General features: G+C 70.6%; 55 protein-coding genes and 2 pseudogenes (1 of these 57 cut by a window edge). 41 read left to right on the top strand and 16 right to left on the bottom strand.

The features are described 5' to 3' along the window. A protein-coding gene (locus tag AWC19_RS28340; protein WP_085081400.1) for a DUF3558 domain-containing protein crosses the window boundary here: on the bottom strand, nt 1–500 show its 5' portion. 76 nt of this gene lie to the left of the window's left edge; only the first 500 of its 576 coding nucleotides appear in the window; it begins with the start codon at nt 498–500; the stop codon falls past the left edge of the window. Nucleotides 501–634: 134 nt separating this feature from the next. Here AWC19_RS28340 and AWC19_RS28335 point away from each other — a divergent pair, with 134 nt between their 5' ends. From AWC19_RS28335 to AWC19_RS28315, 5 genes are read left to right on the top strand one after another with little or no spacing between them, the layout of a single operon-like run. After that, entirely contained in the window at nt 635–1,624 is a 990-nt protein-coding gene (locus AWC19_RS28335; protein WP_085081376.1) for a metallophosphoesterase family protein, read from the top strand. After that, nucleotides 1,621–2,307, top strand: coding sequence for a 4'-phosphopantetheinyl transferase PptT (gene pptT / locus AWC19_RS28330; protein WP_085081375.1), 687 nt, complete (start codon nt 1,621–1,623; stop codon nt 2,305–2,307). Before AWC19_RS28335 ends, pptT begins: the two co-directional genes overlap by 4 nt. Continuing rightward, nucleotides 2,304–3,185 (top strand): tRNA pseudouridine(55) synthase TruB, encoded by an 882-nt coding sequence (truB, locus tag AWC19_RS28325; protein WP_085081374.1) that lies wholly within the window; start codon nt 2,304–2,306, stop codon nt 3,183–3,185. The genes pptT and truB overlap by 4 nt, the downstream gene beginning before the upstream one ends. A 48-nt stretch (nt 3,186–3,233) precedes the next feature. Then, entirely contained in the window at nt 3,234–4,424 is a 1,191-nt protein-coding gene (locus tag AWC19_RS28320; protein ID WP_085081373.1) for a lipid-transfer protein, read from the top strand. Between the two features lie 7 nt (nt 4,425–4,431). Then, nucleotides 4,432–5,673, top strand: a complete 1,242-nt coding sequence (locus tag AWC19_RS28315; protein WP_085081372.1) for an acyl-CoA dehydrogenase family protein — start codon at nt 4,432–4,434, stop codon at nt 5,671–5,673. Between the two features lie 84 nt (nt 5,674–5,757). Here the strand turns inward: AWC19_RS28315 and mntR are convergent, their stop codons facing one another. Continuing rightward, complete coding sequence (gene mntR, locus AWC19_RS28310; protein ID WP_085081371.1) at nt 5,758–6,462, bottom strand: manganese-binding transcriptional regulator MntR; 705 nt, start codon at nt 6,460–6,462, stop codon at nt 5,758–5,760. Between the two features lie 58 nt (nt 6,463–6,520). Between mntR and AWC19_RS28305 the strand changes: the two genes are divergently transcribed. From AWC19_RS28305 to AWC19_RS28285, 5 genes are all read left to right on the top strand, one after another. Further along, nucleotides 6,521–7,492 (top strand): bifunctional riboflavin kinase/FAD synthetase, encoded by a 972-nt coding sequence (locus AWC19_RS28305; RefSeq protein ID WP_085081370.1) that lies wholly within the window; start codon nt 6,521–6,523, stop codon nt 7,490–7,492. A 112-nt stretch (nt 7,493–7,604) separates the two neighbouring features. Then, a complete protein-coding gene (gene rpsO / locus AWC19_RS28300; protein ID WP_085081369.1) occupies nt 7,605–7,874 on the top strand; it encodes a 30S ribosomal protein S15 in 270 nt (89 codons plus the stop codon). A 318-nt stretch (nt 7,875–8,192) separates the two neighbouring features. Beyond that, nucleotides 8,193–10,481, top strand: coding sequence for a polyribonucleotide nucleotidyltransferase (locus tag AWC19_RS28295; RefSeq protein ID WP_085081368.1), 2,289 nt, complete (start codon nt 8,193–8,195; stop codon nt 10,479–10,481). Next, on the top strand, nt 10,459–11,814 hold the full coding sequence (locus AWC19_RS28290; protein ID WP_085081367.1) for a M16 family metallopeptidase: 1,356 nt from the start codon (nt 10,459–10,461) through the stop codon (nt 11,812–11,814). The genes AWC19_RS28295 and AWC19_RS28290 overlap by 23 nt, the downstream gene beginning before the upstream one ends. Before the next feature lie 60 nt (nt 11,815–11,874). After that, nucleotides 11,875–12,897: a nitronate monooxygenase gene (locus tag AWC19_RS28285; RefSeq protein WP_085081366.1), complete on the top strand. Its 1,023-nt coding sequence runs from the start codon at nt 11,875–11,877 to the stop codon at nt 12,895–12,897. Here the strand turns inward: AWC19_RS28285 and ald are convergent. Next, nucleotides 12,894–14,012, bottom strand: coding sequence for an alanine dehydrogenase (ald, locus tag AWC19_RS28280; protein ID WP_085081365.1), 1,119 nt, complete (start codon nt 14,010–14,012; stop codon nt 12,894–12,896). The two genes, AWC19_RS28285 and ald, sit on opposite strands and share 4 nt — an antisense overlap. Before the next feature lie 67 nt (nt 14,013–14,079). Between ald and aldR the strand changes: the two genes are divergently transcribed. From aldR to AWC19_RS28255, 5 genes are all read left to right on the top strand, one after another. Further along, nucleotides 14,080–14,595: an HTH-type transcriptional regulator AldR gene (gene aldR, locus AWC19_RS28275; RefSeq protein ID WP_085081364.1), complete on the top strand. Its 516-nt coding sequence runs from the start codon at nt 14,080–14,082 to the stop codon at nt 14,593–14,595. Between the two features lie 28 nt (nt 14,596–14,623). Next, the gene (locus AWC19_RS28270) at nt 14,624–16,087 is read left to right on the top strand and encodes a flavin-containing monooxygenase (protein WP_085081363.1); all 1,464 of its coding nucleotides are present in this window, start codon (nt 14,624–14,626) and stop codon (nt 16,085–16,087) included. 77 nt (nt 16,088–16,164) lie between these two features. Next, a complete protein-coding gene (locus AWC19_RS28265; RefSeq protein WP_085081362.1) occupies nt 16,165–17,085 on the top strand; it encodes a metal-dependent hydrolase in 921 nt (306 codons plus the stop codon). Nucleotides 17,086–17,088: 3 nt separating this feature from the next. After that, nucleotides 17,089–18,855 (top strand): SDR family oxidoreductase, encoded by a 1,767-nt coding sequence (locus AWC19_RS28260; RefSeq protein ID WP_085081361.1) that lies wholly within the window; start codon nt 17,089–17,091, stop codon nt 18,853–18,855. A gap of 10 nt (nt 18,856–18,865) precedes the next feature. Next, a complete protein-coding gene (locus AWC19_RS28255) occupies nt 18,866–19,942 on the top strand; it encodes a PDR/VanB family oxidoreductase (protein ID WP_085081360.1) in 1,077 nt (358 codons plus the stop codon). Here the strand turns inward: AWC19_RS28255 and AWC19_RS28250 are convergent. Together AWC19_RS28250 and AWC19_RS28245 are read right to left on the bottom strand one after the other, a co-directional pair. After that, on the bottom strand, nt 19,929–20,441 hold the full coding sequence (locus AWC19_RS28250; RefSeq protein WP_245849394.1) for a GNAT family N-acetyltransferase: 513 nt from the start codon (nt 20,439–20,441) through the stop codon (nt 19,929–19,931). The genes AWC19_RS28255 and AWC19_RS28250 overlap by 14 nt on opposite strands. 9 nt (nt 20,442–20,450) lie before the next feature. Next, nucleotides 20,451–21,035 (bottom strand): TetR/AcrR family transcriptional regulator, encoded by a 585-nt coding sequence (locus tag AWC19_RS28245; RefSeq protein ID WP_085081398.1) that lies wholly within the window; start codon nt 21,033–21,035, stop codon nt 20,451–20,453. Nucleotides 21,036–21,170: 135 nt separating this feature from the next. Between AWC19_RS28245 and AWC19_RS28240 the strand changes: the two genes are divergently transcribed. Genes AWC19_RS28240 through AWC19_RS28215 form a run of 6 tightly spaced genes read left to right on the top strand, consistent with a single transcriptional unit; the run spans nt 21,171 to nt 25,530 of the window. Continuing rightward, complete coding sequence (locus tag AWC19_RS28240) at nt 21,171–22,178, top strand: aromatic ring-hydroxylating dioxygenase subunit alpha (protein ID WP_085081359.1); 1,008 nt, start codon at nt 21,171–21,173, stop codon at nt 22,176–22,178. Continuing rightward, nucleotides 22,175–23,269, top strand: coding sequence for an NAD(P)H-dependent amine dehydrogenase family protein (locus AWC19_RS28235; RefSeq protein WP_085081358.1), 1,095 nt, complete (start codon nt 22,175–22,177; stop codon nt 23,267–23,269). The genes AWC19_RS28240 and AWC19_RS28235 overlap by 4 nt, the downstream gene beginning before the upstream one ends. A gap of 30 nt (nt 23,270–23,299) precedes the next feature. Then, on the top strand, nt 23,300–23,848 hold the full coding sequence (locus AWC19_RS30190) for a hypothetical protein (protein WP_245849392.1): 549 nt from the start codon (nt 23,300–23,302) through the stop codon (nt 23,846–23,848). 43 nt (nt 23,849–23,891) lie between these two features. Further along, nucleotides 23,892–24,626 (top strand): 4-hydroxy-tetrahydrodipicolinate reductase, encoded by a 735-nt coding sequence (dapB, locus tag AWC19_RS28225; RefSeq protein ID WP_085081396.1) that lies wholly within the window; start codon nt 23,892–23,894, stop codon nt 24,624–24,626. Continuing rightward, on the top strand, nt 24,623–25,078 hold the full coding sequence (locus tag AWC19_RS28220; RefSeq protein ID WP_085081357.1) for a hypothetical protein: 456 nt from the start codon (nt 24,623–24,625) through the stop codon (nt 25,076–25,078). The genes dapB and AWC19_RS28220 overlap by 4 nt, the downstream gene beginning before the upstream one ends. Further along, nucleotides 25,075–25,530, top strand: coding sequence for a flavodoxin family protein (locus AWC19_RS28215; RefSeq protein WP_085081356.1), 456 nt, complete (start codon nt 25,075–25,077; stop codon nt 25,528–25,530). The genes AWC19_RS28220 and AWC19_RS28215 overlap by 4 nt, the downstream gene beginning before the upstream one ends. On the opposite strand, the gene AWC19_RS31040 is transcribed toward AWC19_RS28215, so the two are convergent. The 3 genes from AWC19_RS31040 to AWC19_RS28205 all read right to left on the bottom strand — a co-directional run bounded on the left by AWC19_RS31040 (nt 25,488) and on the right by AWC19_RS28205 (nt 27,040). Next, nucleotides 25,488–25,787: an alpha/beta fold hydrolase family protein gene (locus AWC19_RS31040; RefSeq protein ID WP_245849388.1), complete on the bottom strand. Its 300-nt coding sequence runs from the start codon at nt 25,785–25,787 to the stop codon at nt 25,488–25,490. The two genes, AWC19_RS28215 and AWC19_RS31040, sit on opposite strands and share 43 nt — an antisense overlap. Nucleotides 25,788–26,006: 219 nt before the next feature. Further along, on the bottom strand, nt 26,007–26,186 hold the full coding sequence (locus AWC19_RS31035; protein ID WP_245849385.1) for a hypothetical protein: 180 nt from the start codon (nt 26,184–26,186) through the stop codon (nt 26,007–26,009). Nucleotides 26,187–26,206: 20 nt separating this feature from the next. Continuing rightward, nucleotides 26,207–27,040: a thioesterase family protein gene (locus AWC19_RS28205; protein WP_211285018.1), complete on the bottom strand. Its 834-nt coding sequence runs from the start codon at nt 27,038–27,040 to the stop codon at nt 26,207–26,209. A gap of 37 nt (nt 27,041–27,077) precedes the next feature. On the opposite strand from AWC19_RS28205, the gene AWC19_RS28200 reads away from it, so the two are divergent. Both AWC19_RS28200 and AWC19_RS28195 read left to right on the top strand, forming a co-directional pair. Then, nucleotides 27,078–28,619 carry a class I adenylate-forming enzyme family protein gene (locus AWC19_RS28200; protein ID WP_085081354.1) on the top strand — a complete coding sequence of 514 codons (1,542 nt, stop codon included), beginning with the start codon at nt 27,078–27,080 and terminating at the stop codon, nt 28,617–28,619. Further along, nucleotides 28,616–31,822, top strand: a complete 3,207-nt coding sequence (locus tag AWC19_RS28195; RefSeq protein WP_085081353.1) for a carboxyl transferase domain-containing protein — start codon at nt 28,616–28,618, stop codon at nt 31,820–31,822. The genes AWC19_RS28200 and AWC19_RS28195 overlap by 4 nt, the downstream gene beginning before the upstream one ends. Before the next feature lie 11 nt (nt 31,823–31,833). Here AWC19_RS28195 and AWC19_RS31030 read toward each other — a convergent pair. Continuing rightward, a pseudogene (locus AWC19_RS31030) lies at nt 31,834–32,138 on the bottom strand (PE-PGRS family protein). A gap of 99 nt (nt 32,139–32,237) precedes the next feature. Here AWC19_RS31030 and AWC19_RS28185 point away from each other — a divergent pair. Genes AWC19_RS28185 through AWC19_RS28175 form a run of 3 tightly spaced genes read left to right on the top strand, consistent with a single transcriptional unit; the run spans nt 32,238 to nt 35,316 of the window. Next, complete coding sequence (locus AWC19_RS28185; RefSeq protein WP_085081352.1) at nt 32,238–33,017, top strand: SDR family oxidoreductase; 780 nt, start codon at nt 32,238–32,240, stop codon at nt 33,015–33,017. Continuing rightward, a complete protein-coding gene (locus tag AWC19_RS28180; protein WP_085081351.1) occupies nt 33,017–34,231 on the top strand; it encodes an acyl-CoA dehydrogenase family protein in 1,215 nt (404 codons plus the stop codon). Before AWC19_RS28185 ends, AWC19_RS28180 begins: the two co-directional genes overlap by 1 nt. Continuing rightward, complete coding sequence (locus AWC19_RS28175) at nt 34,228–35,316, top strand: acyl-CoA dehydrogenase family protein (protein ID WP_085081350.1); 1,089 nt, start codon at nt 34,228–34,230, stop codon at nt 35,314–35,316. Before AWC19_RS28180 ends, AWC19_RS28175 begins: the two co-directional genes overlap by 4 nt. Here AWC19_RS28175 and AWC19_RS28170 read toward each other — a convergent pair. Then, nucleotides 35,265–35,666, bottom strand: coding sequence for a PAS domain S-box protein (locus AWC19_RS28170; RefSeq protein ID WP_245849383.1), 402 nt, complete (start codon nt 35,664–35,666; stop codon nt 35,265–35,267). The genes AWC19_RS28175 and AWC19_RS28170 overlap by 52 nt on opposite strands. 602 nt (nt 35,667–36,268) lie before the next feature. On the opposite strand from AWC19_RS28170, the gene AWC19_RS28165 reads away from it, so the two are divergent. Beyond that, nucleotides 36,269–37,495: a glycosyltransferase gene (locus tag AWC19_RS28165; protein ID WP_085081394.1), complete on the top strand. Its 1,227-nt coding sequence runs from the start codon at nt 36,269–36,271 to the stop codon at nt 37,493–37,495. On the opposite strand, the gene AWC19_RS28160 is transcribed toward AWC19_RS28165, so the two are convergent. Then, entirely contained in the window at nt 37,484–38,224 is a 741-nt protein-coding gene (locus AWC19_RS28160) for a dienelactone hydrolase family protein (RefSeq protein WP_085081393.1), read from the bottom strand. The genes AWC19_RS28165 and AWC19_RS28160 overlap by 12 nt on opposite strands. A 106-nt stretch (nt 38,225–38,330) precedes the next feature. Here AWC19_RS28160 and AWC19_RS28155 point away from each other — a divergent pair, with 106 nt between their 5' ends. From AWC19_RS28155 to AWC19_RS28115, 9 genes are all read left to right on the top strand, one after another. Then, a complete protein-coding gene (locus AWC19_RS28155; protein ID WP_211285023.1) occupies nt 38,331–39,137 on the top strand; it encodes a thymidylate synthase in 807 nt (268 codons plus the stop codon). Next, on the top strand, nt 39,134–39,628 hold the full coding sequence (locus AWC19_RS28150; protein WP_085081348.1) for a dihydrofolate reductase: 495 nt from the start codon (nt 39,134–39,136) through the stop codon (nt 39,626–39,628). The genes AWC19_RS28155 and AWC19_RS28150 overlap by 4 nt, the downstream gene beginning before the upstream one ends. 83 nt (nt 39,629–39,711) lie before the next feature. Next, nucleotides 39,712–40,413, top strand: coding sequence for a DivIVA domain-containing protein (locus AWC19_RS28145; protein ID WP_085081347.1), 702 nt, complete (start codon nt 39,712–39,714; stop codon nt 40,411–40,413). After that, nucleotides 40,410–41,654: a winged helix-turn-helix domain-containing protein gene (locus tag AWC19_RS28140; RefSeq protein ID WP_085081392.1), complete on the top strand. Its 1,245-nt coding sequence runs from the start codon at nt 40,410–40,412 to the stop codon at nt 41,652–41,654. The genes AWC19_RS28145 and AWC19_RS28140 overlap by 4 nt, the downstream gene beginning before the upstream one ends. After that, nucleotides 41,654–43,033, top strand: a complete 1,380-nt coding sequence (locus AWC19_RS28135) for a type I restriction-modification system subunit M (RefSeq protein WP_085081346.1) — start codon at nt 41,654–41,656, stop codon at nt 43,031–43,033. The genes AWC19_RS28140 and AWC19_RS28135 overlap by 1 nt, the downstream gene beginning before the upstream one ends. Beyond that, a complete protein-coding gene (locus AWC19_RS28130) occupies nt 43,030–44,091 on the top strand; it encodes a restriction endonuclease subunit S (RefSeq protein ID WP_085081345.1) in 1,062 nt (353 codons plus the stop codon). Before AWC19_RS28135 ends, AWC19_RS28130 begins: the two co-directional genes overlap by 4 nt. A 100-nt stretch (nt 44,092–44,191) precedes the next feature. Beyond that, nucleotides 44,192–44,944 (top strand): FAD-dependent thymidylate synthase, encoded by a 753-nt coding sequence (thyX, locus tag AWC19_RS28125; RefSeq protein WP_085081391.1) that lies wholly within the window; start codon nt 44,192–44,194, stop codon nt 44,942–44,944. 116 nt (nt 44,945–45,060) lie between these two features. After that, complete coding sequence (gene dapA, locus AWC19_RS28120; protein WP_085081344.1) at nt 45,061–45,963, top strand: 4-hydroxy-tetrahydrodipicolinate synthase; 903 nt, start codon at nt 45,061–45,063, stop codon at nt 45,961–45,963. A 19-nt stretch (nt 45,964–45,982) separates the two neighbouring features. Beyond that, nucleotides 45,983–47,659, top strand: a complete 1,677-nt coding sequence (locus AWC19_RS28115; RefSeq protein WP_085081343.1) for a ribonuclease J — start codon at nt 45,983–45,985, stop codon at nt 47,657–47,659. A gap of 51 nt (nt 47,660–47,710) precedes the next feature. Here AWC19_RS28115 and AWC19_RS28110 read toward each other — a convergent pair whose 3' ends face one another. The 3 genes from AWC19_RS28110 to AWC19_RS28100 are packed head-to-tail and all read right to left on the bottom strand — an operon-like array spanning nt 47,711 to nt 49,722. Further along, complete coding sequence (locus AWC19_RS28110; RefSeq protein WP_085081342.1) at nt 47,711–48,583, bottom strand: SAM-dependent methyltransferase; 873 nt, start codon at nt 48,581–48,583, stop codon at nt 47,711–47,713. Between the two features lie 3 nt (nt 48,584–48,586). After that, nucleotides 48,587–49,411 carry a mycofactocin-coupled SDR family oxidoreductase gene (locus AWC19_RS28105; RefSeq protein ID WP_142281461.1) on the bottom strand — a complete coding sequence of 275 codons (825 nt, stop codon included), beginning with the start codon at nt 49,409–49,411 and terminating at the stop codon, nt 48,587–48,589. Beyond that, nucleotides 49,408–49,722, bottom strand: a complete 315-nt coding sequence (locus tag AWC19_RS28100) for a putative quinol monooxygenase (protein ID WP_085081340.1) — start codon at nt 49,720–49,722, stop codon at nt 49,408–49,410. Before AWC19_RS28100 ends, AWC19_RS28105 begins: the two co-directional genes overlap by 4 nt. Nucleotides 49,723–49,760: 38 nt before the next feature. Here AWC19_RS28100 and AWC19_RS28095 point away from each other — a divergent pair, with 38 nt between their 5' ends. Next, nucleotides 49,761–52,382 (top strand): FtsK/SpoIIIE family DNA translocase, encoded by a 2,622-nt coding sequence (locus AWC19_RS28095; protein WP_245849382.1) that lies wholly within the window; start codon nt 49,761–49,763, stop codon nt 52,380–52,382. A gap of 74 nt (nt 52,383–52,456) precedes the next feature. On the opposite strand, the gene AWC19_RS28090 is transcribed toward AWC19_RS28095, so the two are convergent. Next, nucleotides 52,457–52,972, bottom strand: a complete 516-nt coding sequence (locus AWC19_RS28090) for an amino-acid N-acetyltransferase (RefSeq protein ID WP_142281457.1) — start codon at nt 52,970–52,972, stop codon at nt 52,457–52,459. A 56-nt stretch (nt 52,973–53,028) separates the two neighbouring features. On the opposite strand from AWC19_RS28090, the gene pgsA reads away from it, so the two are divergent. The 4 genes from pgsA to pspM all read left to right on the top strand — a co-directional run bounded on the left by pgsA (nt 53,029) and on the right by pspM (nt 55,830). Beyond that, nucleotides 53,029–53,619 carry a CDP-diacylglycerol--glycerol-3-phosphate 3-phosphatidyltransferase gene (gene pgsA / locus AWC19_RS28085; RefSeq protein WP_245849381.1) on the top strand — a complete coding sequence of 197 codons (591 nt, stop codon included), beginning with the start codon at nt 53,029–53,031 and terminating at the stop codon, nt 53,617–53,619. Between the two features lie 103 nt (nt 53,620–53,722). Next, on the top strand, nt 53,723–54,061 hold the full coding sequence (clgR, locus tag AWC19_RS28080; protein ID WP_085081337.1) for a transcriptional regulator ClgR: 339 nt from the start codon (nt 53,723–53,725) through the stop codon (nt 54,059–54,061). 104 nt (nt 54,062–54,165) lie between these two features. Beyond that, the gene (gene pspA, locus AWC19_RS28075; RefSeq protein ID WP_085081336.1) at nt 54,166–54,990 is read left to right on the top strand and encodes a phage shock protein PspA; all 825 of its coding nucleotides are present in this window, start codon (nt 54,166–54,168) and stop codon (nt 54,988–54,990) included. A gap of 18 nt (nt 54,991–55,008) precedes the next feature. Continuing rightward, nucleotides 55,009–55,830, top strand: coding sequence for a phage shock envelope stress response protein PspM (gene pspM, locus AWC19_RS28070; RefSeq protein WP_085081335.1), 822 nt, complete (start codon nt 55,009–55,011; stop codon nt 55,828–55,830). A 19-nt stretch (nt 55,831–55,849) separates the two neighbouring features. Here pspM and AWC19_RS29780 read toward each other — a convergent pair. Beyond that, nucleotides 55,850–56,425, bottom strand: a pseudogene (locus AWC19_RS29780) (PE family protein); the annotation flags it as partial.

The raw sequence follows: 56,425 nt of genomic DNA, 5'->3' as shown, positions 1-56,425 counted from the left end.
TAGACCGTCGAGAAATACAGCGCCTGCTGCAGCACGCCGTAGCTGGTCTTGAACGCGACCATGCAGGAGTAGAACCAGTAACTGTTGTGGTAGGTCGGCTTCATCACCCAGTACTGCGCGGCGCGGTGCCCCTGGATCGTGGTCTCGATGGCGTCGGCGGGCAGGGTCTGCTCGTAGGTGCGCCAGATGATCGGCTCGACGGCCAGCTGGTAGTTGCCGGCGTCGAAGTGGCAGCGCAGGCCGTCCTCGTGTTCGGGCGGCGTGAACGCCAGGCCCAGGCCCTGGATCGTGTCGAACGGGATGTCCTCGCACGCGTCGAAGGGGCGCGGGTCGGTCGTCGCCACGATGGGGCTTTTCATGGTGGTTTCCATCGGCTGGGCGGTCGACCGCAGCTCGACGGGCCCGCCGCGGCCCGGCCCCGCCGGGGCGCTGTGCCAACCCACGATCAGCGACGAGGCCAGCGCGCCCAGCGCCCCGATCAGTCGCAGCTTGGCGATCACCACACCCCCTGATCCCGCGGCGGTCCTGCGCCGGGAGTTACAAGCCGACAGGGAAATGGGAACACGTTCTAATCCGGCCGGGCAAGGGGCTGGGCGCAACCGGCTGGTCCGACGGGTCGTTAGGCTGGTTCCTCGTGGTTTCCCATCAGGCGGGGCGGCAATCGGCGAACGGCGCGCCGCCGGCCGGCCAACCCACGCTGTGGGCGGTGTCCGACCTGCACACCGGCCACCTGGGCAACAGGCCGGTCACCGAATCGCTGTACCCGTCCTCGCCCGACGACTGGCTGATCGTCGCCGGCGACGTCGCCGAGCGCACCGACGAGATCCGCTGGGCGCTCGACCTGCTGCGGAAGCGGTTCGCGAAGGTGATCTGGGTGCCGGGCAACCACGAGCTGTGGACCACCAGCCGCGACCCCGTGCAAGTCTTCGGCCGGGCCCGCTACGACTACCTGGTCAACCTGTGCGACGAGCTGGGCATCGTGACGCCCGAGCACCCGTTCCCGGTGTGGACCGAGCGCGGCGGCCCGGCCACGATCGTGCCGATGTTCGTGCTGTACGACTACACCTTCTTGCCCGAGGGGGCGCAGAGCAAAGCCGAGGGCCTGGCCATCGCCCGGGAACGCAACGTGGTGGCCACCGACGAGTTTTTGCTCTCACCCGAGCCGTATCCCACCCGGGAGGCGTGGTGCCGCGAGCGGCTGTCGGTCACCCGCGCCCGCCTCGAGGAGCTCGACTGGATGACCCCGACGGTGTTGGTCAACCACTTCCCGCTGGTCCGAGAGCCCTGCGACGCGCTGTTCTGCCCGGAGTTCTCGCTGTGGTGCGGCACCACCAAGACCGCCGACTGGCACACCCGCTACAACGCCGTCTGCTCCGTCTACGGGCACCTGCACATCCCGCGCACCACCTGGTATGACGACGTGCGCTTCGAGGAGGTGTCGGTCGGCTACCCGCGGGAGTGGCGGCGCCGCAAGCCCTACAGCTGGCTGCGGCAGGTGCTGCCCGACCCCCAGTACGCGCCGGGCTACCTCAACGACTTCGGCGGTCACTTCGTCATCACGCCCGAGATGCGCCGCCAGGCCGAACAGTTCCGGGAACGGTTGCGGCAGCGGCAGTCCCGATGACGGGCCGCATGCTGGTGTCGGCGGTGCTGCCCGACACGGTGTCGCAGGACCTGGCCTACGCCGAGGTGTATTCCGACCCCCCGGGGCTGGCGCCGCTGCCCGAGGAGGAGCCGCTGATCGCCAAGTCGGTCGTCAAGCGGCGCAACGAGTTCATCACCGTCCGCCATTGCGCGCGCATCGCGCTGGGCAACCTGGGCGTGCCGCCGGTGCCGATCCTCAAGGGCGAGAAGGGGGAACCGTGCTGGCCCGACGGCGTGGTGGGCAGCCTCACGCACTGCGCGGGCTACCGCGGCGCGGTGGTGGGACGCAGCCCCGCCGTGCGCTCGGTGGGCATCGACGCCGAACCGCACGACGTGTTGCCCGACGGCGTGCTGGGCGCGATCGCGCTCGAGGAGGAACGGCACGAGATCGCCGCGCTGCCAAACGGCCTGCACTGGGACCGGATCCTGTTCTGCGCCAAGGAGGCGACGTACAAGGCCTGGTTTCCGCTGACCAAGCGCTGGCTGGGTTTCGAGGACGCGCACATCGCGTTCGACGTCGATGCGTCCGGCGGGGGAACCACCGGGGTGTTCGTCTCCAAGATCCTGATCGATCCGCAGGCGCTGTCCGGGCCGCCGCTCGCGGCGCTGCGGGGCCGCTGGTCGGTCGAGCGTGGGCTGGTGCTGACCGCGATCGTGCTATGACCGGCCCCGGCATCGTCGTGGTGGACAAGCCGGCGGGGATGACCAGTCACGACGTGGTGGGCCGGTGCCGGCGGATCTTCGGGACCCGCCGGGTGGGGCACGCGGGAACGCTGGATCCGATGGCCACCGGCGTCCTGGTGATCGGCGTAAACCGCGCCACCAAGATTCTCGGCCTGCTGACGGCCGCGTCGAAGTCCTATGCCGCCACCGTCCGGCTGGGCCAGGCCACGTCCACCGAAGACTCCGAAGGCCAACTGCTGCACCATGTTTCGACCAGGCACGTGACCGACTCGGCGATCGCGGACGCGATGGCCGGGCTGCGTGGCGACATCTTGCAGGTGCCGTCGGCGGTGAGCGCGATCAAGGTGGGCGGGCGCCGCGCGTATCGGCTGGTGCGGGAGGGCCAGTCGGTCGAGCTCGAGGCGCGGCCGGTGCGCGTCGACCGGTTCGAGGCGCTGGCCGTGCGCCGCGAAGGCGACCTGATCGACGTCGACGTCGAGGTCGACTGCTCCTCGGGCACCTACGTCCGCGCGCTGGCCCGCGATTTGGGCGCCGCGCTGGGCGTCGGCGGGCACCTGACGTCGTTGCGGCGCACCCGCGTCGGCCGCCTCGCCCTGGACCAGGCCGTGTCCCTGGATGAGCTGGCCGAGCGGCCCCGGCTGAGCCTGACGCTCGACGAGGCGTGCCTGCTGATGTTCGCCCGCCGCGACCTCACGTCGGAGGAGGCCGCGGCCGCCGGCCACGGACGGGCCCTGAGGCCGGCCGGGATCGAGGGCATCTACGCCGCGACCGCGCCCGACGGCCGGGTGATCGCGCTGCTGCGCGACGAGGGGGACAGGACCAGGTCGGTGGTGGTGATCCGCCCGGCGACGCTGTAGGCATAGGCTGGGCGCGGATCGTCTCGAGCCCGTGCGGAGGTGCGTGGTATGTCCAACAAGGTTTACGTCATCGGCGTCGGTATGACGAAGTTCGAGAAGCCGGGCCGCCGCGAGGGCTGGGACTACCCGGACATGGCGCGCGAGTCGGGGACCAACGCGCTGGCCGACGCGGGCATCGACTACCGCGACGTCGAGCAGGGCTACGTGGGCTACGTCGCCGGCGATTCCACGTCCGGGCAGCGGGCGCTCTACGAGCTCGGCATGACCGGCATCCCGATCGTCAACGTCAACAACAACTGCTCCACGGGCTCGACCGCGCTGTTCCTGGCGGCGCAGGCCATCCGCGGCGGCATCGTCGACTGCGCGATCGCGCTCGGCTTCGAGAAGATGCAACCGGGCGCGCTGAGCGGCGGCGCCTCCGACCGCGAATCGCCGATGGGCCGCCACATCAAGGCGATGGCCGAGATCGACGAGTTCGCGATGCCCGTCGCGCCGTGGATGTTCGGCGCCGCCGGCCGCGAGCACATGCGCCAGTACGGCACCACCGCCGAGCACTTCGCCAAGATCGGCTACAAGAACCACAAGCACTCGGTGAACAACCCCTACGCCCAGTTCCAGGAGTCCTACACGCTTGACGACATCCTGGCGGCGCGGATGATCTCCGACCCGCTCACCAAGCTGCAGTGCTCGCCCACCTCGGACGGATCGGGTGCGGCGATCCTGGCCTCGGAGGCCTACGTCGACCGCCACGGCCTGGCGGGCCAGGCGGTGGAAATCGTCGGGCAGGCCATGACCACCGATTTCTCCTCGACGTTCGACGGCAGCGCCAAGAACCTCATCGGCTACGACATGAACGTGCAAGCGGCGCAACGCGTTTACGACCAGTGCGGGCTGGGCCCCGAGGACTTTCAGGTGATCGAGCTGCACGACTGCTTCTCGGCCAACGAGCTGCTGCTCTACGAGGCACTGGGCCTTTGCGGCCCCGGCGAGGCGCCCAAGCTGATCGACAACGGCGACACCACCTACGGCGGGCGCTGGGTGGTCAACCCGTCGGGCGGGCTGATCTCCAAGGGACACCCGTTGGGCGCCACCGGTTTGGCGCAGTGCGCCGAACTGACCTGGCAGCTGCGGGGCACCGCCGAGGCGCGCCAGGTCGACAACGTGACCGCGGCGCTGCAGCACAACATCGGCCTCGGCGGCGCCGCGGTGGTGACCGCCTACCAGCGCGCCGAACGCTAAGGGCGCCATGTTCGAATGGTCCGACACGGACCTGATGGTCCGGGACGCCGTCCGCCAGTTCGTCGACAAGGAGATCCGCCCGCACCTCGACGAGCTGGAAAGCGGTGAGCTGTCGCCCTACCCGATCGCCCGCAAGCTGTTCAGCCAGTTCGGTCTCGATGCGATGGCGGCCGAATCGGTCAAGTCGATGCTGGAGCGCGAGCGCTCGGGGGAGACCGAAAAGCGGTCGGACACAGGCGGTTTCGGCGGCGGCGCGCAGGCGTCGATGATCGCGGTGCTGGTGTCCGAGCTGGCCCGGGTGAGCATCGGGTTGCTGAGCACCGCGTCGGTCAGCCTCGGACTCGGCGCGGCGACCATCATGAGCCGGGGCACGCTGGCCCAGAAGGAGCGCTGGCTGCCCGACCTGGTGACGTTGAAAAAGATCGCGGCGTGGGCCATCACCGAGCCGGACTCGGGCTCGGATGCGTTCGGCGGCATGAAGACCACCGTCCGTCGCTCCGGCGACGCAGACGGGGCCTACATCCTCAACGGGCAGAAGACCTTCATCACCAACGGGCCCTACGCCGACGTGCTGGTCGTCTACGCCAAGCTCGACGACGGGGACGCCTCGGCGGACACGCGGAACCGCCCGGTGCTCGTCTTCGTGCTCGACGCGGGCATGCCCGGCCTGACGCAGGGCAAGCCGTTCAAGAAGATGGGCATGATGTCCTCGCCGACGGGCGAGCTGTTCTTCGACAACGTGCGCCTGACCCCCGACCGCCTGCTCGGGGAGAGCGAGCAGCACGCGGCGGGGGACGGCCGCGAGAGCGCGCGCGACAACTTCGCCGCCGAGCGGATCGGGATCGCGATGATGGCGCTGGGCATCATCGACGAATGCCACCGGTTGTGCGTCGATTACGCCAAGACGCGGACCCTGTGGGGCAAGAACATCGGGCAATTCCAGCTGATCCAGCTCAAGCTGGCCAAGATGGAGATCGCCCGAATGAACGTGCAGAACATGGTGTTTCACACCATCGAGCGGCAGCGGGCGGGCAAGCCCCTGACGCTGGCCGAGGCGTCGGCGATCAAGCTGTACTCCTCGGAGGCGGCCACCGACGTCGCGATGGAGGCCGTCCAGCTCTTCGGCGGCAACGGCTACATGGCCGAGTACCGGGTCGAGCAGCTGGCCCGCGACGCCAAGTCGCTGATGATCTACGCCGGCAGCAACGAGGTACAGGTCACCCACATCGCCAAGGGGCTGCTGAGCTAGACGGCATGCGTGCGCCGAACGTGCTCTGAGGGTGGCAAATCGGCGAAAATCCCGCCCTGAGAGCACGTTCGGCGAGCAAAGAAGCTAGGCGACCACCCAGATCGCGCGGGCCGCCGGGCTGCCCAGGTCGACCGTGCTCTCGGCGCCGTCGGCGGCCTGGATCGCCACCGAGATCATGCCGGCGAATTCGCGGCGGGTCAGCACCCGCAGCCGGGAGTCGAGGCTGATCCCGACGTCGGTGAAGTACCGCAGCATCTGCGGGTCGGCGTCGGAGATGCGGGCCACCGTCCCGGTGTCCCCGTCTCCGCACGCCCACAACTGACGGGCCGGGGGCGTGGGCACCTGCCCGTCGGACGCCGGGATCGGGTCGCCGTGCGGATCCCGCTGCGGAAACCCCAGCTTGGCGTCGATGCGGGCGACCAGCCGATCCGACACCGCGTGCTCGAGCACCTCGGCCTCGTCGTGCACCTCGTCCCAGCCGTAGCCCAGCTCGTTGACCAAAAACGTCTCCAGCAGCCGGTGCCGGCGCACCACTTCGAGCGCCGCGCGGCGCCCGGCCTCGGTCAGCGTCACCGCGCCGTACTTCTCGTGATCGACCAGGCCCTGCTCGGCGAGCTTGCGGATCGACTCCGACGCCGTGCTGGCCGACACCCCGATCTTCTCGGCCAGCATCTTGGTGCTGACCTTTTCGGGGCGGCCGTCGGTGGACCACTCCTGGGCATTCCAGATGACCTTCAGATAGTCCTGGCCGACCGCGGTGATGCCGCCAGGCTCGTCATCAGCCCTCACAAGCAAAAAGTCTAGGCAACCCAGGCCTGATCCGGCGCGGCGCCGTAGGCTTGCGGTCGTGCAGCGGTGGCGCGGCCAAGACGAGATTCCCACGGACTGGGGCAGATGCGTGCTCACCATCGGGGTGTTCGACGGCGTGCACAGGGGCCACGCCGAGCTGATCGCGCACGCGGTCAAGGCCGGCCGCGCCCGCAACGTGCCGACCGTGCTGATGACCTTCGACCCGCACCCGATGGAAGTGGTCTATCCCGGCAGCCACCCCGCGCAGCTGACGACGCTGACTCGCCGGGCCGAGCTGGTCGAGGAACTGGGCATCGACGTCTTCCTGGTGATGCCTTTCACCAGCGACTTCATGAAGCTCACCCCGGAGCGCTACGTCCACGAGCTGCTCGTGGAAAACCTGCACGTGGTGGAGGTCGTGGTGGGGGAGAACTTCACGTTCGGCAAGAAGGCGGCCGGCGACGTTGAGACCCTGCGCCGCGCGGGCGAGCGGTTCGGCTTCGCGGTGGAAGCGATGTCGCTGCTCTCCGAGCACCACAGCAACGAGACCGTGACGTTCTCGTCCACCTACATCCGCTCGTGCGTGGACGCCGGCGACGTGGTGGCCGCGGCCGAGGCGCTGGGCCGCCCGCACCGCGTCGAGGGCGTCGTCGTCCGGGGCGAGGGGCGCGGCACGGAGCTGGGCTTTCCCACCGCCAACGTGGCCCCGCCGATGTACTCGGCGATCCCCGCCGACGGCGTGTACGCCGCCTGGTTCACCGTGCTGGGGCACGGCCCGGTGACCGGCACCGTCATCCCCGGGGAGCGTTACCAGGCCGCCGTGTCGGTCGGCACCAACCCCACCTTCTCCGGGCGCACCCGCACCGTCGAGGCCTTCGTGCTGGACACCACCGCCGACCTGTACGGGCAGCACGTGGCGCTGGACTTCGTGGCGCGCATCCGCGGGCAGCGCAGGTTCGATTCGGTGAAGGACCTGATCGCCGCGATGGGCGACGACACCGAACGGGCCCGCACCCTGCTCACGGATTGAGGGTCGGCGGCGCGCGGCTGATAAACTGCCCGTTGACATCGGCGCGCGCTGCGGTTCGCGGTGGCCGCGCCGTGAAATCTTAGATCGCGGACCAATCGATGGAGATGTATTCGTGGCGCTGACTGCCGAGCAGAAGAAAGAAATCCTGGCCACCTACGGCCTGCACGAGACCGACACCGGGTCGCCGGAGGCGCAGGTTGCCCTGCTGACCAAGCGGATCGCGGACCTCACCGAGCACCTCAAGGTGCACAAGCATGACCACCACTCGCGGCGCGGACTGCTGCTGCTGGTGGGCCGCCGGCGCCGGCTGCTCAAGTACGTGTCGCAGATCGACGTGGAGCGCTACCGCTCGCTGGTCGAGCGGCTGGGCCTGCGTCGCTGACGCCCGGCAAATCCGCCGGTCCCTCTGGCGGGCCACGTTCGCCCGTGTAGAGTGGGAGTGTTCTGGGCCGGTTCGCCCCGAGCAAACGGTGCGGTTCGCGCAGATCCGCGCGTGCCGTTCCAGCGTGCCGCTATGCACGTCCCCAAGCAGCCCCGTCTGCGTCGGGCGGTCTTCGGTAGTGGCTGCCGGGCTCTCCGGATCTGGGGCAGGTCGGCCGCTTCGATCGATGGCCGTAGCCGCATTCAGACTCGTGCTCTTCCGGGTTTTGCGTGGGCGCGCGAAAAAGCCGATAACTTGAGAGAGGCCATACGGACACCCATGTCTGTAGCTGAAATTGAAGAGGGCGTCTTCGAGGCGACCGCCATCATCGACAACGGGAGCTTCGGCACCCGCACCGTCCGTTTCGAGACCGGCAGGCTGGCCCAGCAGGCCGCCGGCGCCGTGGTCGCCTACCTGGACGACGAGAACATGCTGTTGTCGGCGACCACCGCCAGCAAGACCCCCAAGGAGCACTTCGACTTCTTCCCGCTGACCGTCGACGTCGAGGAGCGGATGTACGCCGCCGGCCGCATCCCCGGCTCGTTCTTCCGCCGCGAGGGCCGTCCCTCCACCGACGCGATCCTGACCTGCCGGCTGATCGACCGCCCGCTGCGCCCGTCGTTCGTTTCCGGGCTGCGCAACGAGATCCAGGTGGTCGTGACGATCCTGAGCCTGGACCCCAACGACCTGTACGACGTGCTGGCGATCAACGCCGCGTCGGCGTCCACCCAGCTGGGCGGCCTGCCGTTCTCCGGCCCCATCGGGGGAGTTCGAGTGGCGCTGATCGACGGCACCTGGGTGGCGTTCCCCACCGTCGAGCAGCTGGAGCGGGCCGTGTTCGACATGGTGGTGGCCGGTCGCATCGTCGGCGAGCAGCCCGGTGATCAGGGCAAGCCGGACGTGGCGATCATGATGGTCGAGGCTGAGGCCACCGAGAACGTCATCGCCCTCGTCGAGGGCGGCGCCCAGGCGCCGACGGAAAGCGTTGTGGCCGAAGGCCTCGAGGCCGCCAAGCCGTTCATCGCCGCGCTGTGCGCCGCGCAGCAGGAGCTGGCCGACGCCGCGGCCAAGCCCACCGGCGAGTACCCGGTGTTCCCCGACTACGGCGACGACGTCTACTACTCGGTGGCCTCGGTGGCCACCGACGAGCTGGCCAAGGCGCTGACCATCGGCGGCAAGGCCGAGCGTGACGCGCGCACCGACGAGCTCAAGGCCGAGGTGGTCGCGCGCCTCGCCGAGACCTACGAGGGCCGCGAAAAGGAGGTCAGCGCCGCGTTCCGCTCGCTGACCAAAAAGCTGGTGCGCCAGCGCATCCTGACCGACCACTTCCGCATCGACGGCCGCGGCATCACGGACATCCGCGCGTTGAGCGCCGAGGTCGCCGTCGTGCCGCGGGCGCATGGCAGCGCGCTGTTCGAGCGCGGCGAGACCCAGATCCTGGGCATCACAACGCTGGACATGATGAAGATGGCCCAGCAGATCGACTCGCTGGGGCCCGAAACCACCAAGCGCTACATGCACCACTACAACTTCCCGCCGTATTCGACCGGCGAGACCGGGCGGGTGGGCTCGCCCAAGCGGCGCGAGATCGGGCACGGCGCGCTGGCCGAGCGGGCCCTGATCCCGGTGCTGCCCAGCGTCGAGGAGTTCCCGTACGCGATCCGGCAGGTGTCCGAGGCGCTGGGCTCCAACGGCTCGACGTCGATGGGGTCGGTGTGCGCGTCCACGCTGGCGCTGCTCAACGCCGGCGTGCCGCTCAAGGCGCCGGTGGCCGGCATCGCCATGGGCCTGGTCTCCGACGACGTCGACGTCGACGGCCGCACCGAGCGCCGCTTCGTCACCCTGACCGACATCCTGGGCGCCGAGGACGCGTTCGGCGACATGGACTTCAAGTGCGCCGGCACCAAGGACTTCGTCACCGCGCTGCAGCTCGACACCAAGCTCGACGGCATCCCGTCGCAGGTCCTCGCGGGTGCGCTGGCGCAGGCCAAGGACGCCCGGCTGACCATCCTCGAGGTGATGGCCGAGGCCATCGACGCCCCCGACGAAATGAGCCCGTACGCGCCGCGGGTGACCACCATCAAGGTCCCCGTCGACAAGATCGGCGAGGTCATCGGGCCCAAGGGCAAGGTCATCAACGCCATCACCGAGGAGACCGGCGCGCAGATCTCGATCGAGGACGACGGCACCGTGTTCGTCGGCGCCACCGACGGCCCCTCGGCGCAGGCCGCGATCGACCGGATCAACGCGATCGCCAACCCGCAGCTGCCCACCGTTGGCGAGCGGTTCCTCGGAACCGTGGTCAAGACAACGGATTTCGGCGCCTTCGTGTCGCTGCTGCCCGGCCGCGACGGCCTGGTGCACATCTCGAAGCTGGGCAAGGGCAAGCGCATCGCCAAGGTCGAGGACGTGGTGAACGTCGGCGACAAGCTACGCGTGGAGATCGCCGACATCGACAAGCGGGGCAAGATCTCGCTGGTGCTGGTCGAGGAAGACAGCGCAGCCCACGCCGACTCCGCGCGCCCTCAGGCGGCCGCCCCTGCCGATGCCGCGACCGCGAGCAGCTGACCCCGCGCTGCGGCGGGGCCGCCACGGCGCCGCAGCGAAACCCGAACCCCAGGCCGCGCTGCGCCGCACCACTTTGCCGGGCGGCCTGCGGGTGGTCACCGAGTACCTGCCCGCGGTGCGCTCGGCGTCGGTCGGGGTCTGGGTCGGCGTCGGTTCGCGCGACGAGGGTGCCACCGTGGCCGGGGCCGCGCACTTCCTCGAGCACCTGCTGTTCAAGTCGACCCCGACCCGCACGGCCGTCGACATCGCGCAGGCGATGGACGCCGTCGGCGGCGAGCTGAACGCGTTCACCGCCAAGGAGCACACCTGCTACTACGCCCACGTGCTCGACAGCGATTTGGCCCTGGCCGTCGACCTGGTCGCCGACGTGGTGCTCAACGGGCGCTGCGCGGCCGAAGACGTCGAGCTGGAGCGCGACGTCGTCCTCGAGGAGATCGCCATGCGCGACGACGACCCCGAGGATGCGCTGGGAGACCTGTTTTTGGGCGCGCTGTTCGGCGACCACCCCGTGGGCCGCCCGGTGATCGGCACCGCGGACTCGGTGTCGGCGATGACGCGGGCCCAGCTGCACTCGTTTCACGTGCGGCGCTACACCCCGGAGCGGATGGTCGTCGCGGTGGCCGGCAACGTCGACCACGACGAGGTGATCGCGTTGGTGCGCGAGCACTTCGGGCCGCACCTGGTGCGCGGCCGCAAGCCCCTCGCCCCGCGCAAGGGCGCCGGCCGGGTCGCCGGGCGCCCCGGGCTGACGCTGGTCAACCGCGACGCCGAGCAGACCCACGTGTCGCTGGGCGTCCGCACCCCCGGGCGCGGCTGGGAGCATCGCTGGGCGCTGTCGGTGCTGCACACCGCGCTGGGCGGCGGGCTGAGCTCGCGGCTGTTCCAGGAGGTCCGCGAGCTGCGCGGGCTGGCCTACTCGGTCTATTCGGCGCTGGACATCTTCGCCGACAGCGGCGCGCTGTCGGTGTATGCCGCCTGCCTGCCCGAGCGCTTCGCCGACGTGATGGCCGTGACCGGCGAGGTGCTCCAATCGGTGGCGCGCGACGGCATCACCGAGGCGGAATGCCGCATCGCCAAGGGGTCGCTGCGCGGCGGGCTGGTCCTCGGGCTGGAGGACTCCAGCTCCCGGATGAGCCGCATCGGCCGCAGCGAACTGAACTACGGCAAACACCGCAGCATCGAGCACACCCTGCAACAGATCGACGCGGTCACCGTCGACGAGGTCAACGCGGTGGCCCGCCGCCTGCTGACCAAGAGCTACGGCGCCGCCGTCCTGGGCCCGTATCCCTCGAAACGATCGCTGCCCCAACGACTTCGGGCGATGGTACCCTAACTCCGATGTCCGCCTCCTCACTCGCGCCGTGCCGGCGCTCGCCGTCAACGAAGTAGCCCCATGGTTCTGGGCTTCTGGGATATCGCCGTGCCCATCGTGGGTGCGCCGATGGCCGGCGGGCCCGGCACGCCGGCGCTGGCCGCGGCGGTGTCCAACGCCGGCGGCCTGGGTTTCATCCCGTCGGCGTACCTCAGCGCGGAGCGGTTCGCCGAGGACATCACCGCCGCGCGCGCCATGACCACCGGCCCGCTGGGCGTCAACCTCGTGGTCCCCCAGCCCAGCGTCGCGGACTGGGTCGCCCTGGGCTACTACGCCGACGAGCTCGAGGGGATCGCCGAGCACTACCAGGTGGAGGTGGGCCGGCCCGAATACGGCCACGACGACGAGTGGGAGCGCAAGCTCGAGGTGGTTGCCGACCTGCGCCCGGAGCTGGTGTCGTTCACCTTCGGGGTGCCCGAGCCGGACGTGATCCGGCGGATGAGCGCGCTGGGCCTGCTGGTGATGATCACCGTCACCTCGGCCTACGAGGCGGGGGTGGCGGTGGCCGCCGGCGCCGACAGCCTGGTGGTGCAGGGCCCGGACGCCGGCGGGCACCGCGGCACCTTCGCGCCGGACATGGAGCCGGGCACCGAGTCGCTGCACGATCTGATCGACCGGATCCATCGCGCGCACCGCGACGTGCCGATCATCGCGGCCGGCGGGCTGGGTACCGCCGAGGACGTCGCCGGCGTGCTGCGCCGGGGGGCCGTGGCCGCGCAGATCGGCACGGCGCTGCTGCTGTCCGACGAGGCCGGCACCAGCAAGGCCCACCGCACCGCCATGAAGAACCAGCTGTTCGCGAAAACCATTGTCTCGCGGGCATTCTCGGGACGGTATGCGCGCGGCCTGGAAAACGAATTCATCCGCCGGCTCGACACCGTGGCCCCGCTGGGCTATCCCGAGGTGGACCAGATGACGCAGCCGATCCGGCAGGCCGCCACTGAGTGGGAAGACCCCAACGGGATGACCCTGTGGGCCGGAACGTCGTTCAAGGAGGCGCGCACCGGGCCGGTGGCCGACATCGTGGCCGGCCTGGGCGGTTAGCCCGCCAGCACGCCCGCCGGATCGGTGTATTCCAGCCCGAGGTCGGCGGCCACGCGCTGGGCCAGCAGCGCCCCGTCGTGCGTCGAAAGCCCATGGGCGAGCGCGGGATCCGACCGGCAGGCGGCCCGCCACCCAAGGTCGGCCAGCCTGAGCACATAGGGCATCGTCGCGTTGGTCAGCGCGAAGGTCGACGTCTTGGGCACGGCGCTGGGCATGTTCGCCACGCAGTAGAAGAGGGTGTCGTGCACCGCGAACGTCGGGTCGTCGTGGGTGGTGGGCGTCGAATCCTCGAAGCAGCCGCCCTGATCGATCGAGATGTCCACCAGCACCGCTCCCGGCTTCATTTGTGCGACAAGCGAATTGGAGACCAGCCGGGGGGCCTTGCCGCCGGGCACCAGGACCGCTCCGATCACCAGGTCGGCGCGCTTGACGGCGCCCTGCAGCTCGTACGCCGACGAATAGCGGGTGGCGATGCGTCCGCCGAACTCGGCGTCGAGCAGCCGCAGCTTGGTGAGGTTGACGTCGAAGACCATGACGCTGGCCCCCATGCCGCCGGCGACGCGGGCGGCGTGGTAGCCGGCGGTGCCGCCGCCGATGACCACGACGTCGGCGGCCTTGACGCCGGGCACCCCGCCCATCAGAACCCCGCGCCCGCCCCGGGTCCGCATCAGGTGATACGCCCCGACCTGGGCCGAGAGCCGGCCGGCGACCTCGCTCATCGGCGCCAGCAGCGGCAGCGTCCCGTCGGCGTGCTGGACGGTCTCGTAGGCGATCGACGTGGTGCCCGAGGCCAACAGCGCGTCGGTGCAGGCGCGCGACGCCGCGAGGTGCAGGTAGGTGAACAGCACCTGGTCCTCGCGCAGCAGGCCGTACTCGGCCGGCACCGGTTCCTTGACCTTGAGCAGCAGCTCGGCGTCGGCCCAGACCTGCTCGGCGGAGCTGGTCAGCTGGGCGCCGGCCGCCTTGAACTCCGCGTCGGGGATCGCCGACCCCTCCCCGGCGCCGGCCTGGATGAGGACCTCGTGGCCGCGATGTGTCAGCTCGGCGACGCCGGCCGGGGTCAGCGCCACCCGGAACTCGTTGTTCTTGGTCTCGGTGGGAACGCCGACGCGCATACCTCGAGTGTGAAGAACATTCGGGCACTCGGCAAACATCCTGATGATAATTCTGTAGCGTGAGGGCATGCCCGATGACCCGACAGACCGCAGGCGCCCCGGCGCTGGCGCGTCGAAGGATCTTCGGCCGGCGCACCTCGACGCGGTGGACCGCAAGATCCTCGCCGCGCTGCACGCCGACGCGCGCATCACCAACAACGCGCTGGCCGAGGCGGTGGGGATCGCGCCGTCGACGTGCCACGGCCGGGTTCGCCGGCTGGTGGACCTCGGCGTGATCCGCGGCTTCTACACCGACGTCGACCCGGTCGCCGTCGGCCTGCCGCTGCAGGCGATGATCTCGGTCACCCTGCACTCCAACGCCCGCGGCAAGATCCGCAGCTTCATCCAGCAGATCCGCGCCAAGCGCCAGGTGATGGACGTCTACTTCCTCGCCGGCGCAGACGATTTCATCCTGCACGTCGCGGCCCGCGACACCGAGGACCTGCGCTCGTTCGTCGTCGAGAACCTCAACGCCGACGCCGACGTCGCCGGGACCCAGACGTCGCTGATCTTCGAGCATCTGCGTGGGGCGGCCCCTATTTAGCGGCTCGTTGGCGGCTTATGATCGGCGGATGGGCCGGCTCACCACGCAGCGCCGCGATCCCGCGGTGGCCGTCGTCGGGGCGGGCATGTCCGGGCTGTGTGTCGCGATTGCGTTGCTGCGCAGCGGTGTTGACGACGTCACCCTCTACGAAAAGGCCGACGAGGTCGGCGGCACCTGGCGCGACAACACCTATCCCGGCCTGGTTTGCGACATCCCCTCGCGGGTCTACCAGTACAGCTTCGCGATGAATCCGGACTGGTCGCACCTGTTTTCGCCCGGCGGCGAGATCCAGAACTACTTCCGCGGCGTCGCCGATCGGTTCGGGCTGCGCCCGCGCATCCGGTTCGGCACCGAAATCATTAGCGCGCGTTTCCAAGACGGCCGCTGGCTGCTGCGCACCGCCGGCGGCGAGGAATCGACCTTGGACTTCCTGATCTCGGCGACCGGCGTGCTGCACCATCCCCGGGTGCCGGCGATCCCGGGCCTGAATGACTTCGGCGGCAACGTCTTTCACTCGGCGCGGTGGGATCATTCCGTCGAGGTGGCGGGCCGGCGGGTCGCGGTGGTCGGCAACGGATCCACCGGCGTGCAGCTCGTTTGCGGCCTGGCCGGCGTGGCGGGCAAGGTGGTGCTGTTCCAGCGCACCGCCCAGTGGGTGCTTCGGCTGCCCAACCCGCGCTACACCAAGCTGACCGGCATCACCCGCCGGCGCGCGCCGTGGCTCGACCGCTTGGCGTACCGCGCCTACAGCCTCGCCTTCGACACGTTCGCGGTCGGGCTGACCAAGCCGGGTCTGCGACGCAGGTTCATGGGCGCGCTGTGCCGCGCGAGCCTGCTGGAGGTGCGCGACCCGCAGCTGCGGCGGGCGCTGACGCCCGACTACACGCCGATGTGCAAACGACTGGTCATGTCGGACCGCTTCTACCGGGCCATGCAGCGCGACGACGTCGAACTGGTCACCGCCGGCATCGATCACGTGGAGCGCCGCGGCATCGTGACCGACGACGGCGCCCTGCACGAAATCGACGTCATCGTCTTGTGCACCGGCTTCGACACCCACGCGTTCTTTCGCCCGATGCGGCTGATCGGCCGGGCCGGGATCGCCGCCGACGACGTGTGGCGCGACGGGCCGTGGGCCCACCAGACCGTCGCGCTGCCGGGCTTCCCCAACTTCTTCATGATGCTGGGGCCACACAGCCCGGTGGGAAACCTCGCGCTGACCACCGTGGCCGAGTCGCAGGCCGATTACATCGTGCGCTGGATCGAGCGCTGGCGCCGCGGCGAGTTCGACACGGTCGAGCCGACGGCGTCGGCGGCGGACGCGTTCAACGCCAGGCTGCGTGCCGCGATGCCGAACACCGTGTGGACCACCGGCTGCGACAGCTGGTACCTGAACAAGGACGGGGTGCCCGAGGTCTGGCCGTTCACGCCCGGCGAACACCGCGCGATGCTGGCCCGCACCGACCTCGCGCAGTACGAACTGCGGCGATAAACCCGGTACCGGCGGTTTCGCATATCTCGGCGGTGTCTTTATACTTGCCACCGGTAACCGCGAGGGTAGGGGGCCAGATGTTCACCGTCGACGACCGGGCCGCGGGTCCGCACTATGACCGGAGGGGGACGTCGCCGAACCACGAACGCCTCGTCCTCGAGGCGCGCGACGTGGAGTTCGACTGGGCGAAGCTGCCGTTCCACTACGTGCCCGGCGAGCCGTTCGCCACCCACATGCTCAACGTCCTGCACCTGCTGCTGCCCGCGGGCGAGGAGTTCTTCGTCGACGCGTTCAAGCAGGCGTTGCCGCTGATCAAAGACGACCAGCTGCGGCTGGACGTGCAGGGGTTCATCGGCCAGGAGGCCGTGCATTCCCAGGCCCACGCCAAGGTGTTGGACCACTTCGCCGCCGAGGGCGTCGACCTGACGCCCTACACCGACCAGATCCGGTGGCTGTTCGAGAAGCTGCTGGGGCCCCGGCCCGGGTGGAATAAGCGCCGCCGGCACAGCTGGCTGTTGGAGCAGGTGTCGCTGGTGTCGGCGATCGAGCACTACACCGCCATCCTGGGTGAATGGGTCCTCGACTCGCCGGCCCACGACGCCATCGGCACCGATCCGGTCATGCTGGACATGCTGCGCTGGCACGGCGCCGAAGAGGTCGAGCACAAGGCGGTCGCCTTCGACACCATGAAGCACCTGCGGGCCGGATATTGGCGTCGGGTGCGCGCCCAGCTGGTCGTCACGCCCGCGATGGCGCTGTTGTGGATCCGCGGCGTGCGGTTTTTGTACTCGGTGGACCCCTACCTGCCGGCGGGAACCAAGCCGCGCTGGCGCGACTACTTCCGCGCCGCGCGCCGGGGCCTGGTGCCCGGGCCGCGGAAGTTCGTGCGCGGCGTGGCCGACTACTACCGGCCGGGTTTTCACCCGTCCCAGCTGGGCGGGCTGGGCCTGGCGGTCGACTACCTCGCGGTCTCGCCGGCCGCGCGCGTGGCGCGCTGACCCGTGACCGTCGCCTCGATCGTCACCGCCTCCGACGGCGTCGGGTTGGCCGTGCACCGCTACGGCGAGCTCGACCCGGCGCGCCCGACCGTCCTGGCCATCCACGGCTGGCCCGACAACCACCACCTCTGGGACGGCGTGGCCGGCGAATTCGCCCAGCGCTATGCCGACAGGTACAACTTCGTGGCCTACGACGTCCGAGGCGCCGGCGAATCGTCCCGTCCCGCAAAGCGTTCCGGCTACGCGTTCGCCCAACTGGTCTCCGACATCGGCGCGGTAATCGACAGCCTCGGCGTCGGGCCGGTGCACGTGCTGGCCCACGACTGGGGCTCGATCCAGGCCTGGGACGCCATCACCGACGAGTCGGTGATGGCCAAAGTCGCGTCGTTCACCTCGATCTCGGGCCCGCACCTGCGCTACGCGGGGCGCTTCCTGCGGTCGGCGCGCACGCCGCGGGCGGCGGCCCAGGTGGCCCGGCAGCTGCTCGGGTCGGTCTACATAGCGTTCTTTTTGTGCCCCGGCGTGCCGGAGCTGGCGTTCCGCAGCCGGATCGGGGTGAAGTTCCACGAGGCCGTCGAGCGCATCGGGCGGTCCAGCACGCTCAGCCGGCGCGACGCGCCCCCGCGGTCGATCGCCGACTACGTCAACGGGCTGGGGCTCTACCGCGCGAACATGCCCGGCCCGATGCTGCGGCCGGGGCCGCGGCTGCCCCACACGACCGTCCCCGTCCAGGTGCTGGTGCCGCGCCGCGACCTGTTCGTCACGCCCGCGCTGCAGCGCTACGCCGGCGCGATTCCGGCCGGCGCCAGGGTGATTCCGATCGAGGGCGGCCACTGGGTGGTCACGTCGCGCCCCGACGTTATCGCCCGGCTCACCGCGGAGTGGGTGGACCGAAACGCCGGCGGCCCGCCGCCCGCGGGCGCGGCGGAGGTGCGCGGCGGCCCCCGCGAGGTGCGCGGCAAGCTGGCGCTGATCACCGGGGCCGGCGCCGGGATCGGCAGGGCCACCGCGATCGAACTGGCCCGGCGCGGCGCCCGCAAGGTGGTGATCGTCGACCGCGACCTCGGCGCGGCCAACGACACTGCCGACGCCGTGCGCGCGGCGTGCGCCGAGGCCGCGGTGTACCGGGTCGACGTCAGCGACGAGGCCGCCGTCACCGACCTCGCGGCGCGGGTGCGCGACGAGCACGGCGTGGTCGACATCCTGGTGAACAACGCCGGCATCGGGATGGCGGGCCGGTTTTTGGAGACCAGCTCGGCGAACTGGGAAGACATCATGGGCGTCAACGTCCGCGGGGTCATCGCCGGCAGCCGCGCGTTCGGCGCGCAGATGGTCGAGCGCGGCGAGGGCGGCACGATCATCAACCTGGCCTCGGCGGCGGCGTTCATTCCGTCGAAATCCATGGTGGCCTACGGAACCACGAAGGCCGCGGTGCTGGCGTTCAGCGAAGCGCTGCGCGCCGACCTCGCCGACGAGGGCATCTCGGTCACGGCGGTGTGCCCCGGCTTCGTCAACACCAACATCGCCAAGAGCACCGTCTACGCCGGGATGACCGCCGAGCAGCAGGAGCGGGCCCGGGAGAAGGCCGACGCGGCGTACCGGCGGCGCAACTTCACACCCGAGGACGTGGCCAAAGCGATCGTCAAGGCGGTCCGGACCCGGCCCGCCGTGCTGCCCGTCGCCGCCGAGTCCAGGATCGGCTACGCCATGCGGCGCGTCAGCCCGTCGACGTTGCGTGCGTTCGCGCGCTTCGACATTCGGCAGAAGTAGGGAAGTCATTGTGAGCCAGAGCATTTGGGCCAGCCGGCCGGCCGACCTGTACCGCCGGCGCGAGCGCGACCGGCTCGGCACGCTGCTGTGGGCCGTCCGCGCGGTGTTCGACGGGTTCGCCGCGTCCTCGCGGTGGGAGCCGTCGCGGGTGCGGCCGGTCCGGTGCGATCGGCGCGCGGTGATCGCCAAGCGCGAGGTCGTCGCCCCCGACGTCGTCGCGTTGACGCTGGCCGACCCGGACGGCGGGTTGCTGCCCTCGTGGAATCCCGGCGCCCACATCGACGTCCGGCTGCCCTCGGGCCGGCGCCGCCAGTATTCGCTGTGCGGTCCGCCGGGGCGCCGCACCGACTACCGCATCGCCGTGCGCCGGATCGCCGACGGCGGCGGCGGTTCCGTCGAGATGCACGATGCGTACGGCGTCGGGGACACCCTAACGTTCGAGGGCCCGCGCAACGCGTTCTATCTCGGGACGGCCGAGCGTGACGTGCTGTTCGTCGCCGGCGGCATCGGGGTGACACCCATCCTGCCGATGATGCGCGCGGCCGCGCAGCGCGGAATCGCCTGGCGCGCGGTCTATGCCGGCCGCAGCCGCGATTACATGCCGTTCCTCGACGAGGTGATCGCGGTGGGCCCGGACCGGGTGACCGTGTGGGCCGACGACGAGCGCGGCGGGGTCGCCGGCGTGGGCGATCTGCTGGCCGGCGCCGGCCCCGCCACCGCGGTCTACGTGTGCGGACCGACCGCGATGTTGGAGGCGGTGCGCGCGGCCCGCGACGAATTGCGCAACGCCCCATTGCATTACGAGCGGTTCAGCCCGCCGCCGGTGGTCGACGGGGTCGCGTTCGAGTTGGAGCTCGCCCGTTCGCGGCGGGTGCTCGCGGTGCCCGCGAACCGGTCCGCGCTCGAGGTGATGCGCGACGCGGACCCGGCCACCCCCTACTCGTGCCAGCAAGGGTTTTGCGGGACCTGCAAGGTGAAAGTGCTTGGCGGGCAGATCGATCACCGTGGCCGGGTCGCGGTGGCCAAGGACGAAATGCTGGTCTGCGTGTCCCGGTCCGGCGGCGGGCGGGTGGTCATCGACGCCTGAGCCGGTAGCCCACGTGGGCCACCTTGATGCCGGGCAGCGGCTCCCAGTCGAGCGTGCGGCCGTCGCGCTCGAAGTTGTTCTTCTCGTAGAAGCGGTGCGCCTTGACGTTGCTCGCCGCGCACCACAGGATCACGTCGCCGGATGGTTGTGTGCTCAAAGCCTTTTCGAGAAGCCGGGCGCCGATGCCGTGCCGCTGGCTTTCCTCGGCGATGTAGAGCGCGTCGATCTGAAGGGCCGCCGGATCGTCGGGATCGGGCCCGAAGATGGCCACCCCCAGCGGCCGGCCGTCGCGCTCCGCGATCCACATGCTCCAGCCGCGGCGCTTCAGCGTCTCGGGGTAGACGTCGGCGACCCAGCGCTTCGCCGGGCCCAGGATGTCGAGCAACGGCGGCGTCAGGATTCCGGCCCAGGAGCGCCGCCAGACCGGATAGTGCATCTCGGCGACGTCGGCGTAGTCGTCGGGCGTGGCCTGACGGATCCGGATGTCGCTGGGTTCCACGGGATAAGGCTAGAGACCTTGGTCGCGGGGCCGCTCCAGGTAGGCCGCCAACGCGTTGGTCAGGGCGCGCCGGGCCATGTCGAGGTCGGCGTAGGAGCCCAGCTGACGTTCCGAGACCAGCCCGCGCATGGCGCCGGGAATCAGGGCGGCCACCTCGCGCACCCGGTCCGGGTCGACGTCCAGGCCCGCGAAGGCGAGCTGGCAGGTCTGCAACCAGCTCTTGCCCCAGGAGAACAGCTCGGCGGCGGTGCGGGGATAGAGCCGCTCGAGCTCGCGCGGGTCGCGGGGCAGCGCGGCGCGCAGGTTTTCGATCGCGCGGGAATCCGGCGCCGCCAGGCCGCGGTACAGCGTGTCGATGATGGCGCCGACGCGCTCGCGCAGCGGCGCGTCGGGCGGAACCGCCGTCGACAGCGTGGCGAAGGTGGCGGCGCGCCGCTCGGCGGTGCGGTGCAGCACCGCCGCCCAGAAACCGTCGGTGTCGCCGAACTGGTACTGCACCGCACCCCACGTGGCGCCGATGTCCTTGGCGATGCGGTTGGCCGAAACCGAGCCCGGCTCGCCGGAGGCCAGCACCTTCAGCGCGGCCTCGAGCATGCTTTCGCGGGTCGCGTGGCCGCGCCGGTTGGGGCGCCGCCCGGCGGCTGTCGTTTCGGGCACGGGCTAGCCTAACATTTTCATAGACGGTACTGTGATTCTCTGTCGAGAGGACAGCTCACGTGGCAGGGTTCGATGGCTAAGCCGCCGTTGTCGATGAAACCGACCGGATGGTTCCAGGTCGCCTGGTGCGACGAGATCGGCGTCGGCGACGTGCACCGGATGAAGTACTTCGGCCAGGAGATGGTCGCCTGGCGCGCCGAGTCCGGCGAGCTCACGGTGATGGACGCCTACTGCGAGCACCTCGGCGCGCACCTCGGCTACGGCGGCAAGGTCGTCGGCGAGGTGCTGCAGTGCCCGTTCCACGGCTGGCAGTGGAGCCGCGAGGGGCGCAACGTCTGCATCCCGTACCAGGACCGGCCCAACCGCGGCCGGCGCATCCGCACCTACCCGGTGGTGGAGCGCAACGAGTCGGTCTACATCTGGCACGACCTCGAGCGCCGCGAGCCCTACTTCGAGGCGCCCGACGTGTTCGCGGCGTTCAACGACGGCAGCCGCGCGGCCGACTATCACCCGCAGCAGCGGCTGTATCGCCCAAGCCTGGAACTGCATCCGCAGTACGTGCTCGAAAACGGCGTCGACTTCGCGCATTTCAAGTTCGTGCACCAGACCCCGATCGCGCCCGTGTTCACCCGCCACGACTTCGGCGACGCGGTGTCGTTCGTCGACTTCACGATCACGTTCGAGGGCGACGACGGCCAGCGGATCGAGGACGTCAAAAGCGGCGTGCAGGCCGTCAACGGCGGGCTGGGGATCGCGGTGACCAAGAGCTGGGGGATGGTCGACAACCGCACCGTCTCCGCGGTGACCCCCGTCGACGATCACACCTCCGACGTCCGGTTCATGGTCTACATCGGCCGGGCACCGGGCAAGGACCCGGCCCGCGCCGAGCGCAGGGCGGCCGAATTCGGGCGCGAAGTGATCCGGCAGTTCGAGCAGGACATCGAAATCTGGCAGCACCAGCGCTATTCGGATCCGCCGGCGCTGGCCGCCGACGAGTACGAGGGCTTCACCGCGATCCGCGCGTGGGCCAGGCAGTTCTATCCCGAGGCGTTCGCATCGCAGGGAGGCTCCATGCAATGAGTACCGCACCGATTCGCGTCTTCCAGGTGGCCACCGGAAACGTCGGGAGGGAGATGATCAAGCGGATCGCCGCCCGGCCGGACCTTGAACTCGTTGGCCTGCACTGCTATTCGCCGGAAAAGATCGGCCGCGACGCCGGCGAGCTCGCGGGCATCGAGCCCAACGGGGTGACGGCCACCGGCAGCATCGAACAGATCATCGCCGCCCGGCCCGACGTGCTGACCTTTCACGGCGTGTTCCCCGACGAGGACCTCTACGTCGCGGTGCTCGAGGCGGGGATCAACGTCGTCACCACCGCCGACTGGATCACCGGGTGGCACCGCGACACCAACCACCCCCACCCGTCGGGCACGCCGGTGACCCGGCTGCTGGCCCGGGCGTGCGAGAAGGGCGGCGCGACGTTCTACGGCACCGGCATGAACCCCGGGCTGAACCAGATCCTGGGCGTGGTGTGCTCGGCCGATGTCGCCGAGATCGAGAACGTCACCACCATCGAATCGGTCGACGTGTCGTGCCATCATTCCAAGGACACCTGGATCGAGGTGGGTTACGGCCAACCGGTCGACGACCCGCAGATCGCCGCGAAGCTGGAGAAGTACACCCGCGTGTTCGCCGACAGCGTGCTGATGATGGCCGACTGCTTCGACCTGGCGCTCGACGAGGTCACCTTCAGCTACGAGCTGGGCGCCTGCACCAAGGACGTCGACCTGGGCTGGTACACGCTGCCCAGGGGCTCGCTGGGCGCCAACTACATCAAGTACCAGGGCATGGTCGGCGGCGTCCCGCGGATCGAGACGCACCTGGAATGGCAGATGACCCCGCACACCGATCCGAGCTGGAACATCAAGGGCTGCTACATCACCCAGATCCAGGGCGATCCCTGCATCTACAACAAGCACATGATCTTTCCCAAGCCCGGCGTCGACCTGTCCGACCCGGACAACTTCGCCTCCATCGGCATGACCGTGACCGGCCTGCCCGCGCTCAACGCGATCAAGTCGGTGGTCGCCGCGCCGCCGGGCCTGCTGACCAGCGCCGATCTGCCGCTGCGCGGGTTCGCCGGGCGGTTCAAGAGCCAGCGGCTCGGGTAGTCTCGCGACGTGCGGGCAAAATCTCGGATCGTGGCAGCCGCGGTCGCCGCGGTCATTGTGGTCATCGCCGCGTGCTCGTGTCCCTCCGGTTGGGCCGACGCCTTCTCCGAGAGCCCGCCGTTCCCGATCGGCCAGTTGGGCGTGCCCCTGCATGTGCGGTCCGCCGACGGCGCGACCGCCGACATCACGGTCAACAGCGCGACGTGGCTGCCGCCGGGGTGCGCCTCTCATTTCGCGGCCCCGACGCCCGACTCGGCATGCACCGTGGTGGAACTGACCATCACCGGGACGTCCCACCGGTTCTTCTCGTTCGATTATCGCTACATATTCGCCGGATACGGCGGCGGCAATCAGCCGTGGACCCATCCCGACGACGCGCCCCAGCCGTCGACGCTTGCGGTCGACTACCGGAGGCTCGACAAGATGCCCCCGCTGCAATCGGGCGGCCTTCACGACGGGCAGACCGCGCACGGATTCGTCGGCTTCACGATGCCGACGCCGGGCGACGTGTACGTCACGCTCAACGATCCCGAGCAACACGCGCCCTACACCGAAGCGGGCTGGATAGTCCACACCTGACGGGCGCGAGGAGCCCCCGACTCCCCGGTCTAGGGTGAAGACCATGCGCGTAGGGGTGCTGGGAGCCAAAGGCAAGGTGGGGTCGACGATGGTCGGGGCGGTGCAGGCCGCCGACGACCTGACGCTGTCGGCCGAGGTCGACGCCGGCGATCCGCTGAGCCTGCTGACCGACGGCCACACCGAGGTGGTCATCGACTTCACCCACCCCGACGTGGTGATGGACAACCTGAAGTTTTTGATCGACAACGGGATTCACGCGGTGGTCGGCACCACGGGCTTCACCGCCGAGCGCCTCGACCGGGTGGCATCCTGGCTGGCCGACACCAACACCGGCGTGTTGATCGCGCCGAACTTCGCGATCGGCGCGGTGTTGTCGATGCATTTCGCCAAGCAGGCGGCGCCGTTCTTCGACTCGGCGGAGGTGATCGAGCTGCACCACCCGCACAAGGCCGACGCCCCGTCGGGCACCGCGGCGCGCACCGCCAAGTTGATCGCCGAGGCCCGAAAAGGCTTGCCGCCCAACCCCGATGCCACCAGCAGCGGCCTGCCGGGCGCTCGCGGCGCCGACGTCGACGGGATACCGGTGCACTCGGTGCGGCTGGCCGGGCTGGTCGCGCACCAAGAGATCCTGTTCGGCACCGAGGGGGAGACGCTGACGATCCGCCACGACAGCCTGGACCGGACGTCGTTCGTTCCCGGCGTGCTGCTCGCGGTGCGGCGCATCAAGGACCGGCCGGGCCTCACGGTGGGTCTCGAGGCCCTGCTCGACCTGCAATGAACGCGACGCGACGCACCCAGCTGCTGATCGCGTTCCTGTGCGCGGCGATGCTGGTGTACTTCGCGCTGCTGGGCCGCGACGCCGTCGCGCTGATCGCCTCCGGCCGGCCCGCCGCCGTGGGCCTGGGCGCCGCGCTGCTGATCATGCCCGTCATCGGCGGGTGGGCGATGATCGCCACGCTGCGTGCGGGATTCGCCCATCAGCGGCTGGCCCGCCTGATCGCCGCCGACGGCATGGAGCTGGACATTAGCGCGCTGCCGCGGCGGCCGTCGGGCCGCATCCGGCGCGACGCCGCCGACGCGCTGTTCGCCACGGTGCGCACCGAAGTCGAGGCCGACCCGGACGACTGGCGGCGCTGGTATCGCCTGGCCCGGGCCTACGACTACGCGGGGGATCGCCGCCGCGCGCGGGAGGCGATGAAGACCGCGGTCGAGATCCAGGCCCGCCAGTGAGCAAGACGCTGCTGGTGGTTCACCACACCCCGTCGCCGGGCACCCGGGAACTGCTCGAGGCGGTGCTCGCCGGGGCGAACGATCCCGAGATCGAGGGGGTGGACGTGGTCGCGAGGCCGGCGCTGGCCGCGACCCTGCCGGACATGCTCGACGCCGACGGCTACCTGTTCGGCACCACGGCCAACTTCGGCTACATGTCCGGCGCGCTCAAGCATTTCTTCGACACCGTCTACTACCCGAGCCTGGATCACGTCGCCGGCCGGCCTTATGGCCTGTGGGTGCACGGCAACAACGACACCGTCGGCGCCGCGGCGGCCGTCGGCAAGCTGGCGACCGGGCTGTCGCTGAGCCAGGCCGCCGACGTGTTGGAGGTCGTCGGCGCCGTCGACGCCGCGGTGCGCGAGCGGGCCTACGAACTGGGGGGCACGCTGGCCGCGACGCTCATGGAGTGAGCCTGTGCCGGATCGAATTCCAGCACGGCCCTGACGAACTGGTGCGGGTCGTAGTCGATCGCCTGGTATCCCTGGCCCTGCATCGCGACGATGGTGGCGCCCGGGATCTGCGCGGCGACGGCCGCGGTGGCCGCACCCAGACACGCCGGGCTCTCGGTGCCCAGCAGCATTCGCACCGGCACCGCGATCGCGGCGAGTTCGCGGGCCGCGGTGTGCGCGATCGAGGCGGCCAGGAACGAAAAGTCGCGATTCGGCAAGGTCTTTGACGGCCGGCCCGGACAGATGCAGGGTTTCGCGATGGAACGCCTCGAGCACTTCGCGCGGGCCGGGCGCAGCGTTGAGCCGCGGCCAGCCCGCCGCCGACACCAGCTCGAGGTCCGGCGACGGCAGCGGCGGCGCGTAGGGGACGATGCGGCGGAACGCGGGGGTGATCAGCGCGGCTTCCAGCACCGCCAAGGCGCCGTAGGAATGACCGATCACGTGTAGACGTCGCCGCCGACGGCCTCGGCGACGGCCGCGACGTCCTCTGCCTCGCGCCGCGCCGGCGGCGCCCGGACCGAGGACCACCGGGCCCGCGTGCCGGTGCCGCCGTGCACCAGCAGCAGGGGCGGCCCGCGCGCCCGTCGTGTGCGGCCGGAAGCCGCCGTGTTTCCCACGGAAACTGCCGCGGCCGTGACTACCCGAACCCCGGCTGAAACGCGCCCGCCGGCTGGGCGAGCGCCAGCGCCGTGCTGGAGCCGAAAGGCCCGTGCCGGTCGAACAGCGTCGCGGTCCCGGTGGCCACGCCCGCCGCGCCGTAGTGGCTTTGGGCGGCCAGCCCGAGGAATTCCCCGTCGGGCAGCCGGCCGGCCGTGACGGTGTAGTCGGCGTTGATGTAGCGCAATCCGCCTGTGCCCCAATGGGTGAGCGAGCTGGTGACGTCGCCGACGAATGCCAGGCGAACGAACGGCGTGAGCGGGTGGCCGCGCACCATCGGGCGGAATACCTTGGTCCAGGCGAACTTTTGGGAATGGTCCTGTTCCCATTCGCCCGCGGCGATACCGGGGCTGCCCGTCATGGTGGCGCCGTACCCCCAGATGAAAAACGCCATGTCCGCGGGGAAGCCGGTGCAGTCGGCGGGAAGCGGCGGCATCTCGAGCGGGCCGGACCACACCCGCCCGTCGGGATGCTCACCGCGGCGCAAAAACAGCGCGCTGGCCCGCGCGACGGTCGTGCCGTTCTGCACCAGCGCGCCGTCCACCAGCTTGATGCGCCGGCCCTCGCGCTGCACCGACGTCCGAATCCGGATCGGCTCGGGCAGCACCGGCCGCAGCAAATCGACCGTCAGGCGTGCGGGCTGAAAGTCGGCGTCGATGCCGGACTGCTCGATCCCGAAAGCCAACAGGCCGCCGACGTTCTGGCCGCCCAGGGCAGCGCCCCATGGCCCCCGGGTCAACGGGCCCGGCAGATAGGAGTCGCCGTCGACAGTGAACAGCGGCTCGGGCATGATGGCGGGATCCTCGATCGTCACCGGTTCACGATAGGGCAGGAGGCTGGTAGCACCCGGCATGCCTCGACTAACCGAAATTCCCCGTGACCGCAACCCATTCGCGGCGGACCCGACCGTGGGTGTCGCCCGCGACGCCGACGGCATATCGCACTACGAGGGGTTGCCCGCCACGCTGCTGGACGTGCTCGCCGAGCAGGTGACCACCCGCCCGGACAGCGAGGCCCTGGTCGAGGTGGGCGCCGGCCGATTGACCTACCGGCAGCTGTGGGACCGCGCGGCGCGGGTGGCCGGCGGCCTGCGCGCGCAGGGGGTGCAACCCGGTGACCGCGTCGCCGTGCGTTGCCCCGGGGGCATCGACTGGGCGCTCGCGTTTTGGGGCACCGTGATGGCCGGTGCCATTGCGGTGGCGGTCAATACGCGCTCGGCGCAACCGGAGGTCGAGTTCGTGCTGTCGGACTGCGGCGCCCGGGTGGACCTGGCGCCGGACGCGGCGTTGCCCGACGGCCGGCCGTACGTCACCGAGCGACTCGACCGCACCGATGTCGCCGCCCTGTTCTACACGTCGGGCACCACCGGCCACCCCAAGGGCGTGCCGACCACGCACGAGGCGTTCTTGACCAACATCGAAAACGCCATCCGCTGCCTCGGTCAGCCCAGGGACCTGGGCGAAAAGATGCGCACGCTCATCTCGGTGCCGCTGTTCCACGTGACCGGTTGCAACACACAGCTTTTGGTTGCGTGCGGACTCGGGGGAGCGTCGGTGATCATGCCGTCGCTCGACCTCGGGGCGCTGATCGCGACGCTGGGCGCCGAACGGATCTCCGTGATGGTCACCGTTCCGGCGGTCTACTCACTGATGTTGCGCCACAAGCGCTTTGCCGACGCGGACGTGTCCGGCGTGCGGTGGGTGGGCTACGGCGGCGCGCCGATCGCCCCGGCTTTGGTGCGGGCCGTCAAGCAGGCGTTCCCGCAAGCCACGGTGTTCAACGGCTACGGCATGACCGAAAGCGCCTCGTTGCTGACCGTGCTGCCCGACCGCGAGGCCGTCGAGCACGCCGACTCCGTCGGGTACGCGGTGCCGTCGGTGGACCTCGGCGTCATCCCGCTCGGAAGCGATCCGGCCGAGGGGGAGCTGGTCGCGCGCGGCGCCAACGTCGCCGCCGGCTACTGGAATCGGCCCGACGCCAGCTCGGCCACCTTCGCCGACGGCTGGCTGCGCACCGGAGACGTCGTGCGGGTCGACGACGGGGGCCGGGTGCACATCATCGATCGCCTCAAGGACATCATCAACCGCGGCGGCGAGAACGTCTCGAGCGTCGAGGTCGAGGCCGCCCTGCTGGAGGCGCCCGGCGTGGCGGACGCCTGCGTGCTGGCGGTGCCCGACGAGGTGATGGGCGAAAAGGTCGGCGCCGTCCTCTTCGGCGACTCCCGACGCATCGACGTGGCGGCCGTGCTCGAGCACTGCAGCGGGCAACTGGCCGACTTCAAGGTTCCGCAGTACGTCGCCGTGGTGGACGAGGCGTTGCCGCGCAACGCCGGCGGGAAGCTCCTCAAGGGCAAGCTCCGCCAGCAGGTGCGCTGGGGCGACCCGGTCCGATGACCGCCACCCTGTTGATCGCCAACCGCGGCGAGATCGCGCTCCGGATCGTCCGCACCGCAACCGAACTGGGTCACCCGACGGTCGCGGTCTACGCCGAGGACGACGCCGACAGCCCGCACGTGCACGCCGCCGACGAGGCCATCGGCCTGCCCGGCGCCGGCCCGCAGGCCTACCTGGACCAGGCGGCGATCCTGGCGGCGGCCAAGACCTCGGGCGCCGAGCTGATTCATCCCGGCTACGGATTCCTCAGCGAGAACCCGGGATTCGCCCGCGCCTGCACGGCCGCCGGACACACGTTCGTCGGGCCCGACGCCGAGGTGCTCGCGCTGGTCGGTGACAAGACGTCGGCCCGCGCCGCCGCGGTCGCCGCCGGGGTGCCGGTGCTGCCCGCGACGGACGGGCCGACCAGCGCCGCGGACGTCCAAGCGTTCTTCGCCGACCACGACGGCGCGGTCATGATCAAGGCGCTCGCCGGCGGCGGCGGCCGCGGGATGCGCAAGGTCACCCGCGCCGACCAGATCGAAAACGCCTATCAGCAATGCGCCGCGGAGGCCCGGCTCGGCTTCGGCGATCCGGCGCTGTTCGCCGAGGCGCTGCTGGAGCCCGCGCGGCACATCGAGGTGCAGGTGGTGGGCGCGCCGGCCGGACACCAGACGCACGCGCTGGCGCTCGGCGATCGAGACTGCAGCATCCAGCGGCGCTACCAGAAGCTGGTCGAAATCGCGCCCGCCCAAGGGCTTTCGGATGGCCTGCGCCGCGAGCTGCACCGCGCCGCGGCCCGGCTGTGCGCCCGGGTGGGCCTGCGGGGGCTGGCCACCGCCGAATTCCTGGTGTCGGAAAACGAATTCGTCTTCCTCGAGGTCAACCCGCGCATCCAGGTCGAGCACCCGATCACCGAGGAGACCACCGGCGTCGACCTGGTCGCCGTCCAGCTGGCCATCGCCCGCGGCGCGTCGTACTACGAGCTGGGCCTGCCCGCCGGGATCGCCTCGGACGGAACGGAAGTCATCGGCGAGCCGGCCGCCCGTCGCGGCATCGCGATCCAGGTTCGCGTCAACGTCGAGACCTACGGCGCCGACGGGTCCGTCGTCCCGGCGTCGGGCACCGTCACGACGTTCTCACCGCCCAGCGGCCCCGGGGTGCGCGTCGACACCTACGGGCGGCCCGGCCTGGTGATCGGTCCCCGGTACGACTCCCTGCTCGCCAAGGTCATCACCCATGTGCACGGGTCGTCGTTCCCGGCGGCGGTGCGCAAGGCCCGCACCGCGCTGGGCGAATTCGCCGTCGAGGGCGTGCGCACCAACATCGCGTTCCTGCGAGAGTTGCTGGCCGACGGGCGGATCGAGTCCGGTTGGGTGACGACGGGGTTTCTGGACGAACGGCTGCCCGAGCTGGTCGCCGCGGCGTTGTCGCGGGGGCCGGACGTCCGGGCCGCGCCGGTGGAGCTCTACCCGGGCGAGGAGGTGCTGCGCGCGCAGCTGGCCGGGACCGTGGTGGAGGTCGCCGCCGAGGGCGCCGAGTTCGGCGCCGGCGACCAGCTGGTGGTGCTCGAGGCGATGAAGATGCAGCACGTGCTCGCGGCGCCCGACGCGCTGCGCACGTCCCGGATTCTCGTGGCAACCGGCCAGGTCGTCGGCACCGGGGACCCGCTGCTGGTCTTCTCCCGCACCGACGCGGCGGCGGGCGCCGAATCATCTTCGGCGGCAATCGATCTCGACCGCCCGCGCGCCGGCCTCGACGAGGTCGACCACCGCCATCGGCTGACCCGCGACGAGGGCCGCCCCGCGGCGGTCGCCAAGCGGCACGACCAAGGTCGCCGCACCGCGCGGGAGAACATCGCCGACCTGGTCGACGACGGCAGCTTCGTCGAATACGGCGCGCTGGCCATCGCCGCGCAGCGCAGCCGGCGCACCGAGGAGGACCTGATCGCCAACACCCCGGCCGACGGCCTGGTGGCGGGCCTGGCGACCATCGGCGGGGCCGAGGCCGTCGTGGCGTCCTACGACTACACCGTGCTGGCCGGGACGCAGGGCATGCGCAACCACGCCAAGACCGACCGCGTCTTCGAGCTGGCGGCCCGAAAATGCGTCCCGGTGGTGCTGTTCGCCGAGGGCGGCGGCGGTCGGCCGGGCGACACCGACGTCGGCGGCGCGGCCGGGCTCGACGTGCCGACGTTCCGGATGCTGGCCGGCCTGAGCGGCCGGGTTCCGCTGGTGTCGATCGTCTCCGGCCGTTGCTTCGCCGGCAACGCCGCGCTGGCGGGCGTGTGCGACGTGATCATCGCGACCCCGGACGCCAACATCGGCATGGGCGGCCCGGCGATGATCGAGGGTGGCGGGCTGGGCGTCTACCCCCCTGAGGCGATCGGCCCGATCGACGTGCAGCGGCACAACGGCGTGGTCGGCCTGGTCGCCCGCGACGAGGCGCACGCCGTGTCGCTGGCCAGACGGTACCTGTCGTATTTCCAGGGCAACTCAAGCAAGTGGGAGGCGCCGGATCCGCGGCTGGCGCGACACGCGGTGCCGGAGAACAGGTTACGCGCCTACGACGTGCACCGCGCGATCGACTCCATCGTCGACGTCGGCTCGGTGCTGGAGCTGCGCCCCGACTACGGCGTCGGGATCGTCACCGCGCTGGTGCGCGTCGAGGGCGCGCCCTACGGGCTGATCGCCAACAGCACGCACCACCTCGGCGGGGCGATCGACGCCGAGGCGGCCGACAAGGCCGGCGACTTCCTGGCGCTGTGTGAGTCGTTCCGGTTGCCGCTGATCTCGCTGTGCGACACGCCCGGCTTCATGGTCGGCCCCGACGCCGAAAAAGACGCCGCGGTCCGCCGTTTCGGCCGCATGTTCGTCCTCGGCGCGAAGCTGACCGTGCCCCTGGGCATGATCATCCTGCGCAAGGGCTACGGGCTCGGCGCGATGGCGATGGGCGGCGGTTCCTTCCGCGCGCCGCAGTTCACGATCGCCTGGCCGACCGGCGAGATCGGCGGCATGGGCTTGGAAGGTGCCGTGCGGCTCGGGTTCAGCAAAGAGCTTGCCGCCGTAGGCGATCCGGTCGAACGCCAGGACCTGTTCGACAAGCTGGTGGCGGCCGCCTACCAACACGGCAAGGCGCTGCGGTCGGCCACCACGTTCGAGCTCGACGACGTCATCGACCCCGCAGACTCCCGGGCCTGGATAACCAGGCTCCGGGAAGCCTGAGGGTCGACGGTTTACGCGTGGCCCGAACCGCAGCCCACGCCCGGCAGGCACCCCTGGCCGCCGGGGACGCCGCCGGGCCGGCGTTCTGGCCGCCGGAGCCGCAGCCGACGCCCGGGACGCATCCCTGGCCGCCGGGCCCGTTGTTCGTGCCGCCGGAACCGCAATTGCCGTTGGCGTCGCAGCCACCGCCGCTCGGGTCGGCCTTGAAGATCACGTGCGTGGGTGCCGGGGTGTTCGCGGCCGGACCGGCGACGAAGGCGTCAGCGGAGGCCGCCGGTGCGGCGGCGACGGCCCCGGCCACGACCAGTGGTTTCATAAGGGTTAGTTTCGCTAACATGCGCTGCGCGTACCACGGCCACACGGGTCCGGAACATCCTGAACGTAAATATTGGCCCGGCAGACAGAAGGCACACCGATGACCTCACTCGATTTGACCGGCCGCAGCGCGATCATCACCGGCGCCTCGCGCGGAATCGGCCTGGCGATCGCGCAGCAACTGGCGGCCGCGGGCGCCAACGTGGTGCTCACCGCGCGCAAGCAGGAGGCGGCCGACGAGGCGGCGGCGCAGGTCGGCGAGAAGGCCGTCGGGGTGGGCGCCCACGCGGTGGACGAGGAGGCGGCCCGGCGCTGCGTGGACCTGACGCTGGAGCGCTTCGGCGGCGTCGACATCCTGGTCAACAACGCCGGAACGAATCCGGCGTACGGCCCGCTGATCGACCAGGACCACGCCCGGTTCACCAAGATCTTCGACGTCAACCTGTGGGCCCCGTTGCTGTGGACCTCGCTGGTCGTCAAGTCCTGGATGGGCGAGCACGGCGGCGCGATCGTGAACACGGCCTCCATCGGGGGGCTGCACCAGTCACCGGCCATGGGCATGTACAACGCCACCAAGGCCGCGCTGATCCACGTCACCAAGCAACTGGCGCTGGAACTTTCGCCGCGCGTGCGGGTCAACGCCATCGCGCCCGGGGTGGTGCGCACCCGGCTGGCCGAGGCGCTGTGGAAGGACCACGAAGACCCGCTGGCGGCCACGATCGCGCTGGGCCGCATCGGCGAGCCGGCCGACGTCGCGGGCGCCGTCGCCTTCCTGGTGTCCGATGCGGCGAGCTGGATCACCGGGGAGACGATGGTCATCGACGGCGGCCTGCTGCTCGGGCAGGCGCAGGGATTCCGATTCCGCCCCGAGGCCACGTGATGGACCCCGAGGATTTCGGGGCCGACGTGACGGCCCGGGTGCGGGCACTGCTGCGCGAGCACGACCCGGCGACCACCGAGCCGCGGGAATTCCTTGGCGCGCAATACGATGCCGGTCTGGCCTGGGTGCATCTGCCGCCCGGTTTCGGCGGTTTGGGCCTGCCGAAGAAGGCCCAGGAAATCGTCGACGCTCAGCTCGCCGCCGCCGGCGCGCCGGTGGGCGGAACCGTCCAGAACTTCATCGGCATGGGCATGGCGGCACCGACGATCGCGGCGTTCGGCACCGACGAGCAGAAGCGAAGGTTCCTGCGCCCCTTGTTCACCGGCGAGCAGATCTACTGCCAGCTGTTCAGCGAGCCGGGCGCGGGCTCGGATTTGGCCGGGGTGGCCACCCGCGCGGTCCGCGCGTCCGGTTCGCAAGGCGACGACTGGATCGTCAACGGGCAGAAGGTGTGGACGTCGATGGCCCAGCACGCGCAGATGGGGATCTTGGTCGCCCGCACCGACCCGTCGGTGCCCAAACACGCCGGCCTGACGTACTTTCTGTGCGACATGACGCAACCCGGCGTGGAGGTGCGGCCGCTGCGCCAGATCACCGGCGAGGCGGAGTTCAACGAGGTGTTCCTCACCGACGTCCGGGTGCCCGACGCGAACCGGCTCGGCCCCGAGGGCGGCGGCTGGCGGGTCGCCACCACGACGCTCAACAACGAGCGGGTGGCCATCGGGTCGCGGCCCGGAGTCCCGCGTGAGGGCGGGATCATCGGCAAGGTCACCGCGGCCTGGCGCGACGAGCCGGCGCTGCGCAACCCCGCCATGCACGATGAGCTGATGCGCCTGTGGGTCGAGGCCGAGGTGCTGCGGCTCACCGGGGAGCGGCTGCGGCAACAGGCCCAAAAAAGCCCAGCGGGTCAGCCCGGGCCCGAAGGCGCCGGGATGAAGGTCGCCTTCGCCAAGCTGGCGCAAGCCATCTCGGGCTTCGACATCGAGCTGCACGCCGAATCCGGGCTGCACTACGACGACTGGACCATGCGCAGGACGGAGGTCGTCGACCTCGTCGGCCGCGGACCCGGCTACCGCTACTTGCGGGCGCGCGGCAACTCCATCGAGGGCGGCACGTCGGAGATTTTGCGCAACACCATCGCCGAGCGGATTCTCGGCCTGCCGGGCGAACACCGCGTCGACAAGGACGTCGCCTGGAAGGACCTGGACCGGTGAACCTGCTCTATTCCGACACCGAGGAGGCGTTGCGCGACAGCGTTCGTCACCTGTTCGCCGATCGCTGCCCGCCCGAATCGGTGATGCGGGCCTACGACCAAGAGCCGCAAGACTTTTCGGGCGTCTGGCGGACGCTGGCCGCCGAGCTCGGTGTCGCGGGTCTGCTGGTGCCCGAGGCGCTCGGCGGAGCCGGCGCCGGCGCCGGCGAGGCGGCGATCGTCATGGAAGAGATCGGGCGCGCCGTCGCGCCGGTGCCGTTCTTGTCCAGCGCGGTGCTGGCCACCGTCGCGCTGCTGCACGCCGGCGACACCGACACGGTGCCCGCGCTGGCCCGCGGCGAGCTCACCGCGGCGCTGACGGTGCCGCTGTCCACCGCGCCGTCGGACCCGGTTGCCGGGGTGGGCGCCGCCGCCGACGGCCTGACCGGTGCGGTCACCAGCGTCGCGGGCGTCGGCGAGGCCGACGTGCTGGTGGTGCCGGTCGCCGGCCCCGACGGACTGGAACTGCACACCGTGCCGCGGACCGCCGACGGTGTGCAGGTCTCGGCTGTGCTCGCTTTGGACATGACCAGACCCCTTGCGCATGTGCGGTTTTCGGGCGCGTCGTCGTCACGGGTCGGCCCGGCGGACGGCGCGATCGCCGAAGCCCTGCGGACGGCCGCGGCCCTGCTCGCATCCGAGCAACTCGGCGTGGCGCGGTGGTGCTTCGACACCACCCTGGCCTATGTCAAGCAGCGCAAGCAGTTCGGCCGCGCGATCGGCTCATACCAGGCGATCAAGCACCGCCTGGCCGATCTGTGGTTCGAGGTGGGTGCGGCGACGGCGGTCGCCCGATACGCCGCCGACACGTGCGCCCGCGGCGACGCCGACGCCGCCACCGCGGCCGCCCTGGCGCAGGCCTACTGCAGCGGCGCCGCCGTGCACGCCGCCGAGGAATGCGTGCAGCTTCACGGGGGGATCGGGATGACGTGGGAATATCCGGCGCATCTCTACCTCAAGCGCGCCAAGAGCGACCAGCTGGCCTTCGGAAACGCCTACCGGCACCGCGCCCGATTGGCGGAGCTGGTGAACCTGCCGAACTCCTGATCCGGGTCGGCTTTGCTGAGCCACAGCTCTTCGGTGCGGTCGTGGAAGGTGACCAGCGCGACGGTGTCGTCGCGGCGGCGCATCGCCGACTTGCTCATGTTGGCCCACACCGAATGACCGCTTTTGTGCCGCAGCTCGACGAGCCGCTCGGCGCCCTTCCCGACCAGCGTGACCCACCGGTCGTCGTCGGGAAGGCGATAAAAAATGTCGTCGAAAATAATGGTGCGCAGCTCGTCGGCGGAATAGCCGACCATGTCGCAAAACGAGCCATTGGCAAAAAGGATGGTCCCGGCGCGGTCCACCGCTAAGGCCGGAGCCGGTAATCGATCCAATACGATCAAAGCGGGCATCTGCCGCAGGTCATCCATGGGCAGTTGGCCCGGCGGCCGCCGCCGGCGCCGCTCTATCGGTCGACCATCGGTGGCCGTCGTAATCTGCGTTATCACACGTCTCCCGTCGCCCGGCTCTAGGCCACGCCGCCATCAGCTCGCTTCTTGGTTAAACGCGCTGACAGCAAAGGTAGGGCAAGTTTAGCAATAAGTCCACGGTTCGCAACTTGGAGTAACTGTTGGCCAAATGCCACATGACGGCGCGCCGCCTTGCACCGTGTCGTCGCCCTTTTCGGTACGGGCGTATTAGCTGCACGCGCGGTCGGCTGAATCTAGGTCCCCGCGGACTGCTCGTTCCAGCAAATTCGGAAACGGTGGTTCGCTAACAATGGTCGGGACCATTGCGTGGGCGGCGGCCGCGCGCAAACCAGCGGTGATGGCCGCGCTAGCAGCCACCCCGGCAAACTTGGCGCCGCGGCCGTGCGCCGACAGCAACCTTGTCAACTTTTACGCGCTAACTTGCGCCGGCGGCCGATTCGGTTGACCGGCGCTTGAATGACCTTTGGTCATATGCTTCGCGAAATGTGGTCCCCAATCGGCGGCCCGGGAAAATGGAGCAGCGAATGCGCGTGTTGTTGTCGACCTACGACTCCCGCGGGGGTGTCGAACCGCTGGTGGGGCTCGCCGTCCAGTTGCGCTCGCTGGGCGCCGAGGTGCGGGTGTGCGCGCCGCCGGACGAGGAGTTCGCCCAGCGGGCGGCCGGTGTCGGCGTGCTGCTGGTGCCCTTCGGCCAGTCGGTGCGCGCGATGACCACCGCGGCGGCCCCGCCGTCGGAGGCCGACCTGCGCCGGCACGTGGACGACCTGATCGCCGCGCAGTTCGACACGGTCGCCGCGGCGGCCGAGGGATGCGACGCCCTGGTGGCGGCCGGCCTGCTGCCCGCGGCGGCCGGCGCGCGGTCGGTGGCCGAGAAGCTCGGCATCCGTTACGTGTACGCGAGCTATCACCCCACGGATTTGCCGTCGCCCCACCACCCGCCGCGGTCGTTTTGGAGCTCGCCGCTGCCCCTGCACCTGATCGACAACATGGCCCTGTGGGACCTCGACGCCCAGAACGTGAACGCCCTGTTCGGCGCGACGCTCAACGGGCACCGGGCCACGCTGGGCCTGCCGCCGGTGGGCAACGTGCGCGAGCACGCCTTCACCGACCACCCGTGGCTGGCCACCGACCCCACCCTGGGCCCGTGGCCGGGGCCGACGGATCTTCGCGTCGTCCAAACGGGCGCGTGGCTGCTGGCGGACGACCGCCCGCTCCCCGCCGAGCTGGAGGCCTTCCTGGACGCGGGCGCGGCCCCGGTGTACCTGGGCTTCGGCAGCATGCCGATGAGCGGCTCCAAGGACATCGCGCGGGTGGCGGTCGAGGCCATCCGGGCGCAGGGCCGCCGCGTGCTGGTGCTGCGGGGTTGGGCCGACCTCGCCCCGTTCGACGACCGCGGGGACTGCCTGGCCGTCGGAGAGATTAACCAGCAGGCGCTGTTTCGGCGGGTCGCGGCCGTCGTGCACCACGGCGGCGCCGGCACGACGACCACCGCCGCCCTGGCAGGCGCGCCGCAGGTGGTGATACCCCAGGGGGCCGACCAGCTGTACTGGGCCCGGCGGGTGGCCGAGCTGGGCATCGGTGTGGCATACGACGGCCGCACCGCCTCCGTCGAATCCCTGTCCGCGGCGCTGCGGGCGACCCTGGCTCCCCAGACGCGCGCCCGGGCCGGGGCCGTGTCCGCCCAGGTCCGCACCGACGGGGCCGAGGTGGCCGCGAAGCTGCTGCTCGAGGCGGCCGGCTCAGCGCGGTAGCGCCGAACCGAAAACCTCCGCCATGGCCGCCCAGTGGCGCTCCGCGGCGGCCGGGTCGTAGGGGCCGTTGTCGGGGACCGCGAACCCGTGGCCGGCCGAATACCACTCGATCGTGTGCGTCACGCCGGCCGCCGTCAGCGCCTTGTCGAGCTGCTCGGCGTGATCGGCCGTGAAGGACGGGTCGTTTTCGGCGCCCCCCACGTACACGGTGGCGGTCATCCGATCGGCCAGCAGGTGCGGGCTGTCGTCGCCGTCGGTGACCAGGCCACCGCCGTGGAAGGAGGCGACGGCGCCGACGCGCTCCGGAACCAGGCCGGCCACCGTCAGCGACATGCGTCCGCCCATGCAGTAGCCGCACACGCCGAAGCGCTCCCCGGACACCTCCGGACGCCCGGCCAGGTACTCGAGCAACGCGCGCGCGTCCCCGCCGACCTTGTCCGGTGTCAGGCTGCCGATCATCGAATACAGCCGCTGGCGTTCCTTTTGATCGCTGAACACGGTGGCCATGTCGAACGGGGCCCAGTCGCCGCTGCGGTAGTACACGTCGGGAAGCAGCACCGCATAGCCATATCCGGCCAGCTCGGCGGCCATCTGGTCGAACGTGTCGCGCACCCCGCCGGCGTCGGGGAACATGATCACGCCGGGCCAAGGGCCCTGACCATCCGGGGTGAACAGGCGGACGGGGCACGAACCGTCGGGGGTGGCGACGCTGTCGATGGTTTTGGGCATGGCACCGTTGTACTCCTGGCCCGCCGCCGCGAATTTTCGGGCGGCGACCCGCCGCGCCCGGCTTCGCCGCGCTTGCGATCGCCGCGCGTAAGCTGGCCGCGTGCCGATCGCAGCGCCGATTCCCACGCCCTACGAGGACCTGCTGCGCGCGGTGCTCGAGCGGGGCGCGGCCAAGTCCGACCGCACCGGCACCGGTACCCGCAGCCTGTTCGGCCAGCAGCTGCGCTACGACCTGTCGGCGGGCTTCCCGCTGCTGACCACCAAGAAGGTGCATTTCAAATCGGTGGTCTACGAGTTGCTGTGGTTTTTGCGCGGCGACTCCAACGTCGCCTGGCTGCACGAGCACGGCGTCACCATCTGGGACGAATGGGCAAGCGACACGGGCGATCTCGGGCCCATCTACGGCGTGCAGTGGCGCTCCTGGCCGACGCCGACGGGCGAGCACGTCGACCAGATCAGCGCCGCACTCGATTTGCTGCGGACCGACCCGGACTCGCGGCGCATCATCGTGTCGGCGTGGAACGTGGGCGACATCCCGCGGATGGCGCTGCCGCCGTGTCACGCGTTCTTCCAGTTCTACGTGGCCGACGGCCGGCTGAGCTGCCAGCTGTATCAGCGCAGCGCCGACCTGTTCCTCGGGGTGCCGTTCAACATCGCCAGCTACGCGCTGCTCACCCACATGATGGCCGCGCAGGCCGGTCTTGGCGTCGGCGAGTTCGTCTGGACCGGCGGGGACTGCCACATCTACGACAACCACGTCGAACAGGTCCGCACCCAGCTCGGCCGCGACCCCCGGCCTTACCCGGAACTTGTTTTGGCTCAAAGAGATTCGATCTTCGACTACACCTATGAGGATGTCGTCGTAAAGAATTACGACCCGCATCCGGCGATCAAAGCGCCCGTCGCTGTATGACGCGGCTGGGCCTGGTGTGGGCTCAGTCGAGCTCCGGCGTGATCGGTCGCGGCGGCGACATCCCGTGGCGGGTCCCCGAGGACCTCGCGCGCTTTAAAGAGATCACGATGGGCCACACCGTCGTGATGGGCCGGCTGACCTGGGAGTCGCTGCCGGCCGGGGTCCGGCCGCTGCCGGGCCGCAGGAACGTCGTGCTGTCCCGCAACGCCGGCTACGTCGCCGAGGGGGCGGAGGTGCTCGGTTCGCTCGAGGAGGCCCTGACCGAGCCCGAGGCGTGGGTGATCGGGGGCGCGCAGATCTACCTGCTCGCGCTGCCGTTGGCCACGCGCTGCGAGGTCACCGAGGTCGAGATCGACCTCCCGCGCGACGACGGCGACGCGCTGGCCCCGGTGCTCGACGAGGCCTGGGTGGGCGTGACGGGAAAGTGGCAGGCGAGCCGCACCGGGCTGCGGTATCGCTTCCACACGTACTCGCGGCCGTCGACGCTCTGATCGGCGCCGGCGCCCCGAGCTGACATACTCGGTACTCGGGGTCGGTCGAAGGTTTACAGGCGTTTTCAGGAGGGGGATTCCCAGTGATAACCGAACCCGCAAAGACATTCCCTCGCGTGTTAAGGGGCTACGATCCGGCCGCGGTCGACGCGCACATCGAGGCGCTGACCGCCAAGCAGCGGTTGTTGCTCGACGACGTCAAGAGCCTCGAGGCGCGACTGACCCAGGTCGGTGACGAGGCGGCCGCGCTGCGCAAGGAGGTCGCCGTCCTCACCGACACCTCGCCGTCGCCGCACGCGGTGCAGCTGCGGATGGCCAACATGCTGCGGCGCGCGGTCGACGAGGTCGCCCAGATGCAGGCCGAGGCGCGGGCCGAGGCGGACGCGCTGATCGCGGCGGCCGAGGCCGAGGCCGAGGACTCCCGCCGACGCCACGAGGAGCAGTTGGCGGACATGGCAGCGCAGCGAAAATCCCTGGAAGCGGAGTACGAGGAGCGCAAGAAGGCCATCGACGACGAGCTGGCCGGCATGCGGGCGGAGGCCGAGCGGGCGATCGACGAGGCGTGGCGGGAGGCCCGCCGCGAGGCCGATCACTACCGCGACCAGGCGCAGCGGGCCGCCGACGAGGCCATCGCCCAGCGGATCAAGATCTTGGAGCAGCTGGCGGAGGTGTACCGCGACCTGAAGAGCGTTCCGGAGGCCCTCGCCTCGGCGTACCAGGATCAGAAGAGTTCGCCGGAGCCGAGCGTTTTGGTGCCGCTGGACGAGAGAGTCAGCACGGGCTGAGCCCACCGGGCGGTATTCTCGGCGCCGTGCCGATCGGGAATCCCGCGCTGACCGCCGCCCAGGCTCGGCGCTTAGCCGTTGCGGCACAAGGGTTTAGCGAGCCACGGCCGCGCGGCCCGGTCACCCGCGCCCACCTGAAACGGCTGATCTCGAGAATCCAGGTGCTGCAGCTGGATTCGGTCTCGGTGGTGGTGCGGGCCCACTACGCGCCGGTGTTCAGCCGGTTGGGTCCCTACGACCGCGACGTGCTGGACCGCGCCGCGTGGGGGCCGCGCTCGGCGCGGCTGCTGACCGAGTACTGGGCGCACGAGGCCGCGCTGATGGCCGTCGACGACTGGCCGCTGCTGCGCTGGCGGATGCGCCAGTATCGCAACGGCCGGTGGGGCACCCACATCGTCAAGGCCAACCCGCAACTCGCCGAGGCCATCCTCGCCGCGGTCGCCGAGCTGGGGCCCAGCACCGCCGGGCAGATCGAGGCGCACCTGGCGGCCGAGCCCCGGCGCAGGAGGGGCAGGTGGTGGAGCCGCAGCGACACCAAGTGGGTGGCCGAGGCGCTGTTTGCCTCCGGCGCGCTGACCACCGCCACCCGCGTCGGCTTCGCCCGCCACTACGACCTGGTGGAGCGGGTGCTGCCGGCCGGCGTGCTGGCCCGCGAGGTCGACGACGACGAGGCCATCCGGGAGCTCACGCTGCGGGCCGTCACCGCGCTGGGCGTGGGCACCGAGGCCGACCTCCGCGACTACTTCCGGCTGTCGGCCCAGCAGGTCAGGCCGGCCATCGCCGCGCTGCTGGCCGCCGGGGAGATCGAGCGCGTCGCCGTCGACGGGTGGCCGGCGCCGGCGTACCTGCGACCCGGCCGGGCATTGCCGCGCCGGGACCGCGGCACGGCCCTGCTGTGCCCGTTCGACCCGCTGATCTTCTTCCGGCCCCGGGTGGAGCGGCTGTTCGGCTTCCACTACCGCATCGAGATCTACACCCCGGCGGCCAAGCGCCGGTACGGCTACTACGTGTGGCCGCTGCTGATGGACGGCCGGCTGGTGGCCCGCGTCGACCTCAAGGCCGACCGGGCCGCCAACTCGCTAAAGGTGCTGGGCGCCTTCGGCGAGCCCGACACGCCGCGGGCCGCGGTGGCAGCCACCCTGGCCGGCGAGCTGGAGTCCATGGCGTCGTGGCTGGGGCTGGGCGGCTTCAGCGTCGCCGACCGCGGCGATCTGGCAGCAGACCTGCGGGCGGTCGGCTGATGCGGACGGCGGACAAAGACCTCAAGGACACGCTCTGGCAGGCGGCCACCAAGCTGCGCGGCTCGCTTCCGGCCGGCCAGTACAAAGACGCCGTCCTCGGCTTGCTGTTCCTCAAGCACGTCTCGGACGCGCAGTGGAAATCGTTGGCGCGCAACGCCGAATCGCCGGGGATCGGGCGGCTGCTCGACGACGCGGTGGGGGCCGCGGGGCTGCCGCGGGTGTACGAAAACCTCGACCCGCGCCGGCTGGGCGATGTCGTGCGACTGCTCGACGGCGCGCCGTTCGGCGGGCCGGGCGCTGGGCGCGCGCGGGATTTGATGGGCGAGGTGTACGAGTACTTCCTGGGCAACTTCGCCCGTGCCGAGGGGCGGCGCGGCGGCGAATTCTTCACCCCGCCCAGCGTCGTGCGGGTGATCGTCGAGGTGCTCGAACCGTCCGGCGGGCGGGTCTACGACCCATGCTGCGGTTCGGGCGGAATGTTCGTGCGGACCGAGCAATTCGTCGGCGAGCACGACGGCGACCCCGCGAAGGTGGCGATCTACGGCCAGGAAAGCGTCGAGCAGACCTGGCGGATGGCCAAGATGAACCTGGCGGTCCACGGCATCGACGACGCGCACCTGGGCCCGCGGTGGGGCGACACGTTCGCCCACGACCACCACGCCGGCGTCCAGATGGACTACGTGATGGCCAACCCGCCGTTCAACGTCAAGGACTGGGCCCGCGACGAAGAAGACTCGCGCTGGCGCTTCGGCGTTCCGCCCGCCGGCAACGCGAATTTCGCCTGGATCCAACACATCCTGGCCAAGCTGGCCCCGGGCGGCAAGGCCGGCGTGGTGATGGCCAACGGGTCGATGTCGTCGAACAGCGGTGGGGAAGGAGCGATCCGGGCGCGGATCGTCGACGCCGACCTGGTGTCGTGCATGGTGGCGCTGCCGGGACAGCTGTTTCGCAGCACGCCGATTCCCGTGTGCCTGTGGTTCTTTGCCGCCGACAAGGGTGAGCGGGCCGGGCAGGTGCTGTTCGTCGACGCCCGCGGGTTCGGCCACCTGGTGGATCGATCCGAGCGCGCGCTGAGCGACGCGGAGGTGGTCCGCATCGGCGACGCCTACCACGCGTGGTGCGGGTCGGCGTCGGCGGCCGCGAAAGGCCTCAGCTATCAAGATGTTCCGGGATTCTGCAGGTCGGTGTCGCTGGGCGAGATCCGCGCCGCGGGCTACACGCTCACGCCGGGGCGGTATGTGGGCCCGCCGGTCGCCGAGGACGACGGGGAGCCGATCGGCGACAAGATCGCCCGGCTGACCGGCGACCTGCTGGCGGCGCTCGACGAATCGGCGCGACTGGACGGGTTGGTGCGCGACCAGCTGCGGCGGCTGCGGTGACGGCCACCCTCGGCGAGTTTCTCGACTTCGCCAACGGCGGCGGCCTGCCGGCGCGGGTGGCGGGCGGGGCCGTTCGCGTCTATGGCGCCAACGGGGTGATCGGCCATGCGGCGCAACCCAATGCGAGCGGCCCGCTGATCGTGCTCGGCCGCGTCGGATCGTATTGCGGCAGCGTGCGATATTGCGATTCGGACGCCTGGGTCACCGACAACGCCGTGGTCTGCCGGGCCAAGGATCCCCGCGAGACGCGGTACTGGTACTACGCGCTGCACGCCTGCGGGCTCGCCGGCCACCGGACCGGGTCGGGGCAGCCGCTGCTGAATCAGGCGACACTGCGGGCGGTTTCGGTGCGCCCGGCCGGGGCCGGTGACCGCCGCCGGATCGCCGAGTTGCTCGGCGCGCTCGACGACAAGATGGCGGCTAACGACCGCGTGGTCGCGGCCGCCGAGGGGTTGATGGTCGCCATCGCCGGGACGGTCTGCGACTACGCGCCGCTGGCGGAGCTGGCCGGCCGGTCGGCGGCGTCGCTGCATCCGCGCGCGTTCGACGACGTCGTCGCCCACTTCAGCCTGCCCGCGTTCGACGACGGCGCCGCGCCCCGCCTCGAGGCCGCCGGGTCGGTGAAGAGCGCCAAGTTCGCGTTGCCGGGGCCGTGCGTGCTGTTCGCGAAGCTGAACCCCCGGATCCCGCGCATCTGGAACGTGGTATCGCTGCCGCCGCGCATGGCGGTGGCCAGCACGGAGTTCGTGGTGCTGACCCCGACGGGAGTCGATACCTCGGCGTTGTGGTCGGCGCTGCGCCAACCAGAGGTCACCGACACGCTGCGCAGCCGGGTGGCCGGGACGTCGCGAAGCCACCAGCGGGTCCGGCCGCGCGAGCTGCTCGAGCTCCGGGTCCGCGACGTGCGGCGCCTGCCGCCCGCGGCGGCGCGGACCCTCACCGGCCTGGGAGCGATGTGCCACGCCCGCCGCGAAGAATCCGCGCGGCTGGCCGCCCTGCGCGACGCGCTGTTGCCGCCGCTGGTCTCGGGAAAGGTCCGCATCGCGGACGTCCCCTGACGCCGAGGCTGCGCCCAGCGCGCCCGATCGGGCCCCTCGCACCCGCGCCGGGGCAGGCTCGAAGCCACCGGCGCACACGCGCGGCTATAGGGTGATCGCCGTGGCCAAGACGGCGCCGCTGCGCGTGCAACTGATCGCCAAGACCGACTTCTTGGCGCCGCCGGACGTGCCGTGGACGACCGACGCCGACGGCGGGCCCGCGCTGGTCGAATTCGCCGGGCGGGCCTGCTATCAGAGCTGGTCGAAGCCGAATCCCAAGACCGCGACCAACGCCGGCTACATCAAGCACATCATCGACGTCGGGCACTTTTCGGTGCTCGAGCACGCGAGCGTGTCGTTCTACATCACCGGCATCTCGCGGTCGTGCACCCACGAGCTGATCCGGCACCGGCATTTCTCCTACTCGCAGCTGTCCCAGCGCTACGTGCCCGAGGGCGACTCGCAGGTCGTCGTCCCGCCGGGCATGGACGACGACCCCGAGCTGCGGCAGATCCTCACCGACGCCGCCGACGCCAGCCGCGCCACCTACGCCGAGCTGCTGGCCCGGCTGGAGGCCAAGTTCGCCGACGAACCGAGCGCGATCCTGCGGCGCAAGCAGGCGCGCCAGGCCGCCCGGGCCGTGCTGCCCAACGCCACCGAGACGCGCATCGTCGTGACCGGGAACTACCGCGCCTGGCGGCACTTCGTCGCCATGCGGGCCAGCGAGCACGCCGACGTGGAAATCCGGCGGCTGGCCATCGAGTGCCTGCGCCAGCTGGCCGCCGTGGCGCCCGCGGTGTTCGCCGACTTCGAGATCTCCACGCTGGCCGACGGCACCGAGGTCGCGACCAGCCCGTTAGCGACGGAGGCCTGAGGCCAATTAGTCGCGAGGGTGCGCAGATGTACGGGCTATGCGGCGTGTCGTCGTGCAGACACGCACGCTCGCCGCAGTAACAGAGCCGTTTGGTACCGCCAGGTAACCTGAACACCGTGAGCACCGTCGGATTCGACGCCCCCACACGGCTGGGCACCCTGCTGACCGCGATGGTGACACCGTTCGGCGCAGATGGCTCCCTTAACACCGTCGCCGCGGCGCAACTGGCGAACCACCTGGTCGACGCGGGCTGCGACGGCCTGGTGGTCTCCGGGACCACCGGCGAGTCGCCGACCACCACCGACGACGAGAAGCTCGAGCTGCTGCGCGCCGTGCTCGAGGCGGTGGGCGACCGGGCCCGCATCATCGCCGGGGCCGGCACCTACGACACCGCGCACAGCGTGCGGCTGGCCAAGGCGTGTGCGGCCGAGGGCGCCCACGGGCTGCTGGTGGTCACGCCGTACTACTCCAAGCCGCCGCAGGCCGGGCTGATCGCGCATTTCACGGCCGTCGCCGACGCCACCGACCTGCCGATGCTGCTCTACGACATCCCACCGCGCTCGGTGATACCCATCGAACCCGACACCATCCGAAAACTGGCCGCGCACCCGAACATCGTCGGGATCAAGGACGCCAAGGCCGACCTGCACAGCGGCGGGCAGATCATGGCCGAGACCGGTCTGGCGTACTACTCGGGCGACGACGCGCTGAACCTGCCCTGGCTGGCGATGGGCGCCACCGGCTTCATCAGCGTGATCTCTCACGTCGCTGCGGGTCAACTGCGAGAGTTGTTGTCCGCCTTCGGTTCCGGTGATGTCGCCACCGCGCGCAAGATCAACGTCGGCCTCGCCCCGCTGTGCAACGCGATGGCCCGCCTCGGCGGGGTCACCATGTCGAAGGCCGGGCTGCGCCTGCAGGGCGTCGACGTCGGCGATCCCCGGTTGCCGCAGGTGCCCGCCACCCCGGAGCAGGTCGACGCGCTGGCCGCCGACATGCGCGCGGCGTCGGTCCTTCGGTGAGCGCAAGGGTGGCCCGACCGTGGATCTAGACCTCGCCCCACCGGGTCCCCTGGCACCGGGCGGGTTACGGGTCACCGCGCTGGGCGGCATCAGCGAAATCGGCCGCAACATGACCGTTTTCGAGCACCTGGGCCGGCTGCTGATCATCGACTGCGGGGTGATGTTCCCGACGCACGACGAGCCCGGTGTCGACCTGATCCTGCCGGACCTGCGTCACATCGAGGACCGGCTCGACGACATCGAGGCGCTGGTGCTGACCCACGCGCACGAGGACCACATCGGGGCCATCCCGTTTTTGCTCAGGCTGCGGCCCGACATCCCCGTCGTCGGCTCCAAGTTCACGCTGGCCCTCGTCGCCGCCAAATGCCGCGAGCACCGCATCAAACCGGTCTTCGTCGAGGTCGCCGAGGGGCAGCGCAGCACGCACGGTGTGTTCGAGTGCCAATACTTCGCCGTCAACCACTCCATCCCCGACGCGCTGGCCATCGCCGTGCACACCGGCGCGGGAACCGTCCTGCACACCGGCGACATCAAGCTCGACCAGCTTCCGCTGGACGGCCGGCCCACCGACCTGCCCGGCATGTCGCGGCTCGGCGACGCCGGCGTGGACCTGTTCCTGTGCGACTCGACCAACTCCGAGATCCCCGGCGTCGGGCCGTCGGAGAGCGAGGTGGGCCCGACGCTGCACCGCCTGATCCGCGGCGCCGACGGCCGGGTCATCGTGGCGTGCTTCGCCTCCAACGTGGACCGGGTCCAGCAGATCATCGATGCCGCAGTGGCTTTGGGCCGGCGGGTGGCGTTCGTCGGTCGATCGATGGTGCGCAACATGGGCATCGCCCGGGAGCTGGGCTTTTTGCGGGTCGGCGACGCCGACCTGGTCGACATCTCCGCCGCCGAGATGATGCCGCCCGAGCGGGTCGTGCTGATCACCACCGGAACCCAGGGCGAGCCGATGTCGGCGCTGTCGCGCATGTCGCGCGGCGAGCACCGCAGCATCACGCTGACCAAAGAGGACCTGGTGATCCTGTCGTCGTCGCTGATCCCCGGCAACGAGGAGGCGGTGTACGGCGTCATCGACTCGCTGGCCAAGATCGGCGCCCGCGTCGTCACCAACCAGCAAGTGCGCGTTCATGTTTCGGGCCACGCCTACGCCGGCGAGCTGCTGTTCCTCTACAACGGGGTGCGGCCGCGCAACGTGATGCCGGTGCACGGCACCTGGCGCATGCTGCGCGCCAACGCCAAGCTGGCGGCCCGGGCCGGCGTGCCCGAGGAGTCAATCCTGTTGGCCGAGAACGGCGTCAGCGTCGACCTGGTCGCGGGCAAGGCCTCCATCGCCGGGGCGGTATCGGTCGGCAAGATGTTCGTCGACGGGCTGATCACCGGCGACGTCGGCGAGATCACGCTGGGCGAGCGGCTCATCCTGTCGGAGGGTTTCGTCGCGGTGACCGTGGTGGTGCAGCGCGGCACCGGGCGGCCGGCCGCGGCGCCGCAGCTGTTTTCGCGCGGCTTCTCCGAGGACCCCAAGGCGCTCGAGCCGGCCGTGCACAAGGTCGAGGCGGAGCTCGATCAGCTGGTCGCCGACAACGTCACCGACCCGGCCCGCATCGCCCAGGGCGTGCGCCGCACCGTGGGCAAGTGGGTCGGTGAGACCTATCGCCGTCAGCCGATGATCGTGCCGACGGTCATCGAGATCTGAACTGGCGCTTGACAATTCGCCAAACACCAACGGTCGCGGCGGGCGGGTGCCTCATACTTTCTCCGCGTGAGCCGACCATTCCAGGTCGGAGGCCTTAAGGCGGCGGCCGGTGGGCGCCACGTAGCGGTGCAGCAGGTCGTCGGGGCCGGCCTGCTCCACCAGCCGCCAGCCGTACTCGCCGATGAACGCCGCCACCTCGTCGGGCTGCAGGCCGAATCGCCACAGCTGGCTGCGCTGGCGCACGTTGCGATACAGCGTGCGGGTGCCGTAGCGGTTCGTCCCGTCGATGAAATCTTTGCGGACGTAGGTGAACACCAACCGGCTGCCCGGGGCCGCGGCGCGCAGCCCCTCCAGCGTTCGCCGCACGCCCTCCTCGGTGAGGTACTGGGTCACGCCCTCGCAGATGAAAAAGGCGCGGTAATCGGTGCGATAGCCCTGCTCGGCCAGCGAGGTGAGCAGGTCGTCGCGCTCGAAGTCCAGCGCCACCCAGCGCACCGAAAGCGGCGGTGAGCCGAGCACCCGGCGCACCGTCTTGGCCTTCATGGCGATGTTGACCGGCAGGTCCACCTCGAAGACCGGGATGCGCACCCGCCGCGTCAACCGATAGCCGAGGGTGTCCAGGCCCGCGCCCAGGATCACCACCGCGTCGACGTCGCCGAGCGCCGCTTCGAGCTTGTCGTCGATGAAACGCTTGCGGCAGGCCAGATTCGCCCACAGGCCCGGGCCGGTGAACTCCGACCCCCGGATCATCAGGCGCCGCGCCGGGCCCCACCGGGTCGCTCCGACGAGCAACCGCAGGGGGACCGGCAGGAACAGTCCGGCGAGGTCGTCGTCGACCAGGCGGCGCCCGGCGGGCTCGTTGTGCTCGACGGCCGCCAACACCATGGGGCCGAAGGCGGTCTGCGCTGCGGGGTTTCGCGCCATCAGCTACTTCTTGTTCAGATAGCCCGCGTCGACCGGCAGGGCGACGCCGGTGATGTAGCGGGCCTGGTCGGACACGAGCCACGCCACCGCGTTGGCGATGTCGTCGGGCTGTAGCACCTGCACCGGCAGCGCGTTGCCCATGTCGGGCGGCGAGCCGGACTCGGCGACCAGCCGGGCGAGCCACTGGCGGGTGTGCTCGTTGTTGATCATCGGGGTGTCGACGCCCGACGGGTTGATCGTGTTGACCCGGATGTTGTGTTGGGCAAGCAGATTCGCATACACCCGCATCAGCCCGACCACGCCGTGCTTGGCCGCGGCGTACCCGATCGAGCCCGCATCGCGGCTGCCGATGCCGGCCAGTCCGGCGGCCGAGCTGATCAGCACGATCGAGCCGCCGGTGCCCTGGGCCACCATCGTCGGTATCGCGGCCTCCACCGTGTTGAAGACGCCGGTGAGGTTGACGTCGATGACGTCGCGCCAGCCGTCGGCGCCCGACTGCATGGGCGCGATGCCGGCGTTGGCCACCACGATGTCGAGCCGGCCGAATTCGTCCAGGCCCGCCTGCAGCGCGGCGCCCAGCGACGCGGCGTCGCGCACGTCGCCCTGCCGGGCCACGATCCGCGAACCGGTGTCCTCGACGAGCTTGACCGTTTCCGCCAGGTCGTCGGGCGCGGCCAGGGGGTAGGGGACGCTGGCGATCTGCCGGCACAAATCGACCGCGATCACGCTCGCGCCGTCGGCCGCCAGCCGGACCGCGTCGGCGCGGCCCTGGCCGCGCGCCGCGCCGGTGACGAGCGCGACTTTGCCCTCTAAGGCCCGGCCCATCAGGCGCGCAGCCGGCCCTTGTCGGGGTCGCCGGCCGGGACCGGCTCGAGCGTCTTGATGTCCGGCGCGCCGACCAGGTGTTCGCCGGCCGCGGCGAACAGCTTGGTGATCGCGGGCGCGGTGCTGTGGGCCTTGAGCGCCTCGGGGTCGGCCCATTGCTCGACGAAGACGAAGGTCTCGCCCGTTTGGTGCAGCGAATACAGCTGGCAGCCGGGCTCTTCGTGCACCTCGCCGACCGCGGTCGTGAGGATATCGCGGACGGTGTCGACCGATTCGGGTTTGACGGTCATGGTGGCGACAACGACGACGGGCATGCTAGGGCCTCCTGGGCGCTCAGGGAATGGGTGACGGCATGACGTACATCACCGCTAGCCACCCTACTCACGGCGTCGCGGGGCACCTCGCGGACCGTGCGGCGGTTACCAGTGTGGCGGGTGGTGTAGATGATGCTTTTGCGACTACCCTTGCTCTCATGCCCAGTAAGACCGCCGCCCGCTCCGCAAGCCGAACGAGCAGGACCCGCCGGTCTCCCAACCCCCCTTCCCGGGGCCGGTCGCGCGGTGCCCGCCCGGCCGCGCCCCGCAAGAAGGCGAGCAGGCCCGCCAGACGCCGCAACCGGCCGCTGCTGGTCGGCGCCGGGCTGGCCTGCGGCCGCGCCCTGCGGGCCACCTGGCTGGTGGCCGCCAAGGGCACCGGCGGCGCCGCCCGGTCGATCGGGCGGGCGCGCGACATCGAGCCGGGGCACCGCCGCGACGGGATCGCGCTGGTCCTGCTCGGCGTGTCCGTCGTCGTCGCCGCCGGCTCGTGGTTCGACGCCGCGCGGCCGGTCGGCGCCTGGGTCGACACCCTGCTGCGGACCTTCATCGGCTCGGGCGTGCTCGCGCTGCCGGTCGTCACCGCGGCGGTGGCGGTGGTGCTGATGCGCACCCAACCCAATCCCGACGCGCGGCCCCGGCTGATTTTCGGCGGCGCTTTGATCGCGTTGTCGGTCCTGGGCCTGCGCCACCTGTGGTCGGGCTCGCCCGAAGACCCCGAGTTGCGCCGCCGCGCAGCCGGATTCGTCGGCTTTGCCATCGGCGGGCCGCTCTCCGACGGGCTCACCCCGTGGATCGCCGCGCCGCTGTTGTTCATCGGCTTCATGTTCGGCCTGCTGCTGCTGACCGGGACGACGATCCGCGAGGTGCCCGACGTGCTGCGGGCCATGGTCGGCCCGCGCCTGTATGAGGGCCATGACTCCGATGACGCCGACGACGGCTACGACGGCTTCGCCGGTGACGACGCGGACACCGAGGAAGTGACGCCGGAGGACTTCTCCGACGGTTACTACGACGCGCCGCTAAACGAGGCTCCCGCCGCGTGGCCGTCGGGCAGTGCGGTCGCCGACGACGACATGCCGACCGTGCCCGAACCCGCCGTCGGCCGTCGGCGCGCCAAGAAGCAGCCGGAAATTGTCGACCGGGTCGTCGAGGGCCCCTACACGCTGCCCCCGATGAGCCTGCTGGTGGCCGGCGACCCGCCCAAGAAGCGCAGCGCCGCCAACACGGTGATGGCCGACGCTATCAGCGAGGTCCTCAACCAGTTCAAGGTGGACGCGGCCGTCACCGGCTGCACCCGCGGGCCGACCGTCACCCGCTACGAGGTCGAGCTGGGCCCCGGCGTCAAGGTGGAGAAGATCACCGCGCTGCAGAAGAACATCGCCTACGCGGTGGCCACCGAGAGCGTCCGGATGCTGGCCCCGATCCCGGGCAAGTCGGCCGTCGGCATCGAGGTGCCCAACACCGACCGGGAGATGGTGCGGCTGGCCGACGTGCTGACCGCGCCGTCGACGCGCCGCGACCACCACCCGCTGGTGATCGGGCTCGGCAAGGACATCGAGGGCGACTTCATCTCGGCCAACCTGGCCAAGATGCCGCACCTGCTGGTCGCCGGGTCCACCGGATCGGGCAAGTCGAGCTTCGTCAACTCGATGCTGGTGTCGCTGCTGACGCGGGCCACCCCGGAGGAGGTCAGGATGATCCTGATCGACCCCAAGATGGTGGAACTCACGCCGTACGAAGGCATCCCGCACCTGATCACCCCGATCATCACCCAGCCCAAGAAGGCGGCGGCCGCGCTGGCGTGGCTGGTCGAGGAGATGGAGCAGCGCTACCAGGACATGCAGGCCTCCCGGGTGCGCCACATCGACGACTTCAACGCCAAGGTGCGCTCCGGCGAGATCACCGCCCCGCTGGGCAGCCAGCGCGAATACCGCCCCTACCCCTACGTGGTCGCGATCGTCGACGAGCTGGCCGACCTGATGATGACCGCGCCGCGCGACGTGGAGGACGCGATCGTGCGGATCACCCAGAAGGCCCGCGCCGCCGGCATCCACCTGGTGCTGGCCACCCAGCGCCCGTCGGTCGACGTCGTCACCGGGCTGATCAAGACCAACGTGCCGTCGCGCCTGGCGTTCGCCACCTCGTCGCTCACCGACAGCCGGGTGATCCTGGACCAGGCCGGCGCGGAAAAACTGATCGGCATGGGTGACGGCCTGTTTTTGCCGATGGGCGCCAACAAGCCGCTGCGGCTGCAGGGCGCCTACGTCTCCGACGAGGAGATCCACGCCGTCGTCACCGCCTGCAAGGACCAGGCCGAACCCGAGTACACCGAGGGCGTCACCACCGCCAAGCCCACCGCCGAGCGCGCCGATGTCGACCCCGACATCGGCGACGACATGGACGTGTTCCTGCAGGCGGTCGAGCTGGTGGTGTCCAGCCAGTTCGGCTCGACCTCGATGCTGCAGCGCAAGCTGCGGGTGGGCTTCGCCAAGGCCGGCCGGCTGATGGATTTGATGGAGACCCGCGGCATCGTCGGGCCGAGCGAGGGCTCCAAGGCCCGCGAGGTGCTGATCAAGCCCGACGAGCTGGCCGGAACGCTGGCGCTGATCCGCGGCGGCGCGGGGGGAACCGACGCCGACGGCGCGGACGCCGAGTAGCGCCGAACGTGCTCTCAGGCCGGGGTTTTGGCGATTTCTTGGCCCTCAGAGCACGTTCGGCGGGCGGGTAGAAGCTAGAGCACCAGCAGCATCCGGGAGTTGCCCAGGATGTTGGGCTTGACGTAGCTCAGGTCCAAAAATTCGGCCACACCGATGTCGTAGGAGCGGCACATCTCCTCGTACACCTCGGCGGTGACGGGCGTGCCCTCGATCTCGGTGAACCCGTGCTTGCCGAAGAACTCCGTTTCGAAGGTCAGCACGAAGACCCGCTGCAGCTCCAGCTCGCGGGCGACCTCGAGCAGCCGGTTGACGATCGCGTGGCCGACGCCGTGGCCGGTCATCGCCGGGTCGACGGCGACGGTGCGGATCTCGCCGAGGTCGGCCCACAACACGTGCAGCGCCCCGCAGCCGACCACTTTGCCCCCGAGTTCGGCCACCCAGAATTCCTGGACGGCCTCGTACAGCGTGACGAGGTTCTTCTCGAGCAGGATGCGTCCGGAGTAGGTGTCGACGAGCCGCTTGATCGCCGGGACGTCGGACGTGCGGGCGCGCCGGACCGCCGGGCGGAGGTCTTGTGAGCTTTCGGTCACGGGTAACAGTATCGGCAACCCAGATGGGTGCGCTGGTCAACCGCTATTCTGAGGCGGTGTCGGGGCAGCCTCAAACACCTCCGCTGGTGGGGCGCGTCCGCATCGCCAACCTCGCGAACGTCTTGACCCTGCTGCGGCTGGTGCTGGTCCCGATCTTTTTGTTCGCCCTGTTCGCCGGCGACGGCCACCACATCGTTTCCCGCCTGGTGGCTTTCGTGATTTTCGCGGTCGCCTGCATCACCGACCGTTTCGACGGGCTGCTGGCCCGAAATTACGGCATGGCAACCGAATTCGGGGCGTTCGTCGACCCGATCGCGGACAAGGCGCTGATCGGGTCGGCGCTGATCGGCCTGTCGATGCTGGGCGACCTGCCGTGGTGGGTCACCGCGGTGATCATGACCCGCGAGCTGGTGGTGACGCTGTTGCGGCTGGCGGTGATCCGGCGCGGCGTGATCCCGGCGAGCTGGGGCGGCAAGCTCAAGACGGTCGCGCAGGCGCTGGCGATCGGCCTGTTCGTGCTGCCGCACTCCGGGCCCTTTTTGGTGCTGGCGTCGGTGGTGATGGGCGCCGCGATCGTGCTCACGGTCGTCACCGGCATCGACTACGTCGCCTCGACCGTCCGCGAAGTTCGTCAGACGACCACCTGAGGCGGGAACCAAGGCGACCGGTGCCGGCGTTCACCAGTTGAGTGCCTGCTGGATCGGGGTTGTTCGACGGGGCGGGCGGGCTGACTTGACGGAGGAGAGCAGGATGCCGGCATTGATGCGCGAAGTCATCGGCGACGTGTTACGCCACGCCCGCACGACACAAGGCCGGACGCTGCGCGAGGTGTCGGATTCGGCGCGGGTGAGCCTCGGGTATCTGTCGGAGGTGGAACGCGGCCGCAAGGAGCCCTCCAGCGAGCTGCTCAACGCGATCTGCGACGCGCTCGAGGTGCCCCTGTCGGAGGTCCTCACCGACGCCGGCGAGCGGATGGCCGGCGAGGAGCGCGCCGCCGGCGGCGCGCAGGCCACCGCCCACAGCGGCAGCAGCATCGACGCCAGCACCAAGGTTGTCATCCCGCCGGTGGCATCGCTGGCTTTGGCCTGAGCGCCGCGATCGCGCGCAAGGGGTGGGGCGATCGCCGCGGACCCACTAAATTGAGCGGCAGGGCGCTTGTCCGGCACACATAAAAGCGAAGGTGGACCTAACCGATGGCCAATCCGTTCGTCAAAGCGTGGAAATACCTGATGGCGCTGTTCAACGCCAAGATTGACGAGCACGCCGACCCGAAGGTGCAGATCCAGCAGGCCATCGAGGAAGCGCAGCGCCAGCACCAGGCGCTGACCCAGCAGGCCGCGCAGGTGATCGGCAACCAGCGCCAGCTCGAGATGCGGCTCAACCGCCAGCTGGCCGACATCGAGAAGCTGCAAGTCAACGTGCGCCAGGCGCTGACCCTGGCCGACCAGGCTACCGCCGCGGGCGACGCGGCCAAGGCCGCCGAGTACAACAACGCCGCCGAGGCGTTCGCCGCGCAGCTGGTCACCGCCGAGCAGAGCGTCGAAGACCTCAAGACCCTGCACGACCAGGCCCTGTCGGCCGCGCAGCAGGCCAAGAAGGCCGTCGAGCAGAACTCGATGGTGCTCCAGCAGAAGGTTGCCGAGCGCACCAAGCTGCTCAGCCAGCTCGAGCAGGCCAAGATGCAGGAGCAGGTCAGCGCGTCGCTGCGGTCGATGAGCGAGATCGCCGCCCCGGGTAACACGCCGAGCCTCGACGAGGTGCGCGACAAGATCGAGCGCCGCTACGCCAACGCGATCGGGTCCGCCGAGCTCGCCCAGGGGTCGGTGCAGGGCCGCATGCTCGAGGTGCAGCAGGCCGGCATCCAGATGGCCGGTCATTCGCGGCTGGAGCAGATCCGCGCGTCGATGCGCGGCGAGGCGCTGCCGGCCGGCGGGTCGACGCCCGGGGCCGCCCCGGCCACCCCCGCGCCCGCCGAGTCCAGCGGTGGGACGGTCGCGGAGAAGCCGCTTGGCCAGTAGCGCCGCGGGCCGGCGGCGATGACCGTGGGAGCGACCCAGCGCGGGCCGTGGCGCGCGCTGGCGCAGCGCGGGCTGGCGAGCGTCGCCGACCTTTCCGACCTGGCGGTCCGCAAGATCAGCGCGGCCGCCGATCCGCGGGCGCGGCTGCTGCGCCGCCGGCGCCGCGCGCTGCGCTGGGGCGTCATCTTCGCCGTTGGGTGCCTGTTCTGGGTCGCGGTGACGGTGGCGCTGGCCGCCTGGGGCTGGTTCGCGCTGCTGTTGGAGGTCACCGGCGGCGTCGCGGTGGTGCTGGCGGTCCCGGCGACCCTGCTACTGCTTCGGTACCGCTGGCTGCGGTCGGAGCCGCTGCCGGCGGCGCGACCGGCCAACACCCGCCGGCTGCCGCCTCCCGGCTCGGCCGCCCGGCCCGCGATGTACGCGCTGGGCGCCTCGGAGCGCGGTTTCTCCTCGCTGCTGGGCGTGATCGAGCGGGGCTCGATGCTGCCCGCCGACGAGATCCGCGACCTGAGCGCGGCGGCCGCCAAGACCTCGGCGGCGATGGCGGCCACCGCCGCCGAGGTGGTGTCGATGGAGCGCGCCGCGCAGGCCAGCGAGTCGTCGCGATCCTACTTGGTGCCCACCATCAACGCGTTCACCGCCCAGCTCAGCGCCGGCGTCCGCCAGTACAACGAAATGGTCACCGCCGCAGCGCAATTGGTCTCCTCGGCGAACGGGAACACCGGTGCCGGGTTGGCCGGAACCCAGGAGCGCTACCGCGCCGAGTTGGTCGGGGCCACCGATCGCCTGCTCGGCTGGGCGCAGGCGTTCGACGAGCTCGGCGGGCTGCCGAGGGCCATCTAGGCTGGACGCTGCCGGCGAGCTACTGCGGCAGGCCGTTCAGGCCGTTCTGGCCTAGTAGCAGCCCGCCGGTGCCGCCGATCCCGGGGCTGCCAGGCGTGTTGATGCTACTTCCCGCGTTACCGCCGTTACCACCCTGGCCCGCTAGGACGGCGTTGCCGCCGTTTCCACCGTTGCCGCCGCTTCCAATACGCCCTTGTCCGCCGTCACCGCCGTTACCGCCGTCGCCAAACAACCCGGATTTGCCGCCGTGACCTCCGTTGCCGCCGTTGGCGTTTAGGCCGAATGCCGACCCCCCAGCGCCACCGGACCCGCCGGAGCCGTAGAACGCGCCGGCGTCGCCACCGGCGCCGCCTTTCCCTCCACCATCGATACCCAAGCCACCGGTGCCGCCGATGCCCCCATCGCCGATCAGCCCGCCGGTACCACCGCCGCCGCCGGCACCGCCGACGCCATCGATGCCGTACCCACCAGCCCCGCCAGCCCCACCATCGCCGTACAAACTGCCAGCATTGCCGCCCTGACCACCGGCGCCCCCGAGCCCGAGAGGAGCGTTGGCGTCGCCGCCCCCGCCGCCGGCCCCACCGGCGGCGACGAC

Source organism: Mycobacterium palustre (assembly GCF_002101785.1).
GTDB classification, from domain to species: Bacteria; Actinomycetota; Actinomycetes; order Mycobacteriales; family Mycobacteriaceae; genus Mycobacterium; species Mycobacterium palustre.
This window is presented reverse-complemented; position numbering and strand designations above follow the sequence as displayed.

What these genes read in the sequence shown, in the direction of transcription:
- pptT (WP_085081375.1), top strand. Translation starts at nt 1,621, where the DNA reads ATGACGGGCCGCATGCTGGTGTCGGCGGTGCTGCCCGACACGGTGTCG.
- truB (WP_085081374.1), top strand. Translation starts at nt 2,304, where the DNA reads ATGACCGGCCCCGGCATCGTCGTGGTGGACAAGCCGGCGGGGATGACC.
- AWC19_RS28320 (WP_085081373.1), top strand. Translation starts at nt 3,234, where the DNA reads ATGTCCAACAAGGTTTACGTCATCGGCGTCGGTATGACGAAGTTCGAG.
- AWC19_RS28315 (WP_085081372.1), top strand. Translation starts at nt 4,432, where the DNA reads ATGTTCGAATGGTCCGACACGGACCTGATGGTCCGGGACGCCGTCCGC.
- AWC19_RS28295 (WP_085081368.1), top strand. Translation starts at nt 8,193, where the DNA reads ATGTCTGTAGCTGAAATTGAAGAGGGCGTCTTCGAGGCGACCGCCATC.
- AWC19_RS28290 (WP_085081367.1), top strand. Translation starts at nt 10,459, where the DNA reads ATGCCGCGACCGCGAGCAGCTGACCCCGCGCTGCGGCGGGGCCGCCAC.
- AWC19_RS28285 (WP_085081366.1), top strand. Translation starts at nt 11,875, where the DNA reads ATGGTTCTGGGCTTCTGGGATATCGCCGTGCCCATCGTGGGTGCGCCG.
- ald (WP_085081365.1), bottom strand. Translation starts at nt 14,012, where the DNA reads ATGCGCGTCGGCGTTCCCACCGAGACCAAGAACAACGAGTTCCGGGTG.
- aldR (WP_085081364.1), top strand. Translation starts at nt 14,080, where the DNA reads ATGCCCGATGACCCGACAGACCGCAGGCGCCCCGGCGCTGGCGCGTCG.
- AWC19_RS28270 (WP_085081363.1), top strand. Translation starts at nt 14,624, where the DNA reads ATGGGCCGGCTCACCACGCAGCGCCGCGATCCCGCGGTGGCCGTCGTC.
- AWC19_RS28265 (WP_085081362.1), top strand. Translation starts at nt 16,165, where the DNA reads ATGTTCACCGTCGACGACCGGGCCGCGGGTCCGCACTATGACCGGAGG.
- AWC19_RS28245 (WP_085081398.1), bottom strand. Translation starts at nt 21,035, where the DNA reads ATGCTCGAGGCCGCGCTGAAGGTGCTGGCCTCCGGCGAGCCGGGCTCG.
- AWC19_RS28240 (WP_085081359.1), top strand. Translation starts at nt 21,171, where the DNA reads ATGGCTAAGCCGCCGTTGTCGATGAAACCGACCGGATGGTTCCAGGTC.
- AWC19_RS28235 (WP_085081358.1), top strand. Translation starts at nt 22,175, where the DNA reads ATGAGTACCGCACCGATTCGCGTCTTCCAGGTGGCCACCGGAAACGTC.
- dapB (WP_085081396.1), top strand. Translation starts at nt 23,892, where the DNA reads ATGCGCGTAGGGGTGCTGGGAGCCAAAGGCAAGGTGGGGTCGACGATG.
- AWC19_RS28220 (WP_085081357.1), top strand. Translation starts at nt 24,623, where the DNA reads ATGAACGCGACGCGACGCACCCAGCTGCTGATCGCGTTCCTGTGCGCG.
- AWC19_RS28200 (WP_085081354.1), top strand. Translation starts at nt 27,078, where the DNA reads ATGCCTCGACTAACCGAAATTCCCCGTGACCGCAACCCATTCGCGGCG.
- AWC19_RS28195 (WP_085081353.1), top strand. Translation starts at nt 28,616, where the DNA reads ATGACCGCCACCCTGTTGATCGCCAACCGCGGCGAGATCGCGCTCCGG.
- AWC19_RS28185 (WP_085081352.1), top strand. Translation starts at nt 32,238, where the DNA reads ATGACCTCACTCGATTTGACCGGCCGCAGCGCGATCATCACCGGCGCC.
- AWC19_RS28180 (WP_085081351.1), top strand. Translation starts at nt 33,017, where the DNA reads ATGGACCCCGAGGATTTCGGGGCCGACGTGACGGCCCGGGTGCGGGCA.
- AWC19_RS28170 (WP_245849383.1), bottom strand. Translation starts at nt 35,666, where the DNA reads ATGCCCGCTTTGATCGTATTGGATCGATTACCGGCTCCGGCCTTAGCG.
- AWC19_RS28165 (WP_085081394.1), top strand. Translation starts at nt 36,269, where the DNA reads ATGCGCGTGTTGTTGTCGACCTACGACTCCCGCGGGGGTGTCGAACCG.
- AWC19_RS28160 (WP_085081393.1), bottom strand. Translation starts at nt 38,224, where the DNA reads ATGCCCAAAACCATCGACAGCGTCGCCACCCCCGACGGTTCGTGCCCC.
- AWC19_RS28150 (WP_085081348.1), top strand. Translation starts at nt 39,134, where the DNA reads ATGACGCGGCTGGGCCTGGTGTGGGCTCAGTCGAGCTCCGGCGTGATC.
- AWC19_RS28135 (WP_085081346.1), top strand. Translation starts at nt 41,654, where the DNA reads ATGCGGACGGCGGACAAAGACCTCAAGGACACGCTCTGGCAGGCGGCC.
- AWC19_RS28110 (WP_085081342.1), bottom strand. Translation starts at nt 48,583, where the DNA reads ATGGCGCGAAACCCCGCAGCGCAGACCGCCTTCGGCCCCATGGTGTTG.
- AWC19_RS28100 (WP_085081340.1), bottom strand. Translation starts at nt 49,722, where the DNA reads ATGCCCGTCGTCGTTGTCGCCACCATGACCGTCAAACCCGAATCGGTC.
- AWC19_RS28095 (WP_245849382.1), top strand. Translation starts at nt 49,761, where the DNA reads ATGACGTACATCACCGCTAGCCACCCTACTCACGGCGTCGCGGGGCAC.
- clgR (WP_085081337.1), top strand. Translation starts at nt 53,723, where the DNA reads ATGCCGGCATTGATGCGCGAAGTCATCGGCGACGTGTTACGCCACGCC.
- pspA (WP_085081336.1), top strand. Translation starts at nt 54,166, where the DNA reads ATGGCCAATCCGTTCGTCAAAGCGTGGAAATACCTGATGGCGCTGTTC.
- pspM (WP_085081335.1), top strand. Translation starts at nt 55,009, where the DNA reads ATGACCGTGGGAGCGACCCAGCGCGGGCCGTGGCGCGCGCTGGCGCAG.